General features: G+C 71.4%; 33 protein-coding genes and 1 tRNA gene (1 of these 34 running past the window's edge). 11 read left to right on the plus strand and 23 right to left on the minus strand.

Annotation, left to right across the window (positions count from 1 at the left end; genetic code table 11):
* On the plus strand, positions 1-4,233 hold the 3' end of the coding sequence (locus AC1Q7O_RS01775) for an LEPR-XLL domain-containing protein (protein ID WP_492661837.1). Its footprint begins 35,751 nt before the window's first position; 4,233 of the gene's 39,984 nt are visible here — the last part of the coding sequence; the start codon falls outside the window, past its left edge; it ends in the stop codon at positions 4,231-4,233.
* A gap of 38 nt (positions 4,234-4,271) precedes the next feature.
* Positions 4,272-12,530: an LEPR-XLL domain-containing protein gene (locus AC1Q7O_RS01780; protein ID WP_492661838.1), complete on the plus strand. Its 8,259-nt coding sequence runs from the start codon at positions 4,272-4,274 to the stop codon at positions 12,528-12,530.
* A gap of 18 nt (positions 12,531-12,548) precedes the next feature.
* Here AC1Q7O_RS01780 and AC1Q7O_RS01785 read toward each other — a convergent pair whose 3' ends face one another.
* The 4 genes from AC1Q7O_RS01785 to AC1Q7O_RS01800 form a co-directional block, all read right to left on the minus strand.
* Positions 12,549-13,688, minus strand: a complete 1,140-nt coding sequence (locus AC1Q7O_RS01785; RefSeq protein ID WP_492661839.1) for an ROK family protein — start codon at positions 13,686-13,688, stop codon at positions 12,549-12,551.
* Positions 13,688-14,398 carry a ribonuclease activity regulator RraA gene (locus AC1Q7O_RS01790; protein ID WP_492661840.1) on the minus strand — a complete coding sequence of 237 codons (711 nt, stop codon included), beginning with the start codon at positions 14,396-14,398 and terminating at the stop codon, positions 13,688-13,690. The genes AC1Q7O_RS01785 and AC1Q7O_RS01790 overlap by 1 nt, the downstream gene beginning before the upstream one ends.
* 10 nt (positions 14,399-14,408) lie before the next feature.
* A complete protein-coding gene (gene araD, locus AC1Q7O_RS01795; RefSeq protein WP_492661841.1) occupies positions 14,409-16,139 on the minus strand; it encodes an L-arabinonate dehydratase in 1,731 nt (576 codons plus the stop codon).
* Between the two features lie 83 nt (positions 16,140-16,222).
* Entirely contained in the window at positions 16,223-17,638 is a 1,416-nt protein-coding gene (locus AC1Q7O_RS01800) for an aldehyde dehydrogenase (NADP(+)) (RefSeq protein WP_492661842.1), read from the minus strand.
* Positions 17,639-17,864: 226 nt separating this feature from the next.
* On the opposite strand from AC1Q7O_RS01800, the gene AC1Q7O_RS01805 reads away from it, so the two are divergent.
* The 3 genes from AC1Q7O_RS01805 to AC1Q7O_RS01815 all read left to right on the plus strand — a co-directional run bounded on the left by AC1Q7O_RS01805 (position 17,865) and on the right by AC1Q7O_RS01815 (position 25,892).
* Complete coding sequence (locus AC1Q7O_RS01805) at positions 17,865-21,626, plus strand: glycosyl hydrolase family 8 (protein ID WP_492661843.1); 3,762 nt, start codon at positions 17,865-17,867, stop codon at positions 21,624-21,626.
* A gap of 93 nt (positions 21,627-21,719) precedes the next feature.
* Positions 21,720-24,293, plus strand: coding sequence for a zinc-dependent metalloprotease (locus AC1Q7O_RS01810; RefSeq protein WP_492661844.1), 2,574 nt, complete (start codon positions 21,720-21,722; stop codon positions 24,291-24,293).
* A gap of 117 nt (positions 24,294-24,410) precedes the next feature.
* The gene (locus AC1Q7O_RS01815; protein ID WP_492662654.1) at positions 24,411-25,892 is read left to right on the plus strand and encodes an energy transducer TonB; all 1,482 of its coding nucleotides are present in this window, start codon (positions 24,411-24,413) and stop codon (positions 25,890-25,892) included.
* 10 nt (positions 25,893-25,902) lie between these two features.
* Here AC1Q7O_RS01815 and AC1Q7O_RS01820 read toward each other — a convergent pair whose 3' ends face one another.
* The 9 genes from AC1Q7O_RS01820 to AC1Q7O_RS01860 form a co-directional block, all read right to left on the minus strand.
* Entirely contained in the window at positions 25,903-26,601 is a 699-nt protein-coding gene (locus AC1Q7O_RS01820; RefSeq protein ID WP_492662085.1) for a glutathione S-transferase, read from the minus strand.
* 35 nt (positions 26,602-26,636) lie between these two features.
* Complete coding sequence (locus AC1Q7O_RS01825) at positions 26,637-27,119, minus strand: GreA/GreB family elongation factor (protein ID WP_492662086.1); 483 nt, start codon at positions 27,117-27,119, stop codon at positions 26,637-26,639.
* 88 nt (positions 27,120-27,207) lie between these two features.
* On the minus strand, positions 27,208-29,196 hold the full coding sequence (tkt, locus tag AC1Q7O_RS01830) for a transketolase (protein WP_492662087.1): 1,989 nt from the start codon (positions 29,194-29,196) through the stop codon (positions 27,208-27,210).
* 5 nt (positions 29,197-29,201) lie between these two features.
* On the minus strand, positions 29,202-30,149 hold the full coding sequence (gene tal, locus AC1Q7O_RS01835) for a transaldolase (RefSeq protein WP_492662088.1): 948 nt from the start codon (positions 30,147-30,149) through the stop codon (positions 29,202-29,204).
* A 62-nt stretch (positions 30,150-30,211) separates the two neighbouring features.
* Entirely contained in the window at positions 30,212-31,678 is a 1,467-nt protein-coding gene (gene xylB / locus AC1Q7O_RS01840) for a xylulokinase (RefSeq protein WP_492662089.1), read from the minus strand.
* Between the two features lie 183 nt (positions 31,679-31,861).
* Positions 31,862-33,178: a xylose isomerase gene (gene xylA / locus AC1Q7O_RS01845; protein WP_492662090.1), complete on the minus strand. Its 1,317-nt coding sequence runs from the start codon at positions 33,176-33,178 to the stop codon at positions 31,862-31,864.
* A gap of 50 nt (positions 33,179-33,228) precedes the next feature.
* Positions 33,229-34,779, minus strand: coding sequence for an MFS transporter (locus AC1Q7O_RS01850; RefSeq protein ID WP_492662091.1), 1,551 nt, complete (start codon positions 34,777-34,779; stop codon positions 33,229-33,231).
* Positions 34,780-34,830: 51 nt separating this feature from the next.
* Positions 34,831-36,498: a glycoside hydrolase family 43 protein gene (locus tag AC1Q7O_RS01855; RefSeq protein WP_492662092.1), complete on the minus strand. Its 1,668-nt coding sequence runs from the start codon at positions 36,496-36,498 to the stop codon at positions 34,831-34,833.
* A gap of 2 nt (positions 36,499-36,500) precedes the next feature.
* Positions 36,501-38,030, minus strand: coding sequence for an MFS transporter (locus AC1Q7O_RS01860; RefSeq protein ID WP_492662093.1), 1,530 nt, complete (start codon positions 38,028-38,030; stop codon positions 36,501-36,503).
* A 236-nt stretch (positions 38,031-38,266) separates the two neighbouring features.
* Between AC1Q7O_RS01860 and AC1Q7O_RS01865 the strand changes: the two genes are divergently transcribed.
* The 5 genes from AC1Q7O_RS01865 to AC1Q7O_RS01885 all read left to right on the plus strand — a co-directional run bounded on the left by AC1Q7O_RS01865 (position 38,267) and on the right by AC1Q7O_RS01885 (position 44,551).
* Positions 38,267-40,402, plus strand: a complete 2,136-nt coding sequence (locus AC1Q7O_RS01865) for an alpha-glucuronidase family glycosyl hydrolase (RefSeq protein ID WP_492662094.1) — start codon at positions 38,267-38,269, stop codon at positions 40,400-40,402.
* 91 nt (positions 40,403-40,493) lie between these two features.
* Positions 40,494-41,597: a LacI family DNA-binding transcriptional regulator gene (locus AC1Q7O_RS01870; RefSeq protein ID WP_492662095.1), complete on the plus strand. Its 1,104-nt coding sequence runs from the start codon at positions 40,494-40,496 to the stop codon at positions 41,595-41,597.
* A gap of 97 nt (positions 41,598-41,694) precedes the next feature.
* Positions 41,695-42,525, plus strand: coding sequence for an NAD-dependent epimerase/dehydratase family protein (locus AC1Q7O_RS01875; protein ID WP_492662096.1), 831 nt, complete (start codon positions 41,695-41,697; stop codon positions 42,523-42,525).
* A 2-nt stretch (positions 42,526-42,527) separates the two neighbouring features.
* On the plus strand, positions 42,528-43,508 hold the full coding sequence (locus AC1Q7O_RS01880) for an SMP-30/gluconolactonase/LRE family protein (protein WP_492662097.1): 981 nt from the start codon (positions 42,528-42,530) through the stop codon (positions 43,506-43,508).
* The gene (locus tag AC1Q7O_RS01885; protein ID WP_492662098.1) at positions 43,505-44,551 is read left to right on the plus strand and encodes an aldose epimerase family protein; all 1,047 of its coding nucleotides are present in this window, start codon (positions 43,505-43,507) and stop codon (positions 44,549-44,551) included. Before AC1Q7O_RS01880 ends, AC1Q7O_RS01885 begins: the two co-directional genes overlap by 4 nt.
* Positions 44,552-44,681: 130 nt before the next feature.
* Here the strand turns inward: AC1Q7O_RS01885 and AC1Q7O_RS01890 are convergent, their stop codons facing one another.
* The 5 genes from AC1Q7O_RS01890 to AC1Q7O_RS01910 all read right to left on the minus strand — a co-directional run bounded on the left by AC1Q7O_RS01890 (position 44,682) and on the right by AC1Q7O_RS01910 (position 48,858).
* Complete coding sequence (locus tag AC1Q7O_RS01890) at positions 44,682-45,065, minus strand: DUF5071 domain-containing protein (RefSeq protein ID WP_492662099.1); 384 nt, start codon at positions 45,063-45,065, stop codon at positions 44,682-44,684.
* Positions 45,066-45,119: 54 nt separating this feature from the next.
* Positions 45,120-45,878: a hypothetical protein gene (locus AC1Q7O_RS01895; protein ID WP_492662100.1), complete on the minus strand. Its 759-nt coding sequence runs from the start codon at positions 45,876-45,878 to the stop codon at positions 45,120-45,122.
* Positions 45,879-45,986: 108 nt separating this feature from the next.
* Positions 45,987-46,481 carry a hypothetical protein gene (locus tag AC1Q7O_RS01900; protein WP_492662101.1) on the minus strand — a complete coding sequence of 165 codons (495 nt, stop codon included), beginning with the start codon at positions 46,479-46,481 and terminating at the stop codon, positions 45,987-45,989.
* Between the two features lie 336 nt (positions 46,482-46,817).
* On the minus strand, positions 46,818-47,495 hold the full coding sequence (locus tag AC1Q7O_RS01905) for a GntR family transcriptional regulator (RefSeq protein ID WP_492662102.1): 678 nt from the start codon (positions 47,493-47,495) through the stop codon (positions 46,818-46,820).
* Positions 47,496-47,673: 178 nt separating this feature from the next.
* Positions 47,674-48,858 carry a fumarylacetoacetate hydrolase family protein gene (locus AC1Q7O_RS01910; protein ID WP_492662103.1) on the minus strand — a complete coding sequence of 395 codons (1,185 nt, stop codon included), beginning with the start codon at positions 48,856-48,858 and terminating at the stop codon, positions 47,674-47,676.
* Positions 48,859-49,088: 230 nt separating this feature from the next.
* Here AC1Q7O_RS01910 and AC1Q7O_RS01915 point away from each other — a divergent pair, with 230 nt between their 5' ends.
* Entirely contained in the window at positions 49,089-52,226 is a 3,138-nt protein-coding gene (locus AC1Q7O_RS01915; RefSeq protein WP_492662104.1) for a TonB-dependent receptor, read from the plus strand.
* 265 nt (positions 52,227-52,491) lie between these two features.
* Here AC1Q7O_RS01915 and AC1Q7O_RS01920 read toward each other — a convergent pair whose 3' ends face one another.
* The 5 genes from AC1Q7O_RS01920 to AC1Q7O_RS01940 all read right to left on the minus strand — a co-directional run bounded on the left by AC1Q7O_RS01920 (position 52,492) and on the right by AC1Q7O_RS01940 (position 57,629).
* Positions 52,492-53,778, minus strand: coding sequence for an SGNH/GDSL hydrolase family protein (locus AC1Q7O_RS01920; RefSeq protein ID WP_492662105.1), 1,287 nt, complete (start codon positions 53,776-53,778; stop codon positions 52,492-52,494).
* 270 nt (positions 53,779-54,048) lie between these two features.
* Positions 54,049-55,434 (minus strand): ATP-binding protein, encoded by a 1,386-nt coding sequence (locus AC1Q7O_RS01925; RefSeq protein WP_492662106.1) that lies wholly within the window; start codon positions 55,432-55,434, stop codon positions 54,049-54,051.
* Positions 55,434-56,114, minus strand: coding sequence for a response regulator (locus AC1Q7O_RS01930; RefSeq protein ID WP_492662107.1), 681 nt, complete (start codon positions 56,112-56,114; stop codon positions 55,434-55,436). The genes AC1Q7O_RS01925 and AC1Q7O_RS01930 overlap by 1 nt, the downstream gene beginning before the upstream one ends.
* A 102-nt stretch (positions 56,115-56,216) precedes the next feature.
* Positions 56,217-57,431, minus strand: a complete 1,215-nt coding sequence (locus tag AC1Q7O_RS01935; protein WP_492662108.1) for a DUF1444 domain-containing protein — start codon at positions 57,429-57,431, stop codon at positions 56,217-56,219.
* A 122-nt stretch (positions 57,432-57,553) separates the two neighbouring features.
* Positions 57,554-57,629, minus strand: a tRNA-Thr gene (locus AC1Q7O_RS01940).
* Positions 57,630-57,671 lie beyond the last annotated feature (42 nt).

Here is a 57,671-nt window from a genome sequence, read left to right on the forward strand (position 1 = left end):
CCGACGCTGCAGCTCAACGCCACCGTCGACGCCGGCACCGGCGCGCTGACCGTCGTCGCCCAGGGCAACATCGCCCAGGCGGCCGGCGGCCTGCTGGTCACGCGCGGTGGCACGGTGGACGTGCGCGCCGTGGGCGGCAGCTTCACGCAGGCTGACGGTGCCCAGATCAGCAGCGGCGGCGGCAACGTGCGCGTGCAGTCCGGCACCGACATGACCGTGGGCCTGGTCGACGCCGGCAGCGGCGCCGTCAGCCTGGTCAGCGGCGGCAAGATCCTCGACGCCGACACGAATGGCGGCAGCGACGTCGTCGCCGGCACGGTGCGCCTGCAGGCCGGCGACGCCATCGGCAGCGCCACCAACGCGCTGGACGTGTTGGCCGGCGGCCTCGCCGCACAGGCCGGCGCCAGCCTCAACCTGGCCAGCAGCGGCAGCCTCACCGTCGCCGCCAGCGGCGCCGTCAGCGTCGGCACCGTGCAGGCCGACGGCAGCGTCGCGGCCGGCGCCCAGTCCGACGCGACGCTGGCGGGCGCCACCGCCGCGGGCGACCTGCAGCTGCGCGCCGCGCAGAACCTCGTCATGGCCGATGCCGAGCGCATCACGGCCGGCGGTTCGCTGGCCCTGGTGGCCGGCGGCAACATCGCGCTGGGCGACGTGCGCACGCCGGGCGCGGCCACCGTCGTCGCCGGCGGCAACATCACGGACGGCGACGCCGCCATCGACGTCACCGCCGCCTCGCTGCTGCTGCAGGCCGGTGGCACGGTCGGCACCGGCGCAGCCCCCATCGAGATCGCCGTGGGCCAGCTCGCCGCCGGCGGCGCGGGCGTGTCGCTGGCGCAGACCGGCGCGCTGATCGTCGGCTCGCTGACGGCCAACCTGTCCGTCGACGGCGCCGCTGCGCAGGCCGTGCAGGGCAACGGCATCGCCAGCGGCCAGAACCTGCAGCTGCAGGTCACAGGCGGCGACCTGCAGCTGGCCGCCAGCGCCACCACGCAGGGCGGCACGCTGGGCCTGACCGTCAACGGCGGCAGCCTGGTCATGGCCGGCGGCAGCGCCGCGGCCAGCCACGGCGGCACGCTGACGTTGTCGGCCTCCGGCGATGTCGTGCTGGGCCAGGCCGATGCGGGCAGCGGCGCGGTCGCCGTCACGGCGGGCGGCAACGTCACCGCGGCCAGCGGTGCACCGGCCACGCAGCTGATCGGCGGCGCCGCCAGCATTGCGGCCGGCGGCAGCATCACGGGCCTGAGCACCGATGTCGACAGCCTGCAGCTGGCGGCCACCGGCGCCGTCGGCATCACCAACGGCGGCGATCTGACGCTGGCCGGCGCGGCGCTGACCGTCACCGACTTCTCGCTGCAAGCCAGCGGCAACCTGACCCTGCAGCAGGCCGTCACCGCCAGCGGTGCCGTGTCGCTGCAGTCGGGCAGTGCGCTGACCGTGTCGGCCGCCGTCGCGGGCCAGACGTTGGACCTGGGCAGCACCGGCAACACCACGGTCAACGCCGCGCTGACGGCGCAGGCAGGCCTGGACATCAGCGCCGGCGCCAACCTGTCGATCAACGCGGCGGCCCAGGGCGGCAGCGTCACGCTGGCCAGCACCGGCGCGACCAGCCTGCAGGCCAGCGTCACCAGCACCGGTTCGCTGTCCGCCACGGCCGGCGGCTCGCTGAGCACCGCCGCACTGACGGCCGGCGGCGACCTGACGCTGGCCAGCGGCAGCGACCTGACCGTGGGCGGCGCCGCGCACGGCGCCAACGTCACGCTGACCAGCACCGGCGCCACCGCCGTGCAGGCCACCGTGCAGGCCGGCAACCTGCTGCTGGCCAGCGCTGGCACCACGCTGACCACCAGCGCCGGCGTCAACGCTGGCAGCGGCCTGAGCCTGAACGCCGGCACCGACCTGACGCTGGGCGGTGCCGTTACCACCAGCGCCGGCCCGGCCAGCCTGTCGGCGGGCCGCGACCTGACCGTCAACGGCCAGCTGTCCAGCGCGTCCAGCCTGGAAGCCCAGGCCCAGCGCGACATCGTGTTCGCCAGCAGCGCCAGCGCCGACGCGCTCGCCGCACTGCGCCTGCAGGCCGGCGGCGACATCCGCCTGGGCACGCTGACCAGCGCCACCGCCGTGTCGCTGATCGCCGGCGGCAGCATCCTCGGCAACGCGGCCGATCGCATCGACATCACCGCGCCGGCACTGCGCCTGCAGGCCGGCAACGGCATCGGCCTGGACACCGCCAACGCGGCCGACCGCCTGCAGACGCAGGTGGGCACCGTGTCCGCCCGCGCCGGCAGCGGCGGCATCTGGCTGCTGGAGCGCGACGCCGTCACCATCGACGACGTGGCCGTCAGCGTCACCCGCGTCGGCGCCAACGGCCAGCTGAGCACGGTGGCCGACGCCGTGCAGAGCGACCTCATCACCACGGCCAACGGCAGCATCGGCCTGCGCGCGCTGGCCGGCGGCATCGTGCTGAACGACGGCAGCGCGCCCGCCAACGGCGTGGCCGTGCAGGCCGGCGGCAGCGGCCAGGTCAGCCTGCAGGCGCAAGGCCCGGGCGCCGTGCTGGACGTGCCGGCGCAGACCATCGACCAGGCCGGCGACGTCGTGCTGGACAGCAACCTCGCGCTGCAGGGCGACCTCGTCATCAACGCCGGCCAGGGCGCGGGCACCGGCGGCATCACGCTGACCGGCGCCGTCGACGGCAAGCCGGGCGGCCCGAACGACACGCTGACCATGCACGCCGACGGCGGCGCTGTCACCGTGCTGGGTGCCGTGGGCGGCACGACGGCGCTGGGCGGCCTGGTCGTCGACGGCGCCACCGACGTCAGCTTCGCGTCCAGCGTGCACCTGACCGGCGACCTCACCGTGCATGCCACCGGCACCGTCGAGTTCCACGGCGACCTGCTGCTGGACGGCGGCAGCCTGCACATCGTCGGCGCGACGCGCGTCGTGCTGAACGGCGTCGTCATCGCGCAGGGCGACCTCGTCATCGACGGCGCCACCAGCCTGACGCTGGGCACCAGCAGCGTCGCCCACGGCAACGTCGTGCTGGGCATCGACGCGCTGACGCTGACCGGCCCGCTGACCTCGGCCGGCGGCGCGCTGACCATCCAGCCCACTGCCACCGGCCGCGCCATCTCGCTGGCCGAGAGCGGGGACGGCCTGCTGCTCAGCGCCGCGACGCTGGCCAACCTGCGCGGCTTCGGCGCCGTGCAGCTGCAGACGGCCGGCCAGGTCGTCGTCGCCACCGACACGCTCAGCGCGCTGGCCGCGACCGGCCTGGACATCACCGGCGCCGCCATCAGCCTGGCCGGCGGCAGTGCCAGCCTGCAGTTCAGCGACCACCTCGCGCTGCACGCCAGCGGCGACGTGACGATGAGCGGCCGCACCGCCTTCGCCGCGCCGGGCGCGGACTTGCGCATCGACGCCCGCGGCGCGCTGGTCATGGCCGCCGGCTCGCGCGTCACCACCAACGGCGGCGACGTGACGGCCGTGGCCGACGCCGGCATCACGCTGGGCCGCGTCGAGACCGGCAGCGGCGGCGTGCTGCTGCAGGCGCTGACGGGCACCATCGTCGACGCCGACAACGACGACGCCGTCAATGTGCAGGCCGCCTGGCTGTCGCTGCGCGGCCATGGCCCGGCGCTGACGCCCGGCAGCTCCACCACCGCCGCCGCCATCGACGTGGCCGTGGACCGCCTGGACGCCGACGACACGCGCGGCCTGATGCTGCGCGACACCGGCGCCGACGGCCGCACCCGCTTCAACCTGCTGGACAACGGCGTGCTGTACCAGCAAGTCGTCGCCGATGGCAGCCCGCTGCGCGGTTCCACCGCGCCCATCGCCCCGGGCGCCAGCGGCAGCGCCGCCGACGCGACGGCCCACATGGCCGCCTGGCTGCAGGCGCTGCGCCCGCTGGCCGAACTGCGCCAGAGCTCGGCGCTGGACGGCCCGACGCGCCATGCGCTGTCGGCACTGACCGCCGCCGAGGGCGACGATCTGCCGGCCGACGGCGCCGCCAGCGTCTACCTGGCCACGCTGACGACCGCGCCCGACGGCCTGCCCGCCGCCGCCGGCCACGGCGCCGCGCTGGACCTGCTGTCCGACGCCGCCTTCGGCCTGGCGCAGAGCCTGGAGCGCGCCTGGCTGCTGGGCAGCGGCTCCGAGCAGCCGGCCGCCAGCGGCCTGCGCGCCGCCGCCGACGCCGCCTTCGATGTCTGGGAGGAAAGCCTGGCCCTCTGAGTCACGAGGGCGGCTGCCTCATCAAAAAGGAACACCCCGTGAAACTCCGCTCCCTGCTCCCGCGCCGCTGGCGCGAGGCCGCGCCAGCCGCCCCCCTGGCCGTCAAGCCCAGCGCCCGCGCCTGGAGCCTGGAGGCGCTGGAGCCCCGTGTGCTGCTGTCGGCCGACCCCGTGCTGGGCGCCGTGCATCTGGCGCTGATGCCGGTGGACGGCGGTGACGCCGATGTGCTGGCCAATGCCTATTCGGCGGCCCCGCAGGTGCAGTCCGCCGGGCCCACCATGCACGCGCTGGCGGTGACGGCGCCCAGCGGCTCCTTCCCCAATCCGTACATCGATACGTCCTACTCTCTGGACAACGACTCGTTGCTGGTCAGCGGCAGCGTCAGCATCACGGCGACCGCCGGCAACATCAAGATCGGGTCCGCGGGCCACAACGACTTTCTGTCCGGCAACAGCAGCGCCACCGTCGACACGCTGACGCTGAGCGCCACCGGCAACATCACCATCAATGCCGAGGTCAACACGGCAGGTGGCAGCACCGACCTGCTGTCCGGCCTCACCGTGCTGGCGGCGCAGAACGTCAGCTTCAAGGAAGCGGTCAACATCAAGGGCACGGTGGAGATCCATGCCAGCGGCACGGTCACGTTCGACAAGCCTGTCACGCTGTCCGAGGGCGGCAGCCTGAAGATCTACGGCGCCAGCGGCATCTACTTCGCCACCACGTCGCGTCTGGACCTGACGACCCCCAACGGCGTGACGCCCGGCGACCTGCTGCTGCAAGCCGACACGCTGACGCTGTTGACGCCGTCCAGCCGCATCAGCGGCACCGGCAACGCCACCATCATGCCCACGACCGCCGGCTACGGCATGGCGCTGTTCTCGGCGCCGGGCGTGCATGCCAGCTCGCTGACGCTGGACAACACCGCGATGGGCACGTTCGGCGCGTTCTTCCAGAGCTTCAGCTTCGGCCGCCAGACCGGCGGCCATGCCGATGCCAACAGCGGCGCCGTCTGGCTGGGCGGCACGACCGACGCCAACGCCTTGCCCTGGGACACCATCAAGGTCTACGGCAGCACCATCCAGGTGGACGACCTCAGCGACTCGCTGTCCTGGCTGCGGCTGGACCCCGGCGGCGCGCTGACGCTGGACGCCACCAGCCACGTGACGATCTCCAACGAGGTCGACGCGCAGACGCTGAACATCACGTCGGCCACGGGCCAGATCCGCCAGCAGGACAGCCTCGTCGACGGCGCGGGCCGCATCGGCGAGGCGCTGCGCGGCTACACGCTGACCGTGCAGGCCGCCACCGGTGTGCTGCTGCCCAACCTCGAGTTGCAGACGCTGGACGTCGTCAACTCGGGCCAGGGCCAGGTCACGCTGGGCCAGAACGCCGCGCGCGGCAACACCACCTTCCTGACCGACATCACCGGCGACCTGTCCGTCACGCGCCTGGAGCAGACGGCTGTCAGCGGCGCCAACGGCATTGCGCTGACGACGCAGGGCGGCAGCATCACACTGGCAGCCGGCGGCGGCAACCACATCAGCCTGGCCGGCACCGGCGCGCTGTCGCTGACGGCGCTGGGTACGGGTTCCGACATCAACCTGCTGGCCCCGGTCAGCCTGGTCAGCGGCGCGGCCACGTTCAGTGCGGCCGATGCGTTCACGAGCAGCGCCGCCGGCACGATCAGCGCCAGCGGTGCGTCCGCCGTCGGTATCACCGCCGGCACCGGCGCGCTGACGCTCGGCGCAGCCGTGACGACGGTGGGCGGCACGCTGACGCTGAGCAGCGGCGGCGCGCTGGACCTGACCGGCGTCACGCTGGACGCCGGCCCCGGCGGCGCCATCGCGCTGACGTCCGCGGGCGACCTCAAGGTGGGCGTCATCAGTGCCGCCAGCAGCATCGCGCTCACCTCCACGGGCGGCGCCATCCTCGACGCGCTGGCTGGCAACGGCGCCAACCTCGTCGGCGACAACGCCGCCGTGACGCTGACGGCCGCCAACGGCGTGGGCACCGGCGCCGCGCCGCTGATGACGACCATCGGCAGCCTGACGGCGACGGTGAGCGGCAGCAGCGGCGGCGTCTTCGTCAGCGAGTCCACCGCGCTGAGCATCGCCTCCGGCGGCCTGACGACGGCAGGCAGCGGCGCCATCGTCGTGCGCAACAGCGCGGCCGACCTGACGGCCACCGGCGCCGTGCATGCCAACGGCACGGGTCACATCCTGCTGGAAGCCATCGCCGGCAACCTGTCCGTGCAGAGTGACGTGCTGGCCCAGGGCGGCAGCATCAGCCTGGTGGCCGGCGCGGCGCTCAGCGCCACCGGCACGGCGGTGCGCGCCCAGGGCGCCAACCAGACGCTGGACCTGCGCGCGGGCACCAGCTTCACGCAGGGCGGCGCGACGCTGCTGGCCACGGCCAACGCGGCGCAGCGGCTGCAGGCCGGCACGGCCATCGCGCTGGCCGGCGTCGATGCCGGCACGGGCACGGTCACGGTCATCGCGGGCGGGGCCGTCACGGCCGTCTCGCAAACCGCCACGGTCACGGCCGCCAGCCTGCGCGTGCAGGCCGGGGCCGGCATCGCCATGGGCGCCGCGCCGCTGCAGACCAAGGTCACCAACCTCGCCGCCAGCGGCGCCGGCAACCTGGCCTTCAACGAGTTCGACGGCGTCGCCGTGGGCAGCGTCGCCGAAGCGGCGGTCAACCGCGTCGGCGGCACGGGAACGGCCACGGCGACAACGCCCGCCGGCGCGCTGGCCGGTCTGTTCACCAGCAATGGCGAGATCGTGCTGAACGCCGGCGGCGCCGTGTCGCTGGACAGTGCGGTCAACGCGACGGCCATCGCCGGCTCGCACCTGCGCGTCAGCGCGGGCACCACGCTGGCCGTCAACGCGGCGGTGTCCAGCACCGGCGGCCTGGTTTCGCTGCTGGCCGGCGGCGCGATCACGCACGCCGCCGCGGGCAGTGTCACGACGGCGGCCCAGGTCATCGACGAGCAGGCGGGCGGCGCCATCACGATGGCGGCCGGCACGGCCGTCAACACGGCGGGCGGCCGCCTGCGGCTGCAGGCCGCCGGCGCGTTGACGCTGGGCCAGCTGAGTGCCGGCAATGCCGAGGCCTGGCTGCAGGGCACGAGCATCATCGGCGCGGCCGGCAGCGGCATCGACCTCGTGGCTACCGACGCCCGCCTGATCAGCACCGGCACCGGTGCATCTGACGGCATCGGCAGCAGCGCCGACGCGCTGTCGCTGCAGGTGCAGCGCCTGGCGGCTCAGTCGGCCGGTGCGGGCGGGGTGTTCATCGCCGAGGCCGACGCGGTCATCGTCGATGCGATCGCCGCCACCACCTTCACCCGCGTGCAGGCCGATGGCAGCCTGGCCGCGTTGACGCCCGAGGCGGAACTGCGCGGCATCGGCAGCGCGGCCGGCCTGGTGTTGTCGGCCGGCGGCAACCTCGTCGCCGGCGTGGCCATGACCGCGCAACGCATGCGCCTGTCCGCGGGCAACGACCTGTTCGTGGGTCTGCTCAGCGGCGGCCTGACCAGCGGCGGCGTCCTCACGCTGTCCGCCGGGCGCGACCTGCAGGTGCAGGACAACCTGATCGCCACCGGCAGCCTCGACCTGTCGGCCGGCCGCGACCTGCTGATGAACCCCGGCACCAGCGCCACGGCGCAGGCCAGCTCCGCCTTCACGGCCACGCGCGATATCCGTGTGGCCAGCATCAATGTCGGCAGCACCAAGGCGCTGACGATCAACGCCGGCGGCAGCGTGACCGACGCCGACACGGCGGGCGACAGCAGCGTCAACCTCAGCGCCGGCAAGCTCGTGCTGCTGGCCAACGCCGGCATCGGGCAGGCGGGCAACGCCCTCGAGACCTCGGCGGCCTACCTGGGCGCGACGTCGGGCGGCGGCATCTTCATCGACGAGACCGACGCGCTGAACATTCCCGGCGCGCTGGGCAACAACTTTGGCCCGGTGCAGCGCATCGCAGCCGACGGCAGCGTCTTGACCGTCACGACCTCCGACGTGCAGGGCCTGAATGTGGGCAGCAGCGCACCGGTGGTGCTGCGCCTGCTGGGCGGCGCGTTGACGGTGGATGCCGCCGTGCAGACCCAGGGCGGCGCGATCCGCCTGGACGCCAGCGGGGCGCTGGCGCTGAACGCGGCCGTGGCCAGCAATGGCGGCGCCATCAGCCTGCTGGCGGGTGGCGCGGTGACGCAGGCGGCGGCCGGCATCGTGCGCAGCGGCGGCGGCGCGCTCGACGCGCAGGCCGGTGGCGCCTGGACGCAGGCGCTGGGCAGCAGCCTGTCCAGCGGCGGCGGCGCGCTGCGCCTGGCCGCCACTGGCGGGCTGGCGCTGGCGCAGCTGGACGCCGGCAGCGGCGCGATGAGCGTGACGGCCAGCCAGGTCAAGGACCTGACCGGCGACAACGACGCGCAGGCCGACCTCATCGCGGCCAGCCTGATGCTGCGCACCACCGGCACGCAGGCCGCCGACGGCGTCGGCACGGGCAGCGACCTGGTCGACCTGGCCGTGCAGCGCCTGGCCGTGGACACGGCCGGTGGCGGCGTGTTCCTGGCCCAGCCCGCGGGCGCGCTGCAGGTGGACAGCCTCGCGGCCTTCAGCGGCTCACGCGTGCAGCTGGACGGCACGCTGGCGGCCGCGGCCGTCACCGACGCGGCCCTGGCCGGCCTGCGCAGCAGCGCCAGCCTCGTGCTGCTGGGCGGTGGCAGCGTGGGCCTGAACGCGGCCGGCAGCGCCGTCGGCTCCGTGCTGCTGACCAGCGCCGCCGACCTGAACGTGGGCGCCGCGCTGAGCGGCCTCATCGTGTCGCTGAACGCGGGCAACGACCTGCTGCTGGGCGCCAACGTCAGCAGCACCGGCAGTACGCGCAGCCTGGACCTGCGTGCCGTGCGCGACATCACGCAGTCGCAGGGCGCCAGCCTCGCCACGGTCAACGGCGTCATCGCGCTGCAGGCTGGCCGCGACATCACGATCGAGACCCTCAACGCCGGCACGGCCGGTGCGGCGCTGATCGCCGGCGGCGCTATCGCCGACGGCGATGCGGCGGGCGATACCGAGACCGACATCACCGCCTCGGCGCTGCGCCAGACGGCCGGTGGCGCCATCGGCACCGCGGCCAATGCGCTGGAAACGGCCGTCGGCACGCTGAGCGTCAGTGCGGGTTCGCTGTCGCTGCAGCAGACCCAGGCGCTGGCCATCGACCGCGTCGCCACCAGCCTGCAGCGCGTTGCCAGCGACGGCAGCACGGGCGGCGTGGACCTGGGCGCCCAGGAAGACCTGACGACGGCCAGCGGCGGCGCGCTGCTGCTGACCGTCAACAGCGGCGACCTGACCCTCAACGGCGGCACGGCCAGCACCGAACAGGCCGTCACCTCCGGCGGCACGCTGCTGCTGCGCGCGGTGACGGGCAGCATCGCCACGAAGGCCGGCATCGCGGCGGCGGGCCACGCCAGCCTGCGCGCGGGCGGCGACCTCAGTTTCACCAGCAGCGGCGACGTGACGCTGGCCGACGCTGCCGGTCTGGATGCCGAGGCGGGCGCCTCCATCAACATGGCCGACGGCAGCGTGTTCGCCAGCGGCACGGGTTCGCTGCGCCTGGCGGCGACGCTGAACCTGGCCGTCGGCGCGCTGCAGACCGGCGGCGACGTCAGCCTGCTGGCCCGCACCATCAGCGACGCCGGCGGCACCGAGACCGATGTGACGGCGCGCGCGCTGCGCGTCGTGACCACGGGCACCGGCACGACGCAGGGCTTCGGCACCGGCGCCGCACCGCTGCAGCTGCAGGTGGGCACGCTGGCGGCCAGCGTGGCCGGCACCGGCGCGGGCGGCTTCTTTGCGCGCGAGGCGGATGCGCTGGCCATCGCCTCGGTGGCCGTGTCGGTCATGCGCGTGGCGGCCGACGGCTCGCAGGCCGCGCAGGCCGACGCGGCGCTGGCCGATCTGGTGTCGGGCGGCAACGTCGTGCTGGTGGCCGGTGGCGGCCTGAGCCTGGCCGACGGCGCCAATGCCGACGGCGTCGCGCTGCAGTCCGCCGGCAACGTGCTGCTGGACGTGGGCGGCGACCTGTCGCTGGCCGCGGCGCTGCGTAGCACGTCCGGCGCGGTCAGCCTGCTGGCTGCCGGCGGCATGAACTTGAACGCTGACGTTGCGATCACGCGCACCGGCCGCACGCTGGACGTGCAGGCCGGCGGTGCGGTGACGATGGCCGCCACGGCCAACCTGTCGGTGGTCGACTCGGCCATCCGCGTGCAGGCGGGCGGTGACCTGACGGTGGGCGGCATCGCTGCCGGGCTGGGCCAGGTGTCGCTGATCTCCACCGGCGGCAGCATCGCCGCCGCGGCGGGCCATGCAGGTACCGAGGTCACGGCAGCCTCGCTGCGGCTGAACGCAGCCGTGGGCGTGGGCAGCAGTGGCGACCGGCTGGACACCAACGTGCAGCGCGTCAGCGCGCGCGCGGCGGGCGGCGGCATCTGGCTGCAGGAAGCGGACGCCATCACCCTCACCGACGTGGCCGTCTCCGTGCGCCGCGTCAGCACGCTGGCGACGACCACCACCACCGTCGACGACGCGACGCAGTCCGACCTCGTCACCATCGGTGGCAACGGCAGCATCGCGCTGGCCACCACCAACGGCAACATCCTGTTCGCCGACGGCACGGCACCGGCCGATGGCCGCAGCGTGACGGCGCACGGCACGGGCACCGTGTCGCTGAAGGCCGGCGGCGCGACCTCGGTCGTCAACGCACCGGCCGGCACCATCGAACAGCAGGGCCCGGTCGTCATCGACAGCGGCCTGAAGTTCGACGGCACCGTGGCCATCACCGGCGGCCAGGGCGGCGGCCGGGGCGACGGGCCCATCACGGTCAGCGGCGCCATCGACGGCACCGCCGGCGGCGCGGCCGACAAGCTGGTCGTGACCAGCGACGGTGCCGACGTCGTCTTCGGCGGCGCCATCGGCGCGACCGAGCGGCTGGGCGGGCTGGTCATCAACGACGCGCGCAACGTCAGCTTCAACCAGGACGTGAAGCTGGCCGGCGACCTGACGCTGCAGGCGGCCGGCCGCGTCGAGTTCAAGGGCGGGCTGGACCTGAGCGCCGGCTCGCTGAGCATCGTCGGCGCGACGGAGCTGGTTGTCGGCAACGTCGTCATCGCCAGCGGCAACGCGGTCATCCGCGTCGACGCGCTGACCCTGTCGGGCCTCATCAGCGGCAGCGCCGCGGCCAAGGTGGAGCTGGCCGGCGCGTCCGGCGGCATGACCGTGGGTTCGGCCACCGGCACGGGCCTGGCGCTGAGCGCCGCGCAGCTGGCGGCGGTGCAGGGCTTCGGCCATGTGCAGCTGGGCCGCAGCGACCAGGGCACGACTGCCATCGCGGCGGACGCGCTGGCCACGCTGGCCACGCCGCACCTGACGCTGGCCGGCGGCACGCTGGCGCTGAACGGCGCCAGCACCGGCCCCAACGCGGCCGTGACGCTGCTGGACCTCGCGGCCGGGCAAGACCTGACGCTGGCCGGCACGCTGGCGCTGACGGGCGCGGGCGCCGACGTGCATGCGACGGCGGGCGGCGCGCTGCTGATGGCGGCCAACGGCCAGCTGGCCACGCAGGCCGGCGACGTGCTGCTGCAGGCCGGCGGCGACCTGCGCGTGGGCCGCATCGACACGCGCGCCACGGCGGGCGGTGCGACGGCGGCTGTGGCGCTGGCGTCGACCGGCGGCACCATCAGCGAAGCGAATGCCGACGGCGCGGCCGACGTGTTCGCCGACCTGCTGACGCTGCGCGGCCGCGGGCCGGCGCTGACCGGCGGCGCGTCGGAAGTGCCAGCGGCGCTGGACGTGCAGGCCAACAAGCTGGACGTGGACGCGCCCAGCGGCGTGGTGCTGCGCGACAGCGGCAGCGATGGCCGCACGGGCTTCAACCTGCTGGACGGCGGCCAGCTCTACCAGCAGCTGGTGGCGCTGGGCGCCCCGTCTCGCCAGGCCAGCCAGGCGGCATCGCCACAGCAGCCCTCTGCCGCCTCGGCGGATGCGTGGGCCTGGCTGAACGCGCTGCGGCCGCTGGCCGAGTCGCGCGACACGACGCTGGCGGCCAGCGTGGCGGTGCCGACGATGTCGGCGTTGTCCGTGGCTGCGTGGCGCGACGCGGCGCCGGTCTTTGCGGCCGACCCGGCCCCGCTGCTGCCCAGCCAGCTGGCGGCGTTGCTGAGCCTGGACGCCGCGGCGGCGGAGCCGCTGCCGCAGGACGCGGCGCGCTTTCGCGTCTGGACGGAAGAGCTGGTGCTTTGAGCCGGGGGCCGACGCCGGCTACGCCAGCGTCGGCTGCGTGAGCCGGTAGCCGGCCAGCGCGGCGGCGCCGACGGCGATGGCATCCGCGCCGAAGCGGGCCACGCGCAGCGCCGGTTCGGGCAGGCCGGCGGCCTGGGCGTATTCCGCCAGCGTGGCCTGCACGGGCGCCAGCAGCGCATCGCCCAGCACCATGGCCGGGCCGCCCAGCACGATGCAGGCGGGGTCGTAGGCGGCGGCCAGGTTCTGCAGCAGCACGCCGAGGTAGCGGCCGGCCTGGGCGATGTCGGCCGGCGGCGGCGCAGCGCCGTCCTGCCGCAGCAGCGCGCGGCTGTCGATCAGCGCCTCGGCGCAGCCGCGGCGGCCGCAGGAGCAGCGTGGGCCGTCGATCTGCAGCACCATGTGGCCCACCTCGCCGGCCAGGCCGCGCGCGCCGGTCAGCAGCCGGCCGCCCACGACGAGGCCTGCGCCAACGCCTTCGCCGACGAGCACCAGCAGCAGCGGATCGGCCTGCGGCGACGGGTTGAACTCGGTCTCGCCCAGGGCGGCAACGTCGGCGTCGTTCTGCATGAAGACCGGCGCGCCGGCCAGCGGCGTGCCCTGCAGCGCCTCGCGCAGCAGCGCGCCGAAGGGCACCTGGTGCCAGTGCACGTGCGGGGCGAAGACGAGCTGGTCGCGGGCCTGGTCCACACCGCCGGGCAGGCCCACGCCGATGCCGATGATCTGCTGGGCGTCGCCACAGCGGCCGGCCACGGCCAGCATGGTGCGCGTCAGCGCCAGGATGCAGGCCTCGACGTCCAGCGTGGTGTCGTAGGCGGCGCTCTTCGCGGCCAGCACCTCGCCGGTCAGCGACGTCAGCACCACGCGCACATGGCCGATGCCCACCTGCGTGCCCAGCAGCAGCAGCCGGCCGGGGTCGACGAACAGCGGCGTCGGGCGGCGGCCGATGTCGCCGGTGACGAGCACCTCGCGCTCCAGCAGCCAGCCTTCGGCGATGAGCTCGCGGGTGAGGGCGCTGACGGTGGACTTGGTCAGGTCCAGCGCGTTGGCGAGGTCCACGCGTGACAGCCCCGGCTCCATGCGCAACCGGCGCACGATGGCCATGCGGTTGCCGCGCTTGAGCAGGGCCTGGCCGCTGGCGTTCTCGACTTTCATCAGCATCAGCGGCCTTGCGTCGCCCGCCACGCGGCGAACAGCTCGGCCACGTCCGGGTCGGTGGGAGGGTACAGGCCCAGCACGCTGCGGCCGGCCAGCACCTGCTGCTGCACGAAGTCCTCGAACACGGTCATCTCGACCGCCTCGTCGGCGATCTCGTCGGCCAGGTGCGCCGGAATGACGATGACGCCCTCGGCATCGCCGACGATGACGTCGCCCGGGAAGACCGGCGCGTCGCCGCAGCCGATGGGCTCGTTGATGGCGATGGCCTGGTGCAGCGTCAGGTTGGTGGGGGCGCTGGGGCGGGCGTGGTAGGCCGGCATCGTGTACTTGGCGATGTCGGGGCTGTCGCGGAAGCCGCCGTCGGTGACGACGCCGGCGCAGCCGCGCACCATCAGCCGCGCGACGAGGATGCCGCCGGCGGAGGCGGCGCGCGCGTCCTTGCGGCTGTCGATGACGAGCACGGCGCCCGGCGGGCATTCCTCGACGGCGACGCGCTGCGGGTGCGCGCGGTCCTTGAACACGGCGATGCCGTTCAGGTCCTCCCGTGCCGGCATGTAGCGCAGCGTGTAGGCCGGGCCCACCATGTTGGGCAGGCCCGGGTTCAGCGGCCGCACGTCCTGGATGAACTGCTTGTGCAGACCGCGCTTGAACAGCGCGGTGCACAGCGTGGCGGTGCTGACGCCCATCAGCTTCTTGCGGGTGTCGGGGTTCATGTCGTCGTGTTCAGTAGATGACCGGCTCCGGCACCGGGGCGCCGAACTGGGTTTCGAGGAAATCAAAGTCGCAGCCCTCGTGGGCCTGCAGGATATGGCGGCCGAACATCCAGCCGTAGCCGCGCTCGTAGCGGGCGGGCGGTGGTGTCCAGGCCGCGCGACGGGCGGCCAGCTCCTCGTCGCTGACTTCGAGATGGATGGTGCGTGCCGGCACGTCGACAGTGATGCGGTCACCCGTCTTCACCAGCGCCAGCGGGCCACCGACGAAGGCTTCCGGGCTGCAATGCAGCAGGCAGCCGCCGTAGCTGGTGCCGCTCATGCGCGCGTCGGACAGGCGCAGCATGTCCGTCACGCCGGCCTTCAGCAGCTTGGTCGGGATGGGCAGCATGCCCCACTCGGGCATGCCGGCGCCCTTGGGGCCGGCGTTGCGCAGCACGAGGATGTCGTCGCCGGTGACATCCAGCTCGGGGTCGTCGACGGCGGCCTTCAGGCTGGGGTAGTCGTCGAACACCAGCGCGCGGCCGGTGTGGCGCAGCAGATGCGGCGCCACGGCGCTGGGCTTGATGACGACGCCGTCCGGCGCCAGGTTGCCGCGCAGCACGGCGAGGGCCCCTTCGGCATAGATGGGGTTGGACAGCGGGCGGATGACGTCGTCGTTGAAGACCTCCGCACCGTCGATGTTGTCGGCCACCTTTTTCCCATTGACGGTCAGCGCGGTGAGGTCCAGCTTGTCGCGCATGACGTTCATCATCGCCGGCAGGCCGCCCGCGTAGAAGAAGTCTTCCATCAGGTAGCGGTCGCCGCTGGGCCGGATGTTGGCGATGACGCCGACGTGGCGGCTGGCGGCGTCGAAGTCGTCCAGCGTGACCGGCAGGCCCGCGCGGCGGCTGATGGCGACGAGGTGGATGATGGCGTTGGTGCTGCAGCCCATGGCCATCGCGACGGCGATGGCATTGGCGAAGCTGCCCTTGGACAGCAGCTTCGCGGGCGTCAGGTTGTCCCACACCATCTGCACGATGCGGCGGCCGCAGTCGGCGGACATGCGGATGTGGTTGGCGTCCGGCGCGGGGATGCTGCTGGCGCCCGGCAGCGTGACGCCCAGCGCCTCGGCGATGCCCATCATCGTGGCCGCGGTGCCCATCGTCATGCAGGTGCCGTGGCTGCGCGCGATGCCGGCTTCCATCTCGGCCCAGGCCTGGTCAGTCAGGCGGCCGGCGCGGCGCTCGTCCCAGTACTTGAACGCATCGCTGCCGGAACCCAGCACCTGGCCGCGCCAGTTGCCGCGCAGCATGGGGCCGGCCGGCAGGTAGATCAGCGGCAGGCCCATGCTGATGGCGCCCATCAGCAGGCCCGGCGTGGTCTTGTCGCAGCCGCCCATCAGCACGGCGCCGTCGACCGGGTGGCTGCGCAGCAGCTCCTCGGTCTCCATCGCGAGGAAGTTGCGGTAGAGCATGGACGTGGGCTTGACCATGCTCTCGCTCAGCGAGATGGCCGGCAGCTCCAGCGGCCAGCCGCCCGCCTGCAGGATGCCGCGCTTGACGTCCTCCACCCGCTGCTTGAAGTGCGTGTGGCACTGGTTGGCATCGCTCCAGGTGTTGATGATGGCGATGACCGGTTTGCCGATGAAGTCTTCGGCGGCGTAGCCCATCTGCAGCACGCGGCTGCGGTGGCCGAAGGAGCGGAAGTCGTCCTTGGCGAACCAGCGCGCGCTGCGCAGGTCTTCGGCCTTCTTCGAGGTCATGTCTGCCCCTTCGGCAGCGGCGGTGCCGCTGCCTGTCCCCCGAGGGGAGCCCGCTTGCTTGGGGCGGCCCGGCGCGTCGCGGTTCATGCCTGCCCCCGCGCGTCGATGAGCCAGCCCGGCGCGTCCTGCAGCGCGACCGGGCGCAGGAACCGCTCCATCGCGGCGTACCCGACGCTGGTCGTGAAGGCGTTCGTCGACGACGGCCACGGGCCGCCGTGCTGCTGCGCGGCCGTCACGGCGACGCCGGTGGGCACGCCGCCGAACAGCACGCGGCCGGCGATGGCCTGCGCGCCGACCACGAGGCGGCGGTGGTCGGGCGTGTCTTCGTCGGCGCCCCACAGCGTGACGGTCAGCGTGCCTTCGACGGCCGCCAGCACGCGCAGCGTCTCGTCCACGTCGCGCACGGTGACGACGATGGCGCTGGGGCCGAAGACCTCCTCGTGCAGCACCTCGTCGGCGAGGAACGTGGCGGCGTCGGTGGCGAACAGGTGCGCGCCCGGCGCCGCCTCTCGGGCGGGCAGCGCCAGCAGCGACTTCACGCCGGTGCGGCCGTGCAGGCGGGCCACCCCCGCGTTGAAGTTGGCGCGGATGCCGGCGTTCAGCATCGCATGCGGGTTGGCGGCGGCCAGCGCCTCGGCCAGCTGCCTGACGAACGAGCGGCTCGGCTCGTCATCGCGCACCAGCACGAGGCCGGGGCTGGTGCAGAACTGCCCGCAGCCCATGACGATGCTGCCGGCCAGCTGCGTGGCCAGCGCCGCGCCGTTGGCAGCCAGCGCCGAGGGCAGCGCGACGACCGGGTTGACGGACCCCAGCTCGCCATAGAACGGGATGGGGCGCGGGCGGGCGTTGGCCTCCTTCCACAGCGCCACGCCACCGCGCACGCTGCCGGTGAACGCGGCGGCGGCGATGGCCGGGTCGCGCACCAGCGCCACGCCCACCGCGGTGCCGGCGCCTTCCACCAGCTGCAGCACGCCGGCCGGCAGCACGGCGGCGGCCAGCTCGAACACGGCGCGCGACAGCCGCGGGTGCCCCGGGTGGACCTTGACGACGACCGGGCAGCCGGCGGCCAGCGCGGCGGCCGTGTCGCCGCCCAGCACGCTGAACGCGAACGGGAAGTTGCTGGCCGCGAAGTTGGCGACCGGGCCCACCGGCACGGCCACGCGCGTGAGTCGGGGGCGGCCCGCGGGCGGGGCGCCGGGCACGGCCTCGTCGTCCTGCACGGGCTGGGCGCGGCCGGCCTCGATCTGGTCTGCGAAGCCGCGCAGCTGGAAGGCGGTGCGGTCCAGCTCGCCGTTCAGGCGCACGGGGCCCAGGTGGGTTTCCTCGTCGGCCAGCGGCACGAGGGCCTCGCGGGCGGCCTGCAAGGCGTCGGCCAGCGCGCGCAGCAGCGCGGCGCGTTGCGGGATGGGGGTGAGGCCCCAGGCGGGTGCGGCCGCGGCGGCCGCCGCGCAGGCGGCGCGGACCTGCTCGGCGGAGCTGTCGGTGAGAGGAGTCGTCATGGCATCAGCAGGCGGAACGGGAACGCGGCGCGACACTGCCGACGCCCTTGTCCAGCGCCTGCACGGCGCGCGGGCGTGGCGGCGATATCAGCGCCTGGGGAAGGATGTTCAAATTGTTATCGCTATCATATGGTTTGGTGCATCGGCAAAACTTAGTGGTTTCCCAGGGGGAGGTGCCAGAATATATCTCTATAGACTGCGAATGTTTGCGCAACCATTTGATGCCATGACCTCCATTCTCCACGCCGGCACCAGCGCCTGGTGGCCCCGGTTCAAGTTGCTGGCGCTGGGGTGGGCGTTGGCCGGCACCAGCGCCTGGGCCTGCGACACGCCGGCAAGCGTCTGCGCCCGCGATGCGGCGGGCAGCCTGGCGCTGGTGCGCGCCGGCCAGCCGGCGGCCGTCGTCGTCGAGGCCGGCGCCGACCCGGCGCTTCAGCACGTGGGCCGCAGCTTCGCGGGCGACCTGGGCCGCGTGGCCGGCCGGCCGGCGCCGTTGCTGGCGCAGCTGCCGCGCGTGGCGCGCGACGTGGTCGTCATCGGCGAGCTGGGCCGCAGCCCGCTGGTCGACGCGCTGCAAAAGAGCGGCAAGCTGCGGCTCGACGGCCTGCAGGGCCGCTGGGAGGCCTACCGCCAGGTGATCGTCGACAAGCCCTTCGTGGGCGTGGAGCGTGCGCTGGTCATCGTCGGCTCGGATCGTCGCGGCGCGGTGTTCGGCGCGTACGACGTGTCGGCCCGCATGGGCGTCAGCCCCTGGCAGTGGTGGGCGGACGTGCCGGTGGCCACGCAGGCCCAGCTGTTCGTCACCGCCGGCGCGCGCGGCGACGAGCCGGGCGTCAAGTACCGCGGCATCTTCATCAACGACGAGGCGCCCGCGCTCAGCACCTGGGCGCAGGCGAAGTTCGGCGGCGCTAACGCGAAGATGTACGCGCACGTGTTCGAGCTGCTGCTGCGGCTGAAGGCCAACTACCTGTGGCCGGCCATGTGGCCGCCGCGTGCGTTCAACGCCGACGACCCGAGGAACATGGTGCTGGCCGACGAGATGGGCATCGTCATGGGCACGTCCCACCACGAGCCGATGAGCCGGGCGCATGACGAGTGGCAGCGCGCCAAGGGCGGCGCGTGGGACTACACGAAGAACGCGCCGCAGCTGCGCGAGTTCTGGCGCGGCGGCATCCAGCGCATGATGGGCCGGCCCGACGGCTCGGCCTTCGACACGCTGGTGACGGTGGGCATGCGCGGCGATGGCGACGAGCCCATGAGCGAGCACACGGCGACGACGCTGCTGGAGACCATCGTCAAGGACCAGCGCCAGATCATTGCCGACGTCACAAAGCGGCCCGCCGAGAAGACGCCGCAGATGTGGGCGCTCTACAAGGAGGTGCAGGACTACTACGACGCGGGGCTGAAAGTGCCCGACGACGTGCTGCTGCTGTTCGCCGACGACAACTGGGGCCAGATCCGGCGCCTGCCCGCGCGCGACGCGAAGCGCCCCGGCGGCTACGGCGTGTACTACCACTTCGACTACGTCGGCGGGCCGCGCAACTACAAGTGGCTCAACACCAACCAGATCGAGAAGACCTGGCAGCAGATGAACCTGGCCTACGAGCATGGCGCCGATGCGCTGTGGATCGTCAACGTCGGCGACATCAAGCCGATGGAGTTCCCCATCCACTTCTTCCTGGACATGGCCTGGGCGCCCAGGGCCATGACGCCGGCCGCGCTGAAGGCCTACCCGAAGGACTGGGCGGCGGCCACGTTCGGCCCGGCGCAGGCGGCCGAGATCGGCGACATCGTCACGCGCTACAGCCAGTACGCGGCGCGTCGCAAACCCGAGCTGCTGGACGCGAACAGCTTCCGCCTCGGCCTGGTTACCGCCGACTCGCTGGCCGGCGGTGACTTCGGCGACCGCATCGCCGAATGGGATGCGCTGGAGGCGCGCGTTGCCAAGGTCAAGGCCGGCCTGCGCGCCGACCAGCTCGACGCGTGGTTCCAGCTCGTCGAGCACCCGGTGCTGGCGCTGGCCAACCTCTACCGGCTGTATTACGCGGTGGCCTGGAACCGCACGCTGGCGGCGAAGAACGACCCGCGCGCCAATGTGTTCGCTGACCAGGCCGAGGCCGCCTTCGCGCGCGACCAGGCCATCAGCGATCAGTACCACGCCCTCGCGGGCGGCAAGTGGGCTGGCATGATGCTGCAGGTCCACATCGGCTACACGAGCTGGCAGCAGCCCGACAAGAACCTCATGCCGGCCGTGAAGCGCGTGCCCGGCACTGTGGAGGCGGCCGCGGTGCTGGCGCAGCTGAAGCCCTTCCGGCACACGGGCCCGAACGAGCCCCGCGTCATCGAGGCGACGCAGTTCGTGCGCGCCAGCGCGGCCAAGGGCGTGGCCTGGACGGCCATTCCCGACCTGGGCCATGGGCAGGGCGCCGTGCTGGCGCTGCCGCAAGGCCGTGCGCCGACGACGGTGGCCGACGACGTGCGCGTGGAGTACGAGGTGGAGACGTCGCTGCCGAACAGCTGGACGCTGGCGCTGCACATGGTGCCCACCGTCGACGTGCGCAAGGCCGGCGGCATCCGCGTGGCCGTCGCCATCGGCGACCGGGCGCCGCAGACGCTGACGCTGGACCTGATCCCCACCGCCGGCGCGGCGGACACGCAGCAGCAGAAGGACTGGTCCAAGGCCGTCATCGACAACGACTTCGTGCTGCGTGCGGCCTCGGTGCAGCTGCCGGCCGGCCGGCATGTGATCCGCGTCTGGCGGCTGGACGACAACGCGGTGCTGCAGAAGCTGGTGCTGGAATCCGGCATCCGCACCAGCGCGCTGCCGGGCGCCGCGGCGGCGGAGACCGGCAAGTACCGCAACCTGCTGCGCGAGCTGCGCCCGGACATCACCGAGGCCGACATTGCCGCCAAGCTGGATGGTTATTGGAAGTCGCTGTTCGAGGGCGGCAAGGACCAGCGCATCGTCTACCCAGCCGCCGCCACGCCCGACGGCCCGGCGTCCTACGTGCTGGACGTGGGCAACAACGACGTGCGTAGCGAAGGCATGTCCTACGGCATGATGGTGGCCGTGCAGATGGGTCGCAAGGCCGAGTTCGATGCGCTGTGGAACTGGGCGTGGACGCACATGCGCTACCGCTCGGGCCCGCGCCAGAGCTACTTCCGCTGGCAGTGCCAGCCCCGCGGCTGCGACAAGGACGCGGTGCCCGCGTCCGACGGCGAGGAGTATTTCGCCACCGCGCTGCTGATGGCCGCCGCGCGCTGGGGCCAGGGCGCCGGCATCTACGACTACGACGCGCAGGCGCAGGAACTGCTGACCGCCATGCTGCACAAGGAGACGATGAACGGCGGCATCAAGGAAGGCGCGCGTTCCATGTTCTCTCCGCGGCACGGCCAGGTCGTCTTCGTGCCGGTGGGCGACGCGGCCGAGTTCAGCGACCCGTCCTACCACTTGCCGGCCTTCTACGAACTCTGGGCCCGCCGCGCTGCCAAGGCCGAGGACCGCCAGCGCTGGCGCGAGATCGCCGTCATCAGCCGTGCCTACTTCTCCAAGGCCGCCCATCCGCGCACCGGCCTCACGCCCGACTACGCCCACTTCGACGGCCGCCCCAAGGTGCTGGACGGCCACGAGGACTTCCGCTACGACGCCTTCCGCACCGCGGTGAACTGGAGCGTGGACCAGGCCTGGTGGGGCAGGAACCCCGCCGCGGCCGGCCTGAGCCACCGGCTGCTGAACTTCTTCGCCGCGCAGAAGCAGCCCTACACCCACCTCTACACGGTGGACGGCAAGCCACTGAACGACGAGCCGTCCAAGGGGCTCATCTCGTGCAATGCCGTCGCCGCGCTGCTGGTGGACGAGGCGCAGGCCGCGCCCTTCGTCAACGCGCTCTGGGCGCTGGACCCGCCCACCGGCCAGTGGCGCTACTACGACGGCCTGCTGCAGTTCATGAACCTGCTGCACATCACCGGGAGGTTCCGGGCCTGGTAAGGGGAAAAATCTCATTGCCGTGAGCCGTTGCGCGTCTCGCGCATCCCTAATATCGGCGCCGCGCACCGCGGTGCGCGCAACCTTAGGGATGACATGACAACAACGACCTACGGCAGGGCCCGGCTCGCGCTGCTGACCCTCGCGCTGGCCACCGGCCACGCCCTCGCGCAGACACCGCCTGCACCCGCTGCACCGGCGGCGTCTGCGCCCACGGTGCCCGCCCGGCCGGCGGTGACGCTGCCCGACCCGAGCGAGCCGAAGCCGTTCGACAAGGTCATCACCGCCGAGGCCAAGACGCAGCAGGGGCTGTTCGCGGTGCACAGCCTCAAGAACAAGCTGTACTTCGAGATTCCCAAGACGCTGCTCGAGCAGCCGCTGCTGATGGTGGCCAACGCCACCGCGGTGCCGGCCGGCCAGGACCACGTGGGCCGCACGCTGAACCAGGACGTGCTGCGCTTCGTGCTGCACCAGAACCGCGTGCTGCTGCAGCTGGTGACGCATGCCGCCGTGACGGCGCCGGGCAACGTGCTGGCCGATGCCGTCAACCAGTCGCAGCGCGATGCCATCCTGGCCGTGTTCCCGGTAGAGGCCTACGGCAAGGGCGGCGCGCCGGTCATCGAGGTGTCCCGCATGTTCAGCGCCGAGGTGGGCGACTTCAGCGCCCGCACCATGGTGCGCGGCACGCTGGACGGCAGCCGCAGCTACGTCGAGAAGACCAAGGCCTTCCCCGGCAGCATCCGCGTGGACGCCGTGCAGACCTACAACGTCGCGCCGCTGCCCACGCCTTCGATGCCGGGCGTGACGATCGTGCCGCCCATGCAGCCGTCGCGCAGCGTGTCGCTGAACCTGGCCTACAACATCGTGCAGCTGCCCGCGCAGCCCATGATGCCGCGCCTGTTCGACGACCGCGTCGGCTTCCTCAGCGTCAGCCGCACGGACTTCGGCCAGGGCCTGCAGGAGGCCCGCCGCGAGCGCCTCATCACGCGCTGGCGGCTGGAGAAGAAGGACCCGGCGGCGGCCGTCAGCGACCCCGTCAAGCCCATCGTCTGGTACATCGACAAGGCCACCCCCACCACGCTGGTGCCCTACGTGAAGAAGGGCGTCGAGGCCTGGAACGCCGCCTTCGAGGCCGCCGGCTTCAGCAACGCCGTGCAGGCGCGCCCCTACCCCACGGCCGAGGAAGACCCCGAGTTCGACCCCGAGGACGTGCGCTACAGCGTCATCCGCTGGGTGCCATCGCCCATCGCCAATGCCTACGGCCCGCACCTGGCCGACCCGCGCAGCGGCGAGATCCTGAACGCCAACGTCGTGCTGTTCCACAACATCCTGCAACTGCAGCAGGACTGGTACCTCACGCAGGTCGGCCCGCTGGACCCGCGCGCGCGCAAGCTGCCGCTGCCCGACGACCTGATGGGCGAGCTGGTGGCCTTCGTCGTCACGCACGAGGTGGGGCATTCGCTGGGCTTCCCGCACAACATGAAGGCCAGCTCGCTGTACCCCGTGGACAAGCTGCGTGACCCGCAATGGCTCAAGACCATGGGGCACACGCCGTCCATCATGGACTACAGCCGCTTCAACTACGTCGTGCAGCCGCAGGACGGCGTCGACCCCGCGCTGCTGATCCCGCGCATCGGCCCCTACGACGTTTTCGCCACCCGCTGGGGCTACATGCCCATCCCGAGCGCGAAGACGCCCGACGATGAACGCCAGCAGCTCAACCTGTGGGCCCGCGAGCAGACCACCACGCCGTGGCTGCGCTTCGACGCACCGCGCAGCGAGGGCGGCGACGTCGGCGAGAACCTGGAGGCCGTGGGCGATGCCGACGCCGTGGCCGCCACCGGGCTGGGCCTGCGCAACCTGCAGCGCGTCATCAAGATGCTGCCCGACGCCGTGCCGCAGGACGGCCGCGACGACCAGCTGCTGGAGCGGCTGTACCGCGCCACCTGGCAGCAATGGGGGCGCGAGCTGTCGCACGTGGTGGCCGTCGTGGGCGGCTACGAGGTGCAGAACAAGCACAACGACCAGCCCGGCGCCATCGCCCAGCCCGTGCCGCGCGAGCGCCAGGCGCGGGCCATGAAGTTCCTGGCCGAGCAGATGCTGGCCACGCCGCCGTGGATGCTGGACCCGGCCATCGTGCAACGCCTGGGCGCCACGGGGGTGTCGCTGCCGCTGGGCATGAACCAGCGCAGCCTGCTGCGCTACCTGCTGTCCCCGCAGCGAACGCAGCGGCTGATGACGCAGGAGGCCCAGCTCGGCGCGCGCGCCTACCGGCTGGCCGACCTGCTGGCCGACCTGCGCCGCGGCGTCTTCACCGAGCTGGGTGGCGCCGCCGCCATTCCCGCGCCGCGGCGCGGCCTGCAGCGCCACTACGTCGAGACGCTGGCCGCCCGCCTGGCCCTCGGCAACCCGCTGGGCCTGGACGACAGCGAGCCCGGCGTGCGCGCCGAGATGCGCGAGCTCAAGGGCGTCATCGCCGCCGCCGCGGCGCGCGGCGATTTCACGCGCCAGGCCCACCTGCGCGGGCTGGTGGACGTCATCGACAAGGCGCTGGACCCGCGCGCTCCTGCGTCGGCCGGCGCCGCGGCGACGCTGATCCGGGTCGGCTGGCAGCCCGAGGGCGGCCACGGCTGCTGGGACGGCCACGACCACGGCCCGCGCAACGACTGACCCCGACCCAGCTTTGAGGGGGCGGCCACGCCCGCCCGACCGCAGCCCCGCGCCGACAATCGCGCCGATGAGGTTCAGCGACATCGACTCGGAGCGGGGCAGGGCGGCATGGGCGTGATGGCTGCCGCCTGGCCGCGCCGCCGCTGGCGGCTGCCCCCGGCGCTGGTGGCGTCGCTGCTGGTGCACGGCCTGCTGCTCAGCCTCAGCTTCGGCGACGGCGTGGGCCTGCCGGGCCTGGAGCTGCCGTGGCAGACACGCCGCGTCGAAGTGCCCGAGCTGCGCGTGCAGCTGGAATCCCCGCCCGCACCGCCGCCCGCCGCGCCCGCGCCGCCCGATGCGGCAGCAGCCGACGCCACGGCCGCAGTGCCGGCCGACACGGCACCGGCCGAGACGTCGCCCGAGCCCGGTGCGGCCGAGGTGCACCTGCTGTCGGCCGACGACCTCGACCCGCCCGCCGCCGTGGCCCGCGCGCTGCTGGCCGTGCCTCGGCGCGACGCCGCCTTCGCCGTGCCCGCTGCCTCCGCAGTGCCGATGGCCGCCGTGGCGGCGCTGTCCGCGGCGTCCAGCCCGGCCGTGGAGGCGCTGGCACGCGCCCGCGACTCGCTGCGCCTGCGCACCGAACCCGTGGCTGATCTCGCCGCGCTGGAGCCGCCGCGCCCGGCCTCCGCCGTGGGCATGCTGTCGGCGGCTTCCGCCCCCGCGCTGGAGAGCCTGCGCCGCGGCGACGCGCTGCGGCTGAGCGGTGAGCGCGCGTCGCTGGACGCGGCCCGGCCCGACGCCGCCGCGCTGCCGGCCGCCGTCGTCGCCACGCTGGGGGCGGCGTCGGCGCCGGGCCTGGAGCGCCTGCGCCGCGCCGCCGATGGCCTGCGCCCCCGCGCCGACGGCGAGCGTGCCAGCGAGCTGGCCCAGCTGGACGCCGCCCGCCAGCAGGCCCAGCAGGGTGCACAGCGCCTGGAAGCTGCGCGGCTGGACGCGCTGAAGCAGGCCGCCGACCGCGCCGAGGCTGCCCGCCAGGAGGCTGCCCGCGCCGAGGCCGCCCGGCTGGACGCCCAGCGCGCCGACGCCGCGCGCCGCGAGGCGGCCCGTCTCGCCGCCGAACGCCAGGCCGCCGACAAGCTGGCCGCGGCGAAGGCGCTGGCCCAGGCCGAGGAAGAACAGCGTGAAGCCCGCAAGCGCGCCATCGGCCGCCAGCTCGACGAAGAGGCGGCCCGCCGCGATGCCGAACGCCAGCGCCCCGACTGGGCCCCGGCCCGCCGCGGCCGGCTGTTCGGCCGCACCGACTCGAATGTGGAACTGGCCGCCTACGGCGAGGCCTGGGCGCGCAAGATCGAGAACAACCTCGGCCCCGAGCAACTGCGCGAGCTGACCCGCCAGCCCGCGGGTGACGCCGTCGTCACGGTGGCCGTGCGCAGCAACGGCTCGGTGGAGGCGGTCACCCTCGTGCGCTCCAGCGGCGTGCCGGCCGTTGACGAAGCCATCACGCGCATCGTGCGCAGCCTGGAGAACTACCCGGCGTTTTCACCGGCGCTGCTGCGCGACTACGACGTCGTCGAGATCCGGCGGACGTGGCATGTCGACACGACGCTGCGGTTGTACTGAGGGGCCAGGGTCAGAGCGGTGGAAAGCGATGCACGCCGGCCGCCGGCAGCTTGTGCATGCACGCGACGAACAGCGGGTCGACGAGCCAGCCATCCAGCCATGACCGCACCGACGGCACCACCAGCGTTGCAAACCATGCCGGGTCCACGGCGGCGAACTGGCGCACGAAGGGCATCACGGCCAGGTCGGTGGCGCAGGGCGTGGCGCCGCCCAGGAATGGCGCGGCCTGCAGCCTGGCCTCCAGCGGCCGCAGCAGCACGGCCACCGCGGCGTCGCGGTGGCCATCCGGCGGGAGGGGCTCGCCCGCGTAGCGCTGGGGGTACTTCCAGCGGTCCAGGTGGCGCTTGAAGTCGCCGTCGTTGCGCTGCACCAGGCCCAGGTTGTCAGGCGACTGCGCCCGCGCCCACCAGCCCTGCGTGTCGTCGGCGTCGGGCGCGGCCAGGGCCCAGCGCATGATGTCCCAGCTCTCGTCGATGACGCGGCCATCGGGCAGCTGCAGCACCGGCACCGTCGCCTTGGGCGACAGGGCCAGCAAGCTGGCCGGCTTGTCGCGCAGGACCACCTCCACGGCCTCGAATTCCCGCCCCGCCTGCAGCAGCGCCATGCGTGCGCGCATCGCGTAGGGGCAGCGGCGAAACGTGTAGAGCCGCGGCAGCTGCGGGCTCGGGGGAGAGGCTGGCGTGTGCGGTGCCGGCGTCGATGCGTCCATGGGTGCAGGCGGGCGATCAGGCGAATGGGCGTGGCTCAATGCACCCGCAGCACCTCGAACTGCAGCCGGGCGGGCGCGACCTGCAGCCACACCTCGTCACCTTCGCGCTTGCCCAGCAGAGCCTGGCCCAATGGCGCCTGGCTGCTGATGACCTGCACGAGCTCGTCGCCGTTGCCCAGCTTCATGCTGCCGCCCTCCGGGCCGAGGAAGAGCTGCTGCTGCCTGTCGTCGGCGTCGACCAGGCAGACCAGCGCGCCGACCTGGATGCCCAGGCTGTCGTCGTAGGCGCGGGGGCGGAACTGGCGCCAGTTGGCAATCGCCTGGCGGATGGCTTCGGCGCGACGCGCCTGGCCCGTGGCCAGGTAGGCGGCCTCGAGGCCCAGCGTGTCGTACTTGTTCTCGGCGATGTTCTCTTCGTGCGTCGCCGTCTCATGCGCCACCCGCGCGGCCTCCTCGGTCTGCCGCAGGTCTTCGGCGAGGCGTTCCAGCACCTGTTGCTGCAGCAGGAATTTGTCCATGGTGAAAGGGGGCGTCTCGAACAAGCCGTGGCTGCTGGATTATCGAGGGCGGCGCCCGCTGACACGGCCCGCGAGCGCGGGCGGACGCTCAGCGGCCCATGCAGCGCAGCGACGCGTCGACGACGGCCTGCACCGTCACGCCGAAGTGCGCGTACAGCGCCGCGGCGGGCGCCGATTCGCCGAAGCTGTCGATGCCGACAACGGCGCCCTCCAGCCCGACGTACTGGCGCCACGGCCCGGTCACGCCAGCCTCCACGGCCACGCGCGGCACACCGGCGGGCAGCACGCTGGCGCGCCAGGCGGCGTCCTGCTGCTCGAAGGTGAAGCAGGAGGGCAGCGAGACGACGCGGGCGTTCACGCCTTGCTCGGCCAGCCGCTTTTGCGCCTGCACGGCCAGGTCCAGCTCCGAGCCGGTGGCGATCAGCACGACCTGCAGCGGCGTGTCGGCTGCTTCGCGCACCAGCACGTAGCCGCCGCGGTGGATGGCGGCCAGCGTGGGCTCGTCGCGGTGCTGGTGCGGCAGGTTCTGGCGCGACAGCACCAGCGCCGTCGGCGTGTGGCGGTGGCGCACGGCGGTCTGCCAGGCCACCAGCGTCTCGACGGCATCGCCCGGCCGCCACAGGTCCAGGTTGGGCACTAGGCGCAGCGTGGCGACCTGCTCGACCGGCTGGTGCGTGGGGCCGTCCTCGCCCAGGCCGATGGAGTCGTGCGTGAAGACGTAGATGGGGTTGGTGCGCATCAGCGCGGCCATGCGGATGGCGTTGCGGGCGTACTCCGAGAACATCAGGAAGGTGCCGCCGAAGGGGCGGTAGCCGCCATGCAGCGCGATGCCGGTCTGGATGGCCACCATCGCGAACTCGCGCACGCCGTAGTGCAGGTAGTTGCCGCCGGCCGCGGCCTTCTCGATGGACGTGCAGCCCTGCCACTGCGTGAGGTTGGACGGTGCCAGGTCGGCCGAGCCGCCCAGCAGTTCGGGCATGCCAGGCGCGAGCGCGTTGATGCTGTTCTGCGAGGCCTTGCGCGACGCGATCGTCTCGGCCTTGGCGACGGTGGCGGCGAGCTGGGCGGCGGCCTGCTCGTCGAAGCTGGCAGGCAGTTCGCCGCGCACGCGGCGCATGAACTCGGCGGCGCGGGGATGGGCGGCGAGCACCGCCTCCCACTCGCGCTGCGCGGCGGTGCCGCGGTGGCGGGCGTCCAGCGGCGCGCGGGCTTCATCAGGCACGACGAAGGGTGCATGCGGCCAGCTCAAGGCCTCACGCACGGCCGCCACTTCGGCGGCGCCCAGCGGCGCGCCGTGCACGTCGTGGCCGCCGGCCTTGTTGGGCGAGCCCTTGCCGATGGTGGTCTTCGCGCAGATCAGCGTGGGGCGGCCATCGTCCTGCGTGGCAGTGGCCAGCGCCGCATCGATGGCCGCGAAGTCGTGCCCGTCGACGTTGCGCAGCACGCGCCAGCCATAGGCCTCGAAGCGGGCCGGCGTGTCGTCGCCGAACCAGCCCTTCACGTCGCCGTCGATGGAGATGCCGTTGTCGTCGTAGATGACGACCAGCTTCCCGAGGCCCCAGGTGCCGGCCAGCGAGCAGGCCTCGTGCGAGATGCCTTCCATCAGGCAGCCGTCGCCGACGAAGACGAAGGTGCGGTGATCGACGAGCGTGTGGCCCGGCGCGTTGAACTCCGCCGCCAGCAGCTGCTCGGCCAGCGCCATGCCGACTGCGTTGGCCAGGCCCTGGCCCAGCGGGCCGGTGGTGGTTTCGACGCCCGGCGTCAGGCCCACCTCGGGGTGGCCCGGCGTCTTGCTGTGCATCTGGCGGAAGGCCTTCAGCTCATCCATGGGCAGGTCGTAGCCGCTCAGGTGCAGCAGGCCGTACAGCAGCATGGAGCCGTGGCCGTTGGACAGCACGAAGCGGTCGCGGCCGGGCCAGGTCGGGTCGGCCGGGTTGTGGCGCAGGTGCTTGCTCCACAGCACGGCGGCGATGTCGGCCATGCCCATCGGCATGCCGGGATGGCCGGAGTTGGCCTGCTGCACGGCGTCGATGGCGAGCATGCGCAGCGCGTTGGCGGCGAGGGTGAGGTCTTGCATGGTGTTCAGGCTTGATGGGTGCGGATCAGCTGTTCCAGCGTCTCGGTGTCGGTGATGAACTGCTCGATGCCTTCGGTCAGCTTGTCGCGCGCCATCGCGTCGGCAGCGAGCGCGCCGTTGAACTCGGCCTCGGTCATCGCGGCCGGTGCGGGCTCGGTCGTGGCCGCCGGCATCAGGCGGCGCTCGACGGGCGTGTTCGCCTGCTGCAGCTCGGCCAGCAGCGCGGGGCTGATGGTCATCAGGTCGCAGCCGGCCAGCGCCAGGATCTGGCCGCTGTTGCGAAAGCTCGCGGCCATCACCTCAGTCCTGATGCCGTGGCGCTTGTAGTGGCGGTAGATCTCGACGACGGAGCGCACGCCGGGGTCGTTGGGGCCGGCCATCGCGGCCTCGTCCCAACTCTTGCCGGCCGTCTTCTTGAACCAGTCGTAGATGCGGCCCACGAACGGCGAGATCAGCTGCACGCCGGCATCGGCGCAGGCCCTGGCCTGGGCCAGGCAGAACAGCAGCGTCAGGTTGGTGCGGATGCCTTGCTGCTCCAGCTCGCGGGCGGCCTGGATGCCGGCCCAGGTGGACGCCAGCTTGATGAGCACGCGCTCGCGCGGCACGCCGGCGGCGGCGTAGAGGTCGATGAGGCGGCGTGCCGTCGCCACCGACGCGGCGGTGTCGTGCGACAGCCGCGGGTCGATCTCGGTGGACACGCGGCCCGGCACGACCTTCAGGATCTCGACGCCGAACGCGACGAGCAGGTGCTCGGCCACGGTGCTGGCGGCCGCGCCGGGGTGCGCGGCCACGGCCCGCTCCAGCAGCGTGCGGTAGCGCGGCTGCTGCACGGCCTTCAGCACGAGGGAGGGGTTGGTCGTCGCGTCCTGCGGCCGGAACTGGGCGAGCTGGTCGAAGTCGCCCGTGTCGGCGACGACGGTGGTGTGTTGGCGGAGGAGGTCGAGGCTGTTCATTTTTTCTGGCAAAGCGCGGCCCTGCCGCTTGACGCGGCATGGCCTCGAAGGGTGAAAACGGGTTAGCTGAACTCGCTGCGCAGCGCCGCGTAAAGGCGCTGGAAGCGTTCAAAGCGAGGTTGCAGTGCGGCAGCCAAGGCGGGGTCGGGTTCGGCGACGCGGGCCACGTTGGGCGTGCGGCAGACCTCGTCCACCGTGCCGCCCGTGGCCAGCCAGGCCAGGCGCGCGGCGCCCAAGGCGCCACCCGCCTCGGCGCCGACGCCGTTGACCAGGCGCACGTTCAGCAGCGAGGCGAGCAGCTTGGCCCACCATTCGCTGCGCGCACCGCCGCCCACCAGCCACAGCTGCTCGGCATGGCCGCCGCCGGCTTGCAGCGCCTGCCAGCCGTCTAGCAGCGCGAAGCCCACGCCTTCCAGCACGGCGTAGCCCATCTCGGCGGCGCCGTGTTCATGCGTGAGGCCGAAGAACACGCCTTGCGCGTTGGCGTTGTTGTGCGGCGTGCGTTCGCCGCTGAGGTAGGGTAGGAAGAGGGGCGCCTGCTGGCGCTGCGTGTCGGTCAGCGCGGCGGCTTTGGCGATCAGGTCGGCCTCGCCGCCGGGCATGCCCAGCATCAGCGTGGCCCAGCGCAGTGCGCTCGCGGCGCTGAGGATGACGCTCATCTGGTGCCAGGTGTCGGGCAGCGCATGGCAGAAGGCGTGCACCGCACGAGACGGGTTGGGGCTGAAGGCTGGATTGCACAGGAAGATGACGCCGGACGTGCCCAGCGACAGGAAGCCGTCGCCGGGCTTCACGACGCCCATGCCGACGGCGCTGGCGGCGTTGTCGCCGCCGCCACCGGCAACGGGGATGCCCGCGGGCAGGCCCCAGCGCGCGGACAGCTCGGCCTTCAGCGTCGCGCTGGCTTCGGAGCCTTCGACAAGGCGGGGCATATGGGATTCATTCAGGCCGGTCAGCTCTAGCGCGACAGGCGACCAGCAGCGCTGGGCCACGTCCAGCCACAGCGTGCCGGCGGCGTCGCTCATCTCGCTCACCGCTTCGCCGGTCAGCTGAAGGCGCAGCCAGTCCTTGGGCAGCAGCACCTTGGCCACGCGGGCGAACAGATCGGGCTCGTGCTGGCGCATCCAGGCCAGCTTCGGTGCCGTGAAGCCCGGCATCGCGAGGTTGCCGGTGATGGCCGGCAGCTCGGGGCAGGCCGCCATCATCTGCTCGCACTGCGGGCCGCTGCGGCCGTCGTTCCACAGGATGGCCGGGCGCAGCACGGTGTTGTCGCCGTCCAGCGTCACGGCGCCGTGCATCTGGCCCGACAGGCCGATGCCGCGCACCTGCGCGAGCGCGGCGCCATGGTCGGCTTGGAGTCTGGCCATGCCGGCATCTAGCGCGGCCCACCAGTCGGCGGGGTTCTGCTCACTCCACAGCGGCTGAGGCCGCTGCACGGTGAGCGCCACGCCGGTGGTGGCGACGATGGTGTGCTGCTCGTCGAGCAGCAGCAGCTTGATCTCGGAAGTGCCGAGGTCGATGCCAAGAAACATGGTGATTCAGGTCTGGTTGGTGGTGGCCGTGGTGCCTTCGCGGGCCGAGCGCCGGGCCGCTCCCAAGCCGGCCCGTCTGGCGATGTGCTTGCGGCTCAATGCCGCAAGCATCGCCGTCCCCTCGGGGGACCGATCAGGCTCGCCCGCGTTCAGCAGGCGAGCCTGAGCGAGGGGCCAACAGTTTTAGACGAAGTTGTTGACGATGTTCTCGAGACGCTCTTGACGGCCCGAACGCGGCTGGGGCGAGATGCCTTGGGCGTGAACCAGCGAAGCCAGATCGTCCAGCGAAGCGCCGCCGGTGATCTTCTTGCCCAGGTCGCCTTCCCAACCGGCATAGCGGTCGGCCACGGCCTTCTCCAGCTGGCCGCTCTCGAACAGCGCGGCGGCGGCCAGGAAGGCGCGGGCCATCGTGTCCATGCCGCCGATGTGACCTTCGAGCTGGTCGATCGGGTCGATGGACTGGCGGCGCACCTTGGCGTCGAAGTTGGTGCCGCCGGTGGTGTAGCCGCCCGCGCGGATCATCTCCAGCATGGCCGGCACGAGCTGCACGTGGTTGTTGGGGAACTGGTCGGTGTCCCAGCCCAGCTGCTCGTCACCGCGGTTGGCGTCCAGAGACCCGAAGATGCCCAGTGCGCAGGCGGTGGCCACTTCGTGCTCGAAGCTGTGGCCGGCGAGCGTCGCGTGGTTGACCTCGATGTTGACCTTGACCTCGTTCTCCAGGCCGTAGGTCTTCAGGAAGCCGTAGACCGTGGCGCTGTCGTAGTCGTACTGGTGCTTGGTGGGTTCCTGCGGCTTGGGCTCGATGAGGATGGTGCCCTTGAAGCCGATCTTGTGCTTGTGCTCGACGACCGAGGTCAGGAAGCGGCCGTAGTTGGCCAGCTCGCGCTTGAGGTCGGTGTTGAGCAGCGTCTCGTAGCCTTCGCGGCCACCCCACAGCACGTAGTTCTGGCCGCCCAGGCGGTTCGTCCACTCCAGCACGTGCTTCACCTGCGCGGCGGCGTAGGCGTAGACGGCGGGGTCAGGGTTGGTGGCGGCACCGCTCATGAAGCGGCCGTTGGAGAACAGGTTGGCCGTGCCCCACAGCAGGCCGACCTTGCCGTCCTGCATCTTCTTGGCAGCGGCTTCCAGCAGGCCGTCGAGGATGCGGTTGGACTCGGCCAGCGTCGCGCCCTCGGGGGCCACGTCGCGGTCGTGGAAGCACCAGTAGGGCAGGCCCAGCTTGCCGAAGAAGTCGAACGCGGCGTCCAGCTTCATGTAGGCAGCCTTGACCGGGTCGGCCTCGTTGAACCACTCGCGCTGGAACACGGTGTTGCCCAGGCCGAAGACGTCCTCGCCCTTCCAGCAGAAGTTGTGCCAGTAGCAGACGGCGGGGCGCAGGTGCTCGGCCAGCGTCTTGCCCAGCACGACGCGCTTGGCGTCGTACCAGCGGTAGGCCAGCGGGTTGGTGGACGAGGGGCCTTCGTACTGAACGACGGGGAGATCGGAATAGGCGGTGCTCATGGCGAGGTCCTTGACTGCGGGAAAGGTGATGGGGGAGGGGTTGTGGGGGTTCAGGCGGTGGCCGGCACGGTGCCCTGGCGCGGCTCGGCATCGTCGGCGCCGACGCCAGCCTGGCGGCGACGCTGGGCAAGTTCATCGGCCATCTGGAGCGTGGTCTGCTTGTTGAGCTTGTTGACCAGCAGGCACAGCGTGCAGGCGGCGAAGCAGGCGCCGACGCCGAAGCTCGACATCACGCGGTAGCCCTCGATGGCACCGGCGGTCGAGGGGTGCTGCGTGTCGTAGCCGAAGAAGCCGGCCAGGCACCACAGGAACACGGCCGAGCCGAGCGCCAGGCCCGACTTCAGCGAGAACCCGATGGTGGCGAACACCATGCCGGTGAAGCGCCGGCCGGTCTGCCATTCGGAGTAGTCGGCCGCGTCGGCATACATGGCCCACATGACGGCGATGGTCGGTGCGTAGAACACGGCGCCGAGGATGTGCAGGCCCAGCATGAGCCACACCGCGTCGGGCGGCAGCAGGTAGAGCGCAAAGGCGGCCAGCGTCGACAGCGCGAAGCCGGCGGTCGCGACGGCGCGCTTGCCGTACTTCGCCGACATGCCGGCGGACAGCATGATGACGACCAGCGTCGTGCCGAAGCCGGCCATGTTGATGATGCTGTTGAACACGTCCGCCACGTTGGACTGGGCCAGGCTGTCGCGCGTGCCGTGCACGATGTAGCCCAGGGTGTCGGCCAGGCTGCCGGTGCCGTTCGGGTCGGGCGTGGTGAGCCCGAAGGCCGACACGAAGTCGAACATCGCGGCCTTGTCGACGTAGTGGTGGTAATAGTTGAAGTGGGCACCGCCCCGCAGCGTCAGCATGCCGAAGTTGAAGACGGTGTAGGCCACCAGCGCGATCCACGGGCCGTTCTTCAGCAGGTCGGCGAAGTCCTCGCGCGGCGAGGACTGCGTCTCGACGATGGGCTTGATGCGCTCCTTGGTCGTGACGAAGGTGATGAGGAACAGCACCAGGCACAGCGCGGCCCAGATCGTCATCGTGACCTGCCAGCCGTGGGCGCGGTCATGGCCTTGCGCGAACTTGGCCACCAGCGGCAGCGTGAAGCCGCCGACGATGAACTGCGCCACGTTGACCGACACGAAGCGGTAGGAGTTGAGCTTGGTGCGCTCGTTGAGGTCACCCGTCATCACGCCGCCCAGCGCCGAGTAGGGCATGTTGTTCATCGAGTACAGCGTCATCAGCAGCGTGTTGGTGATGCCGGCATACGCGATGACCATGCCCGTGCTCCAGCCCCAGCTGGGGTCTGGCGTCGTGTAGGCGGCGATCATGACGACGCACCAGGGAATGGTCGTCCACAGCACCCAGGGTCGGAACTTGCCCCAGCGGGTGTTCGTGCGGTCGGCCAGCACGCCCATGACGGGGTCGAAGATGGCGTCCCACAGCCGCGGCCACAGCAGGATGGCCGCGGCCGTGTTGGCCGACAGGCCGAACACGTCCGTGTAGAAGTTCAGCTGGAACAGCACCATCGTCATGAAGACGAAGTTGGCCGCGGCGTCGCCGCAGCTGTATCCGGCCTTCTCGATGAAGGACAAGGGCTGGGTTTTCATGTGTCTCCTCTGGTTCTCTGAGGTGTCGCCCTTTGAAGGGTCTGTCTTGAATCAGGCCTTGGCTTCGTAGCTGAGGTAATCGAAGTCTGCCGTGGTGCGCGTGCCGGCCAGGTCCTGGCAGGCGATGCCGACGAAGTTGCCGGTGAAGCCGAAGTTGTTGGCGAAGCCGTTGATGAAGCGCGTTGCGAACTCGTCGCTCAGCATGGCCGTGTCCAGCGCCGGGCCGAGGGGCTGCCACGCGGCACCGCCCTGGCGGAACGAGAACTGGTAGGTGTCGTGGCTGAACTCGACGGCCAGGTCCACCGGGCCGTCGGCGAGCGGCACGGGCGCGGCGGGGCCGTTGATGGCGCCATCGCGGTTGACGGTCAGGTAGACGACACGGGCGTTGCTGTCCGGGTCGCGCGTGACGTGCAGGTAGGCGTGGTTGCGCGTGTTGTAGTACGCCACGAGGCCGGCCATCTGGTGGAAGCTGCCGGGCTCGAACTCCACGCGCGTCTCGATGCGGCAGTTGAAGTGCTGCTGGCGGCGCGCGACGAGGCTCTGGTCGAACAGGCTCATCAGCGACTCACGGCCCGTCAGGCGCAGGTGGCCGGGGCGGGCGGTGAGGGACGCCCAGCTCTCGTCGAACGGCTTGCGCAGTGAGTTCAGGTGGCCGTTGAACACCGGCGTGTCGAAGTCGTCGCGCGTGGCTTCGGCCGGGAAGGGATGGGCCGGCAGGTTGGGCAGCTCGACGTTGACGCTCGGTTGTTGACCGTTGCCGCCGACGATCTCGGGCCAGTCGTCATCGCGCCACTGGATGCGCTGCAGCGCCGTCTCGCGGCCCAGCGGGCAGTGCAGGCCGGCGTAGCCGTCCTCGGGTTGGTTGTTGGCGGCGTTGGGGCCGGTCCACTCCAGCGGGCGGCCGCACAGGTGGGCCATGAACCATTCGCCGTTGGCGGTCTCGACGAGGCTGGCGTGGCCGCTGCGCTGCAGCCCGTCGGTCTTCTTCTGCCAGGCGGTCAGCAGCGGGTTGCCGGGCAGCGTCTCGTAGGGACCGTCCAGCTGGCGCGAGCGGGCCAGCGTCACGGCGTGCTCGTAGAAGGTGCCGCCTTCGGCCGTCAGCAGGTAGTACCAGCCGTTGCGCTTGTAGACGTGGGGGCCTTCGACGACGCCCAGGTCGGTGCCGGCGTAGATGTTCTTGATCGGGCCGACGAGCTTCTTCGCCTCGTGGTCGTACTCCTGCAGCAGGATGCCGTTGAAGTGGTTCTTGCCCGGCCAGTGCGTCCACTGCTGGTTGACCAGCCAGTGGCGGACGCCACCGTTTTCATCAACGTCATGGAACAGGCTGGGGTCGAAGCCCGAGCTGTTCAGGTAGATGGGCTCGCTCCACGGGCCGTCGATGCTGGGCGCCGTGATGAGGTAGTTGTGCGTGTCCTTGAACGCGCCGATGGTGGAGCGCACGTCGGTGTAGATCAGCCAGAACTGGCCGCCCGAGTACGTCAGGCAGGGCGCCCAGACGCCGGCGGAGTCGGGGTGGCCGGTCAGGTCCAGCTGGCTGGTGCGCGTGCAGGCATAGCTGTGGTGGCGCCAGTTGACGAGGTCACGCGAGTGATGGATGCGCACGCCCGGCCACCACTCAAACGTGGAGGTGGCGATGTAGTAGTCATCGCCGTCCGTGCCCGGCACGCGGCAGATGGAGGGGTCGGCATGGAAGCCCGGCAGGATGGGGTTGGTGATCATCTTCAGGAGGTCAGAGGAAGCAGGGCTGCCGGCGGGCGGTGCGACCGGCCGGCGTGGAGGAGCAGGGCGCCGATGACGACAAGGCCACCGGCAGCGGTCAGCGCCTGGGCGGCGCCGGAGAACTTGGCCGCGGCGACGCAGGCGTCCCAGTGCGACGTGATGAGCCACACCAGCGCCGCGCCCGCCAGCGCGACGAGGCTGCCGGCCGTCAGCAGTGGGCGGTGGGCACGCGACAGGTCCATGCCGGCGTCCACATCCACGCGCTCGAAGCGGCCGCGGAACCACAGCCAGAAGATGGCCAGGCTCGTCAGGTGCATGACGCCGGCGTAGACGAAGGCCCATTGCTGCGTGCCGGTCCACTGCACGGTCAGCGCCGTCAGCAGCGCAATGAACATGCCGCCGATGCCGCCCGCCGTGGCGCCCAGGCCGATGACGGCGCCGGAGACCTTGGTGGGGAACAGGTCGGTCGCCGACGTCAGCAGGTTGGCCGACCACGCCTGGTGGCAGGCCGTGGCCAGCGCGATCAGCGCCACGCAGGCGGCAAAGCTGTCGGCCCAGTAGGCCGCGATGCTGCCCGGCATGCAGGCGGCGAAGACGCCCATCGTCACCATGCGCGCCTTGCCGACAGGCCAGCCGCGCTGTGTGAGGTGGCCCGACAGCCAGCCGCCGAAGATGGAGCCCACGCTGGAGCCCAGGTAGATGAGGGCCACGAGGCCGGCGCTCTTCAGCGGGTTCTGGCCGCGCTCGCGTTCCAGGTACGACGGCAGCCAGAACAGGAAGAACCACCAGACCGGGTCGGTCAGCATCTTGCCCAGCAGGAAGGGCCAGATCTCGCGGTAGCGCAGCAGCGCCGTCCACGGCAGGCGCACGGCCTCGGTGGCGGGCGGCTGGCCGGCGCGGATGTAGGCGAGTTCCGCGGCCGACACGCGGGCGTGCTGCTCCGGCGCGTTGAAGCCGCGCTGCCAGAACACCAGCCACGCCAGCCCCGCCGCGCCGATGGCAACGAACGCCGACTGCCAGCCGAAGTTCAGCGCCAGCCACACGGTGACGGGCGACGCGATGATGCCCAGTGCCGTGCCCGAGTTGAACAGGCCCGTGGCCAGCGCGCGCTCCTGCTGCGGGAACCACATCGCCACGGCCTTGATGGCCGCGGGGAAGTGCGCCGCCTCGGCCATGCCCAGCAGGAAGCGCACGACCACCAGGCCCAGCACCGTGGCCACCAGCCCGTGCGCGGCGGACGCCAGCGACCACAGGATCAGCGCCACCGCCAGGCTGCGCTTGACGCCGAAGCGGTCGATGGCCGAGCCGATCAGCGGCGGGAAGGCGGCGTAGGCCGCGGTGAACGCGAAGGTGATCCAGCCGTAGTCCGCGTCGGTCAGCGCCAGGCCGCCGGCTTCCAGCGGCTGCTGCAGGCTGGTCTTCAGCACCGACAGCGCGTTGCGGTCGATGTAGTTGATCGTCGTCGCCGCGAACAGCAGCCCGCAGATCCACCAGCGCTGGCGGCCCACGGCCGCGTCGGCACCCGCCGCCATCACGCCGCCCGCCCGGCGGGCTTGGTAGCGCTAGCGATGTCCCGGGTAAACCCCTGTCGCTGCGGCGACATCGAGGCTGGTCGGGAGGCGGATGGTTTCAAGGCGTTGTCTCCGTGGGAAAGACCGCTGCACTACGTGTTTGTGGCGGCTTGCGGGTTGCAAATGTAGCGCTACCATTTGCTTTCGCGCAAGCCGGGATTTCGCGCAAACCAGCACGGCACGCCCTTGGAGACAGGATGACGACGTTTTTTCGAACACTGGGCCTGGCCCTGCTGATGGCCCTGCTGCCCGCCTGGGCGGCCGCCGAGGATGGCTACGAGCTGTGGCTGCGCTACCGGCCGCTGGGCGGTGCCGCGCAGGCGCAGCTGCAGGCCGGCGCGCGCAGCCTGGTGCTGGCCACGCCGGCCACGCCCACGGTGGATGCCGCCGTGGCCGAGCTGCGGCGCGGCGTGGCGGGGCTGGCCGGGCGGGCGCCGGCGCTGTCGCCACGCGCCGTGCCGGGCGCGCTGGTGCTGGCGACGCGCGCGCAGGCGCCGGCCGGCCTGGACGTGCCCTGGGACGAGCTGGGTGACGAGGGCTACGCGCTGCGCCGCCAGACGCTGCAGGGCGCCGACGTGACCGTCATCGCCGCCAACACCGAGCGCGGCCTGCTGTACGGCGCCTTCGCGTGGCTGCGCGCGGCGCAGACCGGTGCCGACATGCGCCGGCTGGACCAGCGCGCCGCGCCCAAGGTGGCCCTGCGGCTGCTGAACCACTGGGACAACCTGGACCGCCATGTCGAGCGTGGCTATGCCGGCGCATCGCTGTGGGACTGGTGGAAGCTGCCCGACATCCTGGACCCGCGCTACGTGGACTACGCCCGCGCGAATGCGTCGTTGGGGATCAACGGCACGGTGCTGAACAACGTCAACGCCAAGGCCGATTCGCTGACGGCGCCCTACCTCGCGAAGGCGGCAGCGCTGGCCGGCGTCTTCAGGCCCTACGGCATCAAGGTCTACCTGTCGGCGCGCTTCTCGGCGCCGGTGGAGCTGGGCGGGCTGAAGACGGCCGACCCGCTGGACCCGGCCGTGCGCGCCTGGTGGCGGGCCAAGGCCGACGAGATCTACCGCGCGATTCCCGACTTCGGCGGCTTCCTCGTCAAGGCCAACTCCGAGGGCCAGCCCGGCCCGCAGGACTACGGCAGAAACCACGCCGACGGCGCCAACATGCTGGCCGAGGCGCTCCAGCCCCACGGCGGCGTCGTGCTGTGGCGCGCCTTCGTCTACTCGCCCGACGCGACCGACCGTGCCGCCCAGGCCTACGCCGAGTTCCAGCCGTTGGACGGCAAGTTCGCGCCCAACGTCATCGTGCAGGTGAAGAACGGCGCCATCGACTTCCAGCCGCGCGAGCCCTTCCATCCGCTGTTCGGCGCGATGCCGAAGACACCACTGGCGCTGGAGCTGCAGATCACGAAGGAGTACCTGGGTTTCTCGACGCACCTCGTGTACCTGGGCTCGCTGTTCGAGGAGGTGCTGAAGGCTGACACCGGCCATGGCGGGACGGTGGCCCGCGTCGTCGACGGCCGCCTGAACAAGCACCCGCTGACGGCCATCGCCGGCGTCGCCAACATCGGCACGGACCGCAACTGGAGCGGCTCGCAGTTCGACCAGGCCAACTGGTACGCCTTCGGCCGCCTGGCCTGGGACCCTGACGCGAGCGCCGCCCAGGTCGCGCGCGACTGGGTGGCGCAGACTTTCACGCGCCGCCCCGCCGCGCGGGACGCCATCGTCGAGCTGATGCTGGCCTCGCGCGAGGCCGTCGTCGACTACATGACGCCGCTGGGCCTGCACCACCTGATGGACACCGGGCACCACTACGGGCCCGGCCCCTGGGTCAACAACCTGGAGCGCGCCGACTGGAACCCGACCTACTTCCACAAGGCCGGCCGCGATGGCATCGGCTTCGATCGCACGGCCACCGGCAGCAATGCCGTGGCCCAGTACGCGCCCGCCATCGCCCGCCAGTGGGCCGACCCGCGCACCACGCCGCCCGAGCTGCTGCTGTGGTTCCACCACCTGCCGTGGGACCACGCCATGCCGTCGGGCCGCACGCTGTGGGCCGAGCTGATCTGGCGCTATGACCGCGGCGTCGCGACGGTGGGCGACATGGGCCGGCGCTGGGCCACGCTCAAGGCCGACGTCGACCCGCAGCGCCATGCCGAGGTCACCGCCTACCTGGCCGTGCAGGCCCGCGAGGCGCGCTGGTGGCGCGATGCTTGCATCGCCTATTTCCAGTCCGTGTCAGGCCTGCCGCTGCCGGCCGGCGTGGCGCCACCGGAGCAGGACCTGGCGGCCTACAAAGCCTTGCGCTTCGGTTTCGCGCCCGGGCGTTGAGCAGCGCCACCATGGGCATGGTAGAGAATCACAGCTCCGGCCGCGCACTGCTCGCGCGGCGGCCAAGAACAACGACGATTCGAGGTGCAGATTGAAGCCAAACGCACGCCAGGGGCGCAGCACCAAGGTGGCGACCATCGCCGATGTGGCCAGCCTCGCCGGCGTGTCGCCCATGACCGTGTCGCGCGTCGTCAACGGGGAGCTGAACGTGCGCCCCGGCACGCGCGAGAAGGTGCAGGCGGCCATCGCGCAGCTGAACTACGTGCCCAACCAGGCGGCCCGTCGCCTCGCCGGCTCGGAGCCCATCCGCATCGGCATGCTCTACATCGACCCGACGGCCGGCTACCTCAACGAGTTCCTCATCGGCCTGCTGAACAAGGCCAGCCTGCGCCACGTGCAGCTCATCGTGCAGCGCTGCGACGCGGCGCGTGACGGCGAGGAGGCGCCGGTGGCCGAGATGATCGCCAACGGCATCGATGGCCTCATCCTGCCGCCGCCGTTCTGCGACTCGCAGCCGCTGCTCAAGCTGGTGGCCGAGACCGACACGCCCGCCGTCGTCGTCTCTGCCGGCCAGCCGCCCGCGGACGTCTGCGCCGTCGGCATCGACGACTTCCAGGCCGCCTACGAGATGACGCGCCACCTGCTGAACCTGGGCCACCACCGCCTGGGCTTCATCATCGGCGACCCCTACCAGAGCAGCAGCTCGCGCCGCCTCGCGGGCTTCCACGCGGCGATGCGCGACGCCGGCCTCAACATCGAGGAGGAAGAGGTCGTCGCTCAGGGCATGTTCACCTACCGCTCCGGGCTGGACGCGGCCGAGGGGCTGCTGTCCCAGGAGCGCCGGCCGACGGCCATCTTCGCCAGCAACGACGACATGGCCGCCGCCACCGTCGCCATCGCCCACCGGCTGGGCCTGGACGTGCCCAGCGACCTGACCGTCGTCGGCTTCGACGACGCCCCGCTGGCCACGACGATCTGGCCCGAACTCACCACCGTGCGCCAGCCCATCATGGAAATGGCCGGCGCCGCGGTGGACCTGCTGGTGCGCCACATCAAGGCGCGCCGCTCCGGCGAGTCTCTGCCCTGCGAGCATGAGCTCATGGACTTCGAACTGGTCCGACGCCAGTCCGACGCGGCCCCGCGGCTGCGCCCCCCGCTGCTGCGCGAAACCCCTCGCCCCGTCGCGCCTCGCTGACCGCGGGCGCGCCCGGCCTGGGAGCCCATCGCCCCAGGCGGCCCGGCTTGGGGCGGCCCGGCACCCGGCCCGCAACACCCAACACGTGAATGTCAACATGGAAGAACTGACCGGACTGCGCTTCAGGCGCCTTCTGCTGACCGGCGCTGCCGGCGCGCTGGGCCGCATGCTGCGCCCGCGCATGAAGCGCTACTGCGAGACGCTGCGTGTCTCCGACCTCGCGGCGATGGACCCGGCCGGCGACGGCGAGGAAGTCGTCGTCGCGCCGCTGGAGGACGAGGCGGCGATGTACGAGCTGCTGAAAGACGTGGACGCCGTGCTGCACTTCGGCGGCGTGTCCATCGAGAAGCCCTTCAGCACCGTGCTGCCGGCCAACATCGTCGGCGCGTACAACCTTTACGAGGCGGCGCGCCGGCGGGGGACGAAGCGCATCGTCTTCGCCAGCTCCAACCACGTGACCGGCTTCTACGGCCAGGACGAGACCATCAAAGCCCATGTCGTGCCGCGGCCCGACACCTTCTATGGCTTGTCCAAGGCCTTCGGCGAGAACCTCGCGCAGTTCTACTACGACCGCCACGGCCTGGAGACCGTCACCATCCGCATCGGCTCCTGCCTGCCCGAGCCGGTGGACCGCCGCCAGCTGTCCAGCTGGATCAGCCACGACGACATGGAGCGCCTGCTCGTCAGCGCGCTGACGGCGCCCATCGTCGGCCACAGCATCGTCTACGGCGCCAGCGACAACCGCACCACGTGGTGGGACAACTCGCAGGGCAAGCACGTCGGCTACCGGCCCCAGGACAGCTCCGAGCCCTGGCGCGCCGCCATCGAGGCGAAGCAGGGGCCGGTGGACCCGACCCGGCCCGAGGTGAAGTACCAGGGCGGCGGCTTCGTCGTGCTGGGGCCGTTCCCGTTTGCGGGGCAGGCCTGAGCATGAGCGGCCACGAGCGCGGCCCGCGCATCCCCTTCCAGCCCGCGTCGCGCCTGCCCGATGCGGCCTTCGAGATCCTCGCGCCCGAGGGCCGCGAGCTGCGGCTGTTCTCGGCCTGCGTGGAGCAGCTGGCCACCGGCCTGCAGTGGGCCGAGGGCCCGGTGTGGTTCGGCGACGGCCGCTACCTGCTGGTGTCGGACATCCCCAATGACCGCATCCTGCGCTGGGACGACTGCAGCGAACAGGTCAGCGTGTTCCGCCAGCCCAGCGGCAATGCCAACGGCCACGCACGCGACGCGCAGGGCCGGCTCGTCAGCTGCGAGCACCTGGGCCGGCGCATCACGCGCACTGAAGTCGACGGCCGCGTCACCGTGCTGGCCGACCGCTTCGACGGCAAGCCGCTGAACTCGCCCAACGACATCACCTGCGCGCCGGATGGCGCGATCTGGTTCACCGACCCCGAGTTCGGCATCTCCGGCGACTGGGAAGGCGCGCCCGCGCCGCGCGAGCAGCCGCACGGCGTCTACCGCATCGACCCGGCCACCGGCGAACTGCAGCGCGTCATCGACGACCTCGCCGGCCCCAACGGCCTGGCCTTCACGCCCGAGGGCCGGCTGCTGGTGGTGGAGAGCCGCGCGCAGCCGCACCGGCTGATCTGGACCTACGCCGTCAACGGCGCGACGGTCAGCGACAAGCGCCTGCTCATCGACGCCCAAGGCCCCGGCGCCTTCGATGGCATCGCGCTGGACACCCAGGGCCGCATCTGGTGCGGCTTCGGCGGTGGAGGCCAGCCGGGCGTGGACCCGGCGGGGCTGGACGGCGTGCGCGTCTACGCCGCCGACGGCCAGCCGCTGGCCCACATCCACCTGCCCGAGCGCTGCGCCAACCTGTGCTTCGGCGGCGCCAAGGGCAACCGGCTGTTCATGGCCAGCAGCCACTCCCTCTATGCCCTCTACGTCAACGCCCGCGGGCTGGTCCGATGAACGCTGAACCCCACGTGACCGTGCGCGACTACGGCCGCCTGCCCGACGGCCGCACCGTCCACGAATACCGCCTCGACAACGGCCGCGGCCTCGTGCTGACGGCGCTGGACTGGGGCGGCATCGTCACGGGCCTGTGGCTGCCCGGCGGGGCCGACAGCGTCGTGCTGGGCCTGGCCGACCTGGGCGCCTACCTGGCCGGCGCCGGCTCGCACCTGGGCGTCATCGCCGGCCGCTACGCCAACCGCATCGCCGGCGCCAGCTTCGAGCTGGACGGCGTGCGCCACCGCCTCGCCGCCAACGACGGCGCCAACTGCCTGCACGGCGGCCCGGCCGGCTTCGGCGCCTCGCTGTGGCAGGGCACGCCGCAGCCGGTGGGCGGCGACGGCAGCATCAGCCTGCTGCTGGAGCGCGTGAGCCCGCACGGCGAGATGGGCTTCCCCGGCACGATGCATGTCGCCGTGCGCTACACGCTGAGCGCGGACATGAGCTGGCGCGTGGACTACGAGGCGACGACCGACTTGCCCACCGTCGTCAACCTCACCTCGCACGCCTACTTCAACCTCGGCGGTGCCGAGTCCGGTGCGGCGCTGGGCCATCGCCTGACGCTGCACGCCAGCCGCTACACGGTGCCCGGCGCGAACGGCATCCCGCTGCGGCACGCGGCCGTGGCCGGCACGCCGTTCGACCTCCGCCGCGAGCGCGCCATCGGCACCGACGTGGGCTATGACCACAACTGGCTGCTGGATCACCCGCTGGACGGCGCACTGCACCCGGCCGCGCGCCTCACCGACCCGGCGTCGGGCCGCTGGATGGACATCGCCACGACCGAGCCGGCGATCCAGTTCTACGCCGGCACGTGGATGGACGGCTCACTCACCAGCCCGGGCGGCCGTCGCTACACACGCGGCGCGGGCGTCTGCCTGGAAACCCAGCACAACCCGGATTCGCCGAACCGCCCTGTGAGTGCCGACTGGCCCAGCACCGTGCTGCGGCCGGGCGAGGTGTTCAGGTCGGCGACGGTGCATCGGTTCGGGGGCTGGTAGGCAGATCGGGGTACGGCTGATCTGCAGCGATTCCGTTGTCTAGCTTCCCCGAGCTCGGAAGCTGCTGCTCAACGTTCGCGCTCAGCGGGCGGCGTAGCCGTCCGCTGCAGCAAAGGGTTATGCGACCGCCTCACGACTGCTCCAGTGCTGCCAGTGCAACAGTTGCGACCGCTTCCGCACTCTCCGACGGCGACGGATGAAATGCGATGCGCTCTAGCTCCGGCAGAAGCACGGCGCTCAGTTCGGGCGATTGAATCACCACCGTTTCGATGAGGTGGTATTTCCAAGCTCCGTCCTCACCCGCGAGAACTTGACGAACGTATGGCGCGAGCGGCGCACCAACGCTCGCTAGGACCGGAGCGAGTACTCGTGCAACAGGCCAGTTGGGATCTTGAACCCATTCCAAGAGCTGCCCTGCAACCGGTTCGAGGGCCGGCCAGCCTGCATTCGCGGCAGCACCCGCCGCAGCGAGATCGAACTTGTCGCGTGGCACGACTTCGAGTTCAGGACGCATAACGTGCAAGTCCAGCGGACGGCGAAGCCGTCCGCTGGAGCGAAAGGTTGAACATCATTCACGCGGAAAATTCTTGTGCCAGCCTGGTTTGGATGGCATGGCCTTGACGAAGTAGTCAATGACTGACTTGGCGAGCCGATGTGGCGCAGGTGCCAAGACTATTGCCTTCCAAACCGTCTCAACATCCGGTCCCGACGACTTTCTGTCGTTCGACTTCATGTGGACGATCCGGTCGCGAATACCCTTCAGTTGCTGGTACTCCTGCCAGCAGCGAGATCCCTTTGGACTGGCGCATGCGAACACCTCGGGAAGTACGGATGCGAGCTTCTCGTCAAGCGGAACAAAGCGCTCGATGTCTTCCTTCGCCGTCACCTCAAGGATCGTTTGACTACGACGCTGGCGAGCGTAGACATATTCTTCTGGGATCACCTCGTTCACGAATGCTTCCACCGCAGTGAAGGCGAGTACGGTGGCGGAAAGCATGTGTTCCAGGTAATCGAACACCATTGCATCAGCGCCGAATGACACCTCGTTGTGGAGCGACTTATCGAATCCAGACGCGTCGCGGAGTGCTTTTGCCGCTGAGAAAGACTTGGCCGCAGAACTGAGGAATAGAGCCGTCGCGTTAGGCAGCGGGATTGTTATGGTTTTCTTCTTGGTGAGTCGCAGGACCGCTGAGACAGTCAGCCTGCTTCCCTTTAGTGCCACTTGCCCTGTCCACGGCGACTTCCAGTCCTCGGCAAGGCGCGCAACCGCATGCAGGCGCCAGTCGTCTTCCTCCGGCGGCGGCACGGACTCCGTTGACGGATTCATGATGTTCAACGTTGAAGCTGAGCTGCGAGCAGCGGCTGGGCACGCAAGGCCCAGAATGAAATGAGGGCCTGAAGTGACCAGCCGTTGCGAGTCGGCTCCAGCGAGGGGTTAGCCCTCTGGTTGAAGACGAAAGAGGCGCCGCCAAGAGAACTGATTTGCATAGGTCTCCGCCGGAATGCCAACGAGGGCAGGGCCAGATAGAGTCGAGCCTTCAAGCGAAGCTCCTGCATTAAGCGCGTTGTTGACGGACGCAACCATTGAACTGCGCAAAGCAATGCTGCTGAATAGGTTACGAGGGCCTGAGTGGTAGATCTCCGCGCCGAGTTGAAGTGCTTCACCAAATATTGGCTCCGTCTTAAACTCAAAACTTACCCACTTCCCATCTGAGGCCTTCGCGCTGAAAGATGTCGGCAGGTTGAACTTGCCAATGTGTGAAACAAGAATGATGCCAAAGGCTTCCGGAATCCAATCGATGAGTCGCCTGGCAACCATACTGTCTTGAACGAGCGCGGCAACACGTACCTCTACCTCGCCATCCGTGATCCCCTCGGCTCCAAGAATGGCGATGACTTGACGTATCGTTTCGACGGGAACAGGGAGCATGAGGGCTAACTATTGGTTTATCCAGCAGCTCGTGCTGCAGAACTCCGCCGACTGCTGCTTAACCAATCTCGCATGAAGCGCTGTAAGGCGTTGTTGGGCATGAGAAATTCTTCCGGCGGACAACGTGTGGACGGTCATTAAATTGATGTGGAAAGCGGCTTGAGTCGGCGCGACTCTGCCAGCCGCCGGAAGTTGGCGCAACGGAGGAATCCGCGTCGGAGCTGCTGGCCGCCGCAAACCCGACCCCTGCGGGTGACCGCACGTGGCCGAAAGCCGGCAGCCGGGCCGGCTGGGCTACGGAGCGTTCCCAGCCTGACACCGCCACCGCTGCGCCCGTCAAAGAATGAGGTACTCCGGATACCTCTGCTGAATCTCCTCCACCGACGCCAGCGTGCCCGACAGGTGCTCCCGCACCGCTTGCTGCGCCGCGTCGACATCGCCCGCCTCGATGGCGGCCAGGATGGCCTGGTGGCCGTCCATGATGGAGGCGGTCTTGCCGGTGAACGGCGAGTGCAGCAGCCGCAGCCGGTCGACGTGGCCCGACATCTTCACGACCACTGCCCACAGCCGCGGCAGGCCGGCGGCCGCGTACATCTGGCGGTGGAACTCCTTGTCGGCCGAGATGAAGCCGGTGAAGTCCTTGCGCTCGGCGAACTCGGCCTGCAGTGACAGCTGCGCGCGCAGGCCGGCGATGACGGCCGCGTCCGGGGCCTGCGCCAGCTGGCGCGCGATCTCGATTTCCACCGAGCGGCGCAGGTAGTGCGCCTCGCGCGCGGCCGGCACGTCGATGCGGCTGACCTGCGTCGTGTACTGCGCGCGGATGACGACGAGCCCTTCCTCGCTGAGCCGCATCAGCGCGTCGCGCACGGGCGTCTGGCTGACGCCGAACTGCTGGGCCAGCTCGGCGCGGTCCAGCGCCAGGCCCGGCGCGAGTTCCAGCGAAACGATGGCGGCCCGCAGGGACTCGACGACCTGCGGGGCGGCGTGGCGGGTGGGGTCCAGCGTGAAGTTCATCTTGGATGGGTTCGGGTGCTCCGGGTGGCACGCTAATGCATCAGTGCCGGATGGCCCAGGTGGGAATCACGCGGTCGGCCCGCCGGCCGGCGGTGGACCGCAAAAAAACGGCGGCTCCGCACGGGGCGGGCCGCCGCAAGAGACGGGACGCCCACCAGCCCGGGCGTCCGACCAGAGATCAGTTCGGTGCGCGGCCTCCGCGCAGGTGCCGCAGCAGCGCGCCGATGCCGTAGGTCCACGGCGGGATGGCGTCGCTGCGCTGCACGGTGTTGACGAGGGTCCCCAGCGCGGGGCTGGCGATGGTGACGATGTCGCCCAGCCGGTGCGTGAAGCCGGCGCCGGGCGCGCCGCGGTCCTGGATGGGCGAGAACATCGTGCCCAGGAACAGCAGGAAGCCGTCGGGGTACTGGTGGTGCGGGCCGCAGGCGTGGCGCACCAGTTCCAGCGGGTCGCGGCTGATCTGCTGCATGTGGCTCTCGCCTTCCAGCAGGAAACCGTCGTCGGCGCCCTCGATACGCAGGCTCACGGTGGCGGCGCGCACGGTGTCGAGCGTGAAGCCGTCGTCGAACAGCCGGATGAACGGGCCGATGGCGCAGGAGCCGTTGTTGTCCTTGGCCTTGCCCAGCAGCAGCGCGCTGCGGCCCTCGATGTCGCGCAGGTTGACGTCGTTGCCCAGCGTCGCGCCGACGACTTCGGCGCGGCCGTTGACGGCCAGCACGACCTCGGGCTCCGGGTTGTTCCACTGCGAGTCGGGGTGCAGGCCCACGGCGTCGCCGAAGCCCACGGCCGACATGGGCTGCGCTTTCGTGAAGACCTCGGCATCCGGCCCCAGCCCCACCTCCAGGTAGGGCGACCACGCGCCGCGTGCGGTGAACTCGGCCTTGAGGCGCTGCGCGGCGGCCGAGCCGGGGCGGATGCTGGACAGGTCGGTGCCCAGCGTGGCGACCAGCGACTGGCGCAGCTCGTGGGCGCGTGCGGCGCTGCCGCCGGCCTGCGCTTCGATGACGCGTTCCAGCAGGCTGACCGCGAACGTCACGCCGCAGGCCTTGATGGCCTGCAGGTCGCACGGCGCCAGCAGCCGGGGCAGGGCGGGGTCGGGCGCGGCGGCGAGCGCGTTGGCCAGCACCGCCTGCACGGGTGCCAGCACCGGGCCCGGCGCCTCGCGGGCGAGCGCCACCCGGTCGGCACGGTCCAGCAGTTCCGACAGCGTGGCGGCGTGGGCGGACAGGTCCACCAGCGCGCCATCGCGCACGGCCACCAGCGCGGGGCCGCCCACGTCCGGGCGCCACGCGCGGCCCACCAGCGTCGCGTGGGCCGCGTCGGCCGGCAGGCCCGTGGGCAGGGAAGTGTTGTTGTCCAGCATCGTCGGGAGGGGGCTCGGTTGCGTGGGATTGTGAGCGCTACCTGTCATCCTGCCAAGTGCGGCGTTCCAGGCCCATGACTGACCGCATCCGGCACTAATACATTAGTACACACCCTTGTTGACCTCGGTGATTCGCCCACGTAAATTGAAAATGTGCGCGCTAACATTTTGATAGCTGCGAAGTTGAATGACCCGCTTTGCAGGGTCGTAGAACCACTGAGGAGACATTGATGAGCACAACGAATCTGCGTACCCACCGGCGTGCGCGTTCCAGCCAGCTGGCCCTGGGCACGACGCTGCTGGCCGGCCTGATCGCGCAGGCCTATGCGCAGACGCCGCCGCCGGCCGACCAGCAGAAGCTGGACACCGTGGTCGTCACCGGCATCCGCGCGTCGCTGGAGAGCGCGGCCAACGCGAAGAAGAACTCGGTGGGCTTCATCGATGCCATTACCGCCGAGGACATGGGCAAGTTCCCGGACAGCAACGTCGCCGAGTCCATCTCGCGCATCCCGGGCGTCACGCTGACGCGTGAAATCACCGGCGAGGGCCTGCAGATCCAGATCCGCGGCCTGGGCACCAACTTCACCCGCGTGCTGCTGAACGGCGCGCCGGTGGCGTCGGCTTCCACCGGCCGGGTGGACTCGGGCAGCGCCAACCGCGAAGTCGACATGGACTTCCTGCCGGGCGAACTGTTCAGCCGCGTCACCGTCGTCAAGAGCCCCACGGCCTCGATGCTGGAAGGCGGCGCCGCCGGCATCGTCGACATGCGCAGCGCCCGCCCGTTCGACAAGAAGGGCCTGCGCACCGCCTTCACGCTGACCGGCACGAAGAACCAGCAGGCCGAGAAGTGGGGCAACCGCGGCTCGGCGCTGGTCAGCAACACCTGGGACAACACCTTCGGCGTGCTGGCCGGCGTGGCCTGGTCCACCAACAAGGTCAAGACCACCGGCTTCGAGTCCATCGGCTGGACCAACGCCAACCTGCTGGCCTCGCAGAGCAGCAGCGCCACGCGCAACAACACCGGCGGCGGCAACTGGACCATCCCCGGCGCCGTGCCGTCCAACGCGGGCAACGGCCTGACGGCGGGCGACACCATCAACGAGGCCTTCCTGCTGGCCAAGAACCCGGGCCTGACGATCACGCAGATCGACAACGCCATCATTCCGCGCCTGGGCCGCGCGATGGTGGCCGAGGGCAACCGCGACCGCCAGAACGCCATCCTGTCGCTGGAAGCGCGCCCCAACAGCTCGGCGCAGTTTTTCCTGGACATGATCTATGGCCACAAGAAGAACGAGTTCGAGCGCTCCGACATCAACTGGGTGGGCCGCAACGGCTCGGCCATCCCCATCAACATGAAGGTGGATGGCGACTGCGCCAACGGCTGCGTCGTCACCAAGGGCACGTTCGCGAACTCGCAGTACTTCCTGGAGTACCGCCCGTACACCGAAGACACCAAGTTCAACAGCATCAACCCCGGCATGAAGCTGCGCTTCAGCGACAGCGTCAGCCTGGACGTGCAGGCCAACGTGACGCGCAGCGACTTCCATCGCCAGTCGCCCACCGTGTTGCTGCAGACGGTGCTGGGCTCGGGCATCACGACCGAGTACGACAACAGCAGCGGCGTGCCGCAGTTGAAGGCCACCAACACGCTGACCGGCGCCACCGACATCCTGAACACGCCCGGCGCGTTCGGCTGGAACGGCGGCCGCGTCAACGTGCAGGAGGAGAAGCGCAAGGTGCGCACGTCCGGCCTGCGCGCGGCGTTCGACATCGACGCCGACATCGTCGACATCAAGGTGGGCGGCGCGTACGACAACGTGTCGCGCCGCATCGACTCGCTGAACAACGACAACTACTGGTCCAACATCGTCTGCGGCCGCAACCTCAACGTGTTCCTGCCCGGTCCCAACACGACCAACAAGAACGGTTGCAACGGCACCGGCGCCGCCGGCTCGGCCGCCGCCGACTACCCCGGCTACGGCACCGGCTACACGGCCGGCGCAACGACGCCGCTGCAGTACCTCGGCTCGGCCATCCCCAACGCGGCCGTGCCGGGCTATCTGTCGGCCAACTCGCGCGGCTTTGTCGCGCTGGACTGGGCCCGCTTCGCCAAGGATGCCAACTACGCCGCTGCGCATGACACCGCCGTGCCCGGCACCGGCGGCACCAACACCGGCGTGAACCCCGGCTACTTCCAGGAGAAGGTCACGTCGCTGTTCGCCGAGGTGAACGGCGAGACACCGCTGCTGGGCAACAACCTGCGCTACAACGCCGGCGCCCGCTACGCGACGACGACGCAGACCTTCGCATCGCTCAGCGCTCCGGCCGACCCGCGCAACGCCGCGCTGAACCTGGCCGACGGCGGCCGCTACCCGACGCCTGTCGTCGAGAGCCTGACGACGACGACCTACGGCAACTTCCTGCCGTCCGGCAGCCTGGCCTACAACCTGCGCCCGGACCTGCTGGCCCGCGCGTCCATGTCCAAGACCATCACGCGCGCCGACCCCACGTCGCTGCGCGCGCTGACGGCCAGCTTCACCGACCCGTCGGCCCAGAACGGCACGCTGACCAACCCCGACCTCAAGCCCTATCAGTCCAAGAACACCGACCTGGGCCTGGAGTGGTACACCGGCCGTGAAGGCTACGTCGCGCTGGCCTGGTTCAAGAAGAGCATCACGGGCTTCACCGCGACGAAGACGTTCAACGTGCCGTTCAGCACCCTGAACCAGTACGGCATCAACTGGACCAACGGCCTGACCCGCGACCAGCGCACCAACCTCTACAAGAGCGCGGGCCTGGCCGTGCCGGCCGATCTGGACGCGCTGCCGTCGGCCGCCGACCTGGCCAAGATCAACGACAACCCGATCGTGCTGTCGCAGGTGCAGAACACGGCGGACGCGCTGAACATCAAGGGCCTGGAGCTGACCGTGCAGCAGCCGCTGGAGATCCTGACGTCCTACCTGAAGGGCTTCGGCGTCAGCGCCAACTACACCAAGGTCAAGCAGTCGGGCGCCAACGTGGCCATCGGCGTCCCGCCGTACACGTACAACCTGGCGGCGTACTACGAAGGCCGGTTCGGCGGTTTCCGCGTGACGAAGAACTTCACCAAGGGCACGCAGTCCAGCGGCACAGGCCAGAACGGCATCACCGCCGCGGCCTTCTACGGGCTGGACTACGCCCAGGTGGACTTCACGTCCCGCGTGAACCTCGGCGAGATCATCGGCTGGAAGAAGGACCTGCAGGCCACGTTCGACGTGTTCAACGTGACCCGCAGCAGCCAGCGCACGAACTTCCAGTTCGCCAACGCGCCGTACGCCATCTACGAGCCGGGCCGGACGTACCAGATCGGGTTGCGCGCGAGCTTCTGAGGCCCCTCGTCTGGCCCCGCCGCTGAACGCGGGGCGGCCTGGCGGGACCGCACTGCGGCCAGTGGCCGCAGTGCTTCGGCAGGCGCAGGGCGCCCACTGGGCGCCCTGTGTCCGGCCTCAGCCCCCGAGGGGACGGCGATGCAAGCGGCGTTGAGCCGCTTGCACATCGCCATCGCGGGCCGGCTTGGGGCGGCCCGGCGCTCGGCCCGAACAGCCAATACAAAAAGGGCTCCCTCGCGGGAGCCCTTTTTTCGTCAGCGCGGCTTCAGCGGGCGGGGCAGCGGCGGTCCAGCCACTCGACCGGGAAGGCCTCCGCCATCGCCTGGTACCCGGCCATGGACGGGTGCAGGCCGTCGTTGTCCAGCTCGCGCTTCAGGTGCGACGGGCGGGCCGGGTCGCGGGCGAGCGCGTCGAAGTCCACCACGCCGTCGAAGCGGCCCGGCTCGCGCATCCACGCGTTCAGCGCCTGGCGGTCGGCCTCGTTCTCCGGCTGGGGCTGGTAGTAGCCGCTGCCGCCGTAGGGCATCACGGTGCCGACGAACAGGCACACGCCACGCCCACGGGCCTGCGCGGCCAGCGCCGTGAGGCCTTGCTGCAGCTCGGCCAGCAGCGCCGCGCGCGACTCGGGTGTCGTCGCGCGCTGGCGGTGGCTGGTGCCCAGGTCGTTCACGCCCTCCAGCAGCATCACGTGCGTCACGCCGCTGCGCGCCAGCGCGTCGCGGTCGAAGCGGCCCAGCAGCCGCGGCCCCAGGCCGTCCTGCAGGATGCGGTTGCCGCCGATGCCCGTGTTCACGACGGCGACGGCCTGGCCCTGCGCGGCCAGGCGGCGCGTGAGCGCGTCCGTCCAGCGCTGGTAGCTGCCGGCCGGCACGCCGTAGCCGTCGGTGATGGAGTCGCCGACGGCCACCAGCACCGGCTGCGGCGCCGCGCCGGCCACGTCCACCGCGGCCAGGTGCCACCAGCCCTCCCGGGCCGTCGCATCGGTCCAGTCGGCCGCCTGGGCGTGGTTGCCGGGCAGCAGCCAGCTGCTGATGCGCGCGCCCGGGTGGGCCGTCGCCTGCGCGGGCGCCGACACGATGTGCAGCTGCACCGCGACGTCCGCCACGCGCGGCAGGGTCAGCGCGACCGGGTCGCTCCAGGCCTCGGCACCGGGGGCCAGCGTGAGGCCAGCCCGGTCGTCAAAACTCAGCGGCTTGAGCGTCGCGGCCTGCAGCAGCGGCCGGCCGCCCTCGGTGCCGGGCTGCAGCAGCGCCACGCCCGCGGTGCCCAGCACCAGCGGCTCGCGCCCGAACAGGTTGCTGATGCGCACCCGCAGCGAGCTGCCGGCCGCCGTCGTGCGCACCACCTGCCGCAGGCTGACGTCGCGCAGCGGCGCCGCGCCGGCGGCAGGGGCCTGCGCCAGCTGCGCGCTGCCCCAGGCTGCCACCCAGTCGGCCGGAGCCGGCGTGCGCGGCGCCAGGCCGGCGCACCCGGCCAGTGCCAGCGCGGCGGCGAGGCTGGCAATCAACGTGGAGGGCCGGCACAGCGCCGGCTTTCCGCAAGGGATCTTCATGGAACGTCCAGGGGGATGATGCGGAAATGATATCGCTACCAATCCTCATGTCACCCGGGAAGACACTTGCCTTCAATGGCAAATACTGTGTAAATTAACAGTACTCAAGAAAGGCCCACCATGCTCAGCCAATACCGCCAGACCTACACGCCCAGCCGCCCGCTGCCCCGTTGGCTGCAACGCATCATCTACTGGCTGTGATGCCTCTGCGGGCCGGCCGCCGCGCGCGGCGCCTGCCGCCGGGGCCCGGCTCCGCGGGCTGACGCCGCCTCAGGCGCGCAAGCGTACACGCACGCACAGGCCTCGCTCGCCGGGGCCCGCCGTCAGCTGGACGGTGGCGCCGTGGCGCTCGGCGACGGCCTTGACGATGGACAGCCCCAGGCCGCTGCCGCTCTGGGCCAGCGCGTCGGCGCGGAAGAAGCGGTCGAACACGCGCGCACGCAGCGCCGGCGCGATGCCGGGGCCCTGGTCCAGCACCTCCAGCAGCGCGCCGCCGTCGGGGTGTGCCAGCAGCCGCAGCGTCACGCTGCCGCCTTGCGGCCCGTACTTGAGGGCGTTGTCGATGAGGTTGTCCAGCAGCGACGTCAGGCCCTGTGCCTCGCCAAGCACGGCGACGTCCTGCGGTGCGTCCAGCGCCAGCTCGGCCTCGCGCCGCGCGGCCAGGCCGGCGAACGCGGCCAGCCGGTCCTGCGCCAGCGAGCGCAACGACAGCCGCTGCAGGCCGGCGGGCGAGGGCGGCGCATCGGCCCGCATCAACGCCAGCAACTGCGCGACGACGTGCGAGGCGCGTTCGCCGCTGTGCAGCGTGCCGTCCAGCAGCTGCCGCTGGGCGGGCTCCGCCGCCAGCGTGGCCGAGGCGCGCAGCGCCTCGACGTTGACGCGCATGGCCGCCAGCGGCGTGCGCAGCTCGTGCGCGGCGTCGGCGATGAACTCGCGCTCGCGCCGGGCGCTCTCGCGCACGCGGGCCAGCAGCGCGTCCAGGCTGTCCACCAGCGGGCGCAGCTCGCGGTGGCGCGGCCGGAAGGCCAGCGGCTGCAGGTCCTGCGGGCCGCGTGTGGCGATCTCGGCGGCCAGCCGCCGCCACGGCCGCAGTGCCAGCCGCAGCGACAGCCAGGCCGGCAGCGCCAGGAAGGGCAGGCTGATGAGCAGCGGCAGCACCAGGAAGCCGTGCGAGCCCAGCGGGATCAGCACGTTGATGGCCTCACCCGGCTTGGCCAGCGTGACGCTGATGCCGGTGTCGGCCGAGGCCAGCGTGCGGGCCCGCCACAGCCGACCGCCGGCGCTGACCTTCTCGATGTCGCCCGGCGTGCGCGTGGCGATGTCCTGCGGCAGCCCCGGCGACCCGTACAGCAGCCGCCCGTCAGGGCCGCGCACCAGCAGGTTCAGCCGCAGGTCGGGCTCGCTCTCCAGCCCCTCGGTGATGCGCTGGAAGCGGTCGATGCGCGCCAGCACGGCGGCCTGCGCATCGGGCCGGTCGGCGAGCTGGTCGGCGGCGGCGAGGATCATCTCGTAGCGCGGGTCCAGCGCCAGCTCGGACGGGTCGTGCAGTGACTGGTAGATGAAATACACCAGCATCGCGCACCACAGCAGCACCAGCATCAGCAGCTGGGCCAGCAGCAGCCGCCCGAGCAGCGAGGGGCGAAGCAGCCCGCGCATCAGGCGCCGGGCCGACCGCGGTCGGGCATGTCGATGATGTAGCCCACGCCGCGCACATTGCGCACGAAGCCGTCGCCGATCTTGCGGCGCAGGTTGGACATGTGCACGTCCAGCACGTTGCTGTCGGCGGCGACGGGCCCCGGCAGCACCTGCTCCTCCAGCACGTGCCGCGTGACGATGCGGCCGGCGCGCTTGAGCAGCGTGGCCAGCAGCTCGTACTCGGTGCGCGACAGCTCCACGGCGCGCCCCTGCACGCTGGCGCGCCGCGTCGGCTCGTGCAGGCTGAGGCCGCGCACGCTGAGGGTGTCGCCGTCGAAACCGTAGCTGCGCCGCGCCAGCGCCCGCACGCGCGACAGCAGCTCGGCCAGCTCGAAGGGCTTGACGAGGTAGTCGTCGGCGCCGCCGTCCAGCCCGCGCAGCCGGTCCTCCAGCGCGTCGCGCGCGGTCAGGATCAGCACAGGCAGCGTCTGGCGCTCGCGGCGCAGCGCCAGCAGCAGCGACAGGCCATCGCCGTCGGGCAGGTTCAGGTCCAGCAGCACCAGGTCGCAGAGGCCCTGCGCCAGCACGTCGTGCGCGTCCGCCAGGCGGCGCACCCAGACGACGTCCAGCTGCTGGCCGGCCAGCGCCAGGCGCACGCCGTTGCCCAGGTCCAGGTCATCCTCGACGAGCAGGATCTTCATGCCGGCAACCCGCCGGCGGGTAAGAGCAAAGCCATGGCAACGCAGGAAAGCCGCAACGGCCCGCACTGTGCCCGTGCCGGCTTCAGGATGACTAAAGAAGCCTCAGTCCAGCGCGGCCGTCGCCGCCAGCGCGCGCAGCGCCGCGCGGTCGGGAAAGCGGCGCACGCGCCAGCGCGCGGGCACGTGGTCGGTGCGCTCCATCAGGTGGCCGAACTGCGCCAGCACGGTGGCCCAGGCCAGCCGCGTGTGCCAGTTGTCCTCGCCGTCGCGGTACAGCAGCACGACGCTGTCCGACTGCGGCAGCAGCGTGTCCACGTCCTCCGACCACACCGAGTAGCTCGTCACCGGCCCGCCGTCGATGCGCATCAGCGTGCAGCTGGCGACGAAGACGTCCTCGTGGCTCGCCTCGAACTGACTCACCAGCACCTGGCGCTGGCCTTCGTAGTCGTCGGCCTGGCTGCGCACCCGCATCGCGGCCTGCCGGTCCGCGGCATCGCCCGACGCGTGGAAGTGCGTCCACTGCGTGCCCTGCAGCCGCAGCAGCTCGAACGACACCCAGCGGCCCTGGTGGTCCAGCGCGTCGTGGGCGAGCTGCACCAGCTGCGTGATGGCCGCGGCATTGCCTGCCGACGTGACCAGCAGCGCGCTGCGGAACGGCACCATGGCCACGGGGTCGCCGATGCCCAGCCGGTAGATGAGGTCCGGGATCAGCAGCCGCGAGCTTTCGTAGGTGTCGCCCCATTCGCCGCTCCACACACCCGGCGCGATCTCGCGCCAGCCGCCGTGCTCGGGCAGCGCGCGCAGGTTGTCGATGGCGTCCTGCAGCGCCTGCTCCCACGTCACGCCCCACTCGGCCAGGCTGCGCTCCTGCACGTACATCATGGAGTTGGGCAGGTCGATGACCAGCGCGACGACGACGTCCGCCACGAGCGGGCGATGCACCGGGCCCGAGCCGGCCGGCGCGTCGCCCGCGATGCCGGTCTGGCGCGCGATGCCCATGCCGCCGGTCGAGCGCACGACCGGCATCAGCCTGGGGCGGGCCGTGGCGTAGTCCTTGGGCAGGCTGTCATCGATGACGACGCTGGACAGGAACTTCTGCAGCAGTGCGGCGCGCCCGCCGCGCGGCGTCTTCTCGTACTCGCGGCGCAGGTTGCCCAGGCTCACCATGTGCGCGCTGCCGCGGCGCTGGAACTTGATCTCCAGCCGGTCGGGGAAGGCCTGGATGTCCGTGCAGCCCTCGCTGTGCAGCCAGCGGGTGACGTCCTGGATTAGGGTCTCGAGGGTGGGGCGGCCGAGCAGGCGGTCGAGGAATGACATGCGCGGCATTCTGTGGGGCCACGCCCGGCGCCGGCATGCGCTGTCGCCGTCATCCGGGACGGCCGGCGGCGGCACATCCCAAAGACAAAGGGCCTGATCTTTCGATCAGGCCCTTGTGTGTTTGGTGCCGGCAAGAGGAGTCGAACCCCCGACCTTCGCATTACGAATGCGCTGCTCTACCAACTGAGCTATGCCGGCCAAGACTTGAAGGCTGTTGCCTGCGCGTCAAGCCCGCCATTA

The organism is Roseateles sp. GW823-FHT07B05, assembly GCF_058794515.1.

Coding starts and splice junctions, on each gene's coding strand:
- AC1Q7O_RS01785 (WP_492661839.1), bottom strand. CDS start 13,688: ATGCTGATGAAAGTCGAGAACGCCAGCGGCCAGGCCCTGCTCAAGCGC.
- AC1Q7O_RS01790 (WP_492661840.1), bottom strand. CDS start 14,398: ATGAACCCCGACACCCGCAAGAAGCTGATGGGCGTCAGCACCGCCACG.
- araD (WP_492661841.1), bottom strand. CDS start 16,139: ATGACCTCGAAGAAGGCCGAAGACCTGCGCAGCGCGCGCTGGTTCGCC.
- AC1Q7O_RS01800 (WP_492661842.1), bottom strand. CDS start 17,638: ATGACGACTCCTCTCACCGACAGCTCCGCCGAGCAGGTCCGCGCCGCC.
- AC1Q7O_RS01805 (WP_492661843.1), top strand. CDS start 17,865: ATGACCTCCATTCTCCACGCCGGCACCAGCGCCTGGTGGCCCCGGTTC.
- AC1Q7O_RS01810 (WP_492661844.1), top strand. CDS start 21,720: ATGACAACAACGACCTACGGCAGGGCCCGGCTCGCGCTGCTGACCCTC.
- AC1Q7O_RS01815 (WP_492662654.1), top strand. CDS start 24,411: ATGGCTGCCGCCTGGCCGCGCCGCCGCTGGCGGCTGCCCCCGGCGCTG.
- AC1Q7O_RS01820 (WP_492662085.1), bottom strand. CDS start 26,601: ATGGACGCATCGACGCCGGCACCGCACACGCCAGCCTCTCCCCCGAGC.
- AC1Q7O_RS01825 (WP_492662086.1), bottom strand. CDS start 27,119: ATGGACAAATTCCTGCTGCAGCAACAGGTGCTGGAACGCCTCGCCGAA.
- tkt (WP_492662087.1), bottom strand. CDS start 29,196: ATGCAAGACCTCACCCTCGCCGCCAACGCGCTGCGCATGCTCGCCATC.
- tal (WP_492662088.1), bottom strand. CDS start 30,149: ATGAACAGCCTCGACCTCCTCCGCCAACACACCACCGTCGTCGCCGAC.
- xylB (WP_492662089.1), bottom strand. CDS start 31,678: ATGTTTCTTGGCATCGACCTCGGCACTTCCGAGATCAAGCTGCTGCTG.
- xylA (WP_492662090.1), bottom strand. CDS start 33,178: ATGAGCACCGCCTATTCCGATCTCCCCGTCGTTCAGTACGAAGGCCCC.
- AC1Q7O_RS01850 (WP_492662091.1), bottom strand. CDS start 34,779: ATGAAAACCCAGCCCTTGTCCTTCATCGAGAAGGCCGGATACAGCTGC.
- AC1Q7O_RS01855 (WP_492662092.1), bottom strand. CDS start 36,498: ATGATCACCAACCCCATCCTGCCGGGCTTCCATGCCGACCCCTCCATC.
- AC1Q7O_RS01860 (WP_492662093.1), bottom strand. CDS start 38,030: ATGGCGGCGGGTGCCGACGCGGCCGTGGGCCGCCAGCGCTGGTGGATC.
- AC1Q7O_RS01865 (WP_492662094.1), top strand. CDS start 38,267: ATGACGACGTTTTTTCGAACACTGGGCCTGGCCCTGCTGATGGCCCTG.
- AC1Q7O_RS01875 (WP_492662096.1), top strand. CDS start 41,695: ATGGAAGAACTGACCGGACTGCGCTTCAGGCGCCTTCTGCTGACCGGC.
- AC1Q7O_RS01880 (WP_492662097.1), top strand. CDS start 42,528: ATGAGCGGCCACGAGCGCGGCCCGCGCATCCCCTTCCAGCCCGCGTCG.
- AC1Q7O_RS01885 (WP_492662098.1), top strand. CDS start 43,505: ATGAACGCTGAACCCCACGTGACCGTGCGCGACTACGGCCGCCTGCCC.
- AC1Q7O_RS01890 (WP_492662099.1), bottom strand. CDS start 45,065: ATGCGTCCTGAACTCGAAGTCGTGCCACGCGACAAGTTCGATCTCGCT.
- AC1Q7O_RS01895 (WP_492662100.1), bottom strand. CDS start 45,878: ATGAATCCGTCAACGGAGTCCGTGCCGCCGCCGGAGGAAGACGACTGG.
- AC1Q7O_RS01900 (WP_492662101.1), bottom strand. CDS start 46,481: ATGCTCCCTGTTCCCGTCGAAACGATACGTCAAGTCATCGCCATTCTT.
- AC1Q7O_RS01905 (WP_492662102.1), bottom strand. CDS start 47,495: ATGAACTTCACGCTGGACCCCACCCGCCACGCCGCCCCGCAGGTCGTC.
- AC1Q7O_RS01910 (WP_492662103.1), bottom strand. CDS start 48,858: ATGCTGGACAACAACACTTCCCTGCCCACGGGCCTGCCGGCCGACGCG.
- AC1Q7O_RS01915 (WP_492662104.1), top strand. CDS start 49,089: ATGAGCACAACGAATCTGCGTACCCACCGGCGTGCGCGTTCCAGCCAG.
- AC1Q7O_RS01920 (WP_492662105.1), bottom strand. CDS start 53,778: ATGAAGATCCCTTGCGGAAAGCCGGCGCTGTGCCGGCCCTCCACGTTG.
- AC1Q7O_RS01925 (WP_492662106.1), bottom strand. CDS start 55,434: ATGCGCGGGCTGCTTCGCCCCTCGCTGCTCGGGCGGCTGCTGCTGGCC.
- AC1Q7O_RS01930 (WP_492662107.1), bottom strand. CDS start 56,114: ATGAAGATCCTGCTCGTCGAGGATGACCTGGACCTGGGCAACGGCGTG.
- AC1Q7O_RS01935 (WP_492662108.1), bottom strand. CDS start 57,431: ATGTCATTCCTCGACCGCCTGCTCGGCCGCCCCACCCTCGAGACCCTA.